Annotated in this window: 44 protein-coding genes, 1 tRNA gene and 1 other RNA gene (2 of these 46 running past the window's edge); 10 read left to right on the plus strand and 36 right to left on the minus strand. The window is 59.2% G+C overall.

Annotation, left to right across the window (positions count from 1 at the left end; translation table 11 throughout):
- Nucleotides 1–187, minus strand: partial view of a DNA helicase Rep gene (gene rep / locus ACJ8HB_RS14640; RefSeq protein ID WP_033654001.1) — the beginning only. 1838 nt of this gene lie to the left of the window's left edge; 187 of the gene's 2025 nt are visible here — the first part of the coding sequence; it begins with the start codon at nucleotides 185–187; the stop codon falls past the left edge of the window.
- A 109-nt stretch (nucleotides 188–296) separates the two neighbouring features.
- On the opposite strand from rep, the gene ppiC reads away from it, so the two are divergent.
- Complete coding sequence (gene ppiC, locus ACJ8HB_RS14645; RefSeq protein WP_004934175.1) at nucleotides 297–578, plus strand: peptidylprolyl isomerase PpiC; 282 nt, start codon at nucleotides 297–299, stop codon at nucleotides 576–578.
- Nucleotides 579–603: 25 nt separating this feature from the next.
- Here the strand turns inward: ppiC and ACJ8HB_RS14650 are convergent, their stop codons facing one another.
- From ACJ8HB_RS14650 to bcsR, 9 genes are all read right to left on the minus strand, one after another.
- Nucleotides 604–2106, minus strand: a complete 1503-nt coding sequence (locus tag ACJ8HB_RS14650; RefSeq protein WP_033636624.1) for a M16 family metallopeptidase — start codon at nucleotides 2104–2106, stop codon at nucleotides 604–606.
- Nucleotides 2107–2366: 260 nt separating this feature from the next.
- Nucleotides 2367–3653 (minus strand): dicarboxylate/amino acid:cation symporter, encoded by a 1287-nt coding sequence (locus ACJ8HB_RS14655; RefSeq protein WP_033636623.1) that lies wholly within the window; start codon nucleotides 3651–3653, stop codon nucleotides 2367–2369.
- A gap of 275 nt (nucleotides 3654–3928) precedes the next feature.
- Complete coding sequence (hmsP, locus tag ACJ8HB_RS14660; RefSeq protein WP_047569840.1) at nucleotides 3929–5935, minus strand: biofilm formation regulator HmsP; 2007 nt, start codon at nucleotides 5933–5935, stop codon at nucleotides 3929–3931.
- 229 nt (nucleotides 5936–6164) lie between these two features.
- Complete coding sequence (gene bcsC / locus ACJ8HB_RS14665) at nucleotides 6165–9638, minus strand: cellulose synthase complex outer membrane protein BcsC (RefSeq protein ID WP_047569842.1); 3474 nt, start codon at nucleotides 9636–9638, stop codon at nucleotides 6165–6167.
- On the minus strand, nucleotides 9620–10732 hold the full coding sequence (gene bcsZ, locus ACJ8HB_RS14670; protein WP_047571702.1) for a cellulose synthase complex periplasmic endoglucanase BcsZ: 1113 nt from the start codon (nucleotides 10730–10732) through the stop codon (nucleotides 9620–9622). The genes bcsC and bcsZ overlap by 19 nt, the downstream gene beginning before the upstream one ends.
- Before the next feature lie 5 nt (nucleotides 10733–10737).
- Nucleotides 10738–13044: a cellulose biosynthesis cyclic di-GMP-binding regulatory protein BcsB gene (gene bcsB / locus ACJ8HB_RS14675; RefSeq protein ID WP_047569844.1), complete on the minus strand. Its 2307-nt coding sequence runs from the start codon at nucleotides 13042–13044 to the stop codon at nucleotides 10738–10740.
- 62 nt (nucleotides 13045–13106) lie between these two features.
- Complete coding sequence (bcsA, locus tag ACJ8HB_RS14680; protein WP_047569846.1) at nucleotides 13107–15710, minus strand: UDP-forming cellulose synthase catalytic subunit; 2604 nt, start codon at nucleotides 15708–15710, stop codon at nucleotides 13107–13109.
- A complete protein-coding gene (gene bcsQ / locus ACJ8HB_RS14685; protein ID WP_047569847.1) occupies nucleotides 15707–16447 on the minus strand; it encodes a cellulose biosynthesis protein BcsQ in 741 nt (246 codons plus the stop codon). Before bcsQ ends, bcsA begins: the two co-directional genes overlap by 4 nt.
- Before the next feature lie 3 nt (nucleotides 16448–16450).
- The gene (bcsR, locus tag ACJ8HB_RS14690) at nucleotides 16451–16642 is read right to left on the minus strand and encodes a cellulose biosynthesis protein BcsR (protein ID WP_033649881.1); all 192 of its coding nucleotides are present in this window, start codon (nucleotides 16640–16642) and stop codon (nucleotides 16451–16453) included.
- Between the two features lie 189 nt (nucleotides 16643–16831).
- Here bcsR and bcsE point away from each other — a divergent pair, with 189 nt between their 5' ends.
- The 3 genes from bcsE to bcsG are packed head-to-tail and all read left to right on the plus strand — an operon-like array spanning nucleotide 16832 to nucleotide 20242.
- The gene (gene bcsE, locus ACJ8HB_RS14695; RefSeq protein WP_094860110.1) at nucleotides 16832–18400 is read left to right on the plus strand and encodes a cellulose biosynthesis protein BcsE; all 1569 of its coding nucleotides are present in this window, start codon (nucleotides 16832–16834) and stop codon (nucleotides 18398–18400) included.
- On the plus strand, nucleotides 18387–18590 hold the full coding sequence (bcsF, locus tag ACJ8HB_RS14700; RefSeq protein ID WP_004934139.1) for a cellulose biosynthesis protein BcsF: 204 nt from the start codon (nucleotides 18387–18389) through the stop codon (nucleotides 18588–18590). Before bcsE ends, bcsF begins: the two co-directional genes overlap by 14 nt.
- Nucleotides 18587–20242 (plus strand): cellulose biosynthesis protein BcsG, encoded by a 1656-nt coding sequence (bcsG, locus tag ACJ8HB_RS14705; RefSeq protein WP_047569849.1) that lies wholly within the window; start codon nucleotides 18587–18589, stop codon nucleotides 20240–20242. Before bcsF ends, bcsG begins: the two co-directional genes overlap by 4 nt.
- Before the next feature lie 216 nt (nucleotides 20243–20458).
- On the opposite strand, the gene ACJ8HB_RS14710 is transcribed toward bcsG, so the two are convergent.
- Nucleotides 20459–22651, minus strand: coding sequence for an extracellular solute-binding protein (locus ACJ8HB_RS14710; protein ID WP_047569851.1), 2193 nt, complete (start codon nucleotides 22649–22651; stop codon nucleotides 20459–20461).
- A 365-nt stretch (nucleotides 22652–23016) separates the two neighbouring features.
- Between ACJ8HB_RS14710 and ACJ8HB_RS14715 the strand changes: the two genes are divergently transcribed.
- From ACJ8HB_RS14715 to ACJ8HB_RS14725, 3 genes are read left to right on the plus strand one after another with little or no spacing between them, the layout of a single operon-like run.
- Nucleotides 23017–23835, plus strand: a complete 819-nt coding sequence (locus ACJ8HB_RS14715; RefSeq protein ID WP_047569853.1) for an MBL fold metallo-hydrolase — start codon at nucleotides 23017–23019, stop codon at nucleotides 23833–23835.
- Nucleotides 23836–23846: 11 nt separating this feature from the next.
- Nucleotides 23847–25085: an MFS transporter gene (locus ACJ8HB_RS14720; protein WP_047569855.1), complete on the plus strand. Its 1239-nt coding sequence runs from the start codon at nucleotides 23847–23849 to the stop codon at nucleotides 25083–25085.
- Nucleotides 25086–25118: 33 nt separating this feature from the next.
- Nucleotides 25119–25829: an MgtC/SapB family protein gene (locus ACJ8HB_RS14725; protein WP_047569857.1), complete on the plus strand. Its 711-nt coding sequence runs from the start codon at nucleotides 25119–25121 to the stop codon at nucleotides 25827–25829.
- Nucleotides 25830–25882: 53 nt separating this feature from the next.
- On the opposite strand, the gene ACJ8HB_RS14730 is transcribed toward ACJ8HB_RS14725, so the two are convergent.
- The 16 genes from ACJ8HB_RS14730 to ACJ8HB_RS14805 form a co-directional block, all read right to left on the minus strand.
- Nucleotides 25883–27754: a hypothetical protein gene (locus ACJ8HB_RS14730; protein WP_094860111.1), complete on the minus strand. Its 1872-nt coding sequence runs from the start codon at nucleotides 27752–27754 to the stop codon at nucleotides 25883–25885.
- Between the two features lie 11 nt (nucleotides 27755–27765).
- Nucleotides 27766–28923, minus strand: a complete 1158-nt coding sequence (locus ACJ8HB_RS14735) for a glycerophosphodiester phosphodiesterase family protein (protein WP_080298848.1) — start codon at nucleotides 28921–28923, stop codon at nucleotides 27766–27768.
- Nucleotides 28924–29403: 480 nt separating this feature from the next.
- The gene (gene dppF, locus ACJ8HB_RS14740) at nucleotides 29404–30393 is read right to left on the minus strand and encodes a dipeptide ABC transporter ATP-binding subunit DppF (RefSeq protein WP_047569862.1); all 990 of its coding nucleotides are present in this window, start codon (nucleotides 30391–30393) and stop codon (nucleotides 29404–29406) included.
- Nucleotides 30390–31370, minus strand: coding sequence for a dipeptide ABC transporter ATP-binding protein (gene dppD / locus ACJ8HB_RS14745; RefSeq protein WP_004934132.1), 981 nt, complete (start codon nucleotides 31368–31370; stop codon nucleotides 30390–30392). The genes dppF and dppD overlap by 4 nt, the downstream gene beginning before the upstream one ends.
- Nucleotides 31371–31385: 15 nt before the next feature.
- Entirely contained in the window at nucleotides 31386–32288 is a 903-nt protein-coding gene (dppC, locus tag ACJ8HB_RS14750) for a dipeptide ABC transporter permease DppC (RefSeq protein ID WP_025304838.1), read from the minus strand.
- A gap of 11 nt (nucleotides 32289–32299) precedes the next feature.
- Nucleotides 32300–33319: a dipeptide ABC transporter permease DppB gene (dppB, locus tag ACJ8HB_RS14755; RefSeq protein ID WP_033636611.1), complete on the minus strand. Its 1020-nt coding sequence runs from the start codon at nucleotides 33317–33319 to the stop codon at nucleotides 32300–32302.
- Nucleotides 33320–33489: 170 nt separating this feature from the next.
- Complete coding sequence (gene dppA, locus ACJ8HB_RS14760; protein ID WP_019452584.1) at nucleotides 33490–35097, minus strand: dipeptide ABC transporter periplasmic-binding protein DppA; 1608 nt, start codon at nucleotides 35095–35097, stop codon at nucleotides 33490–33492.
- Between the two features lie 601 nt (nucleotides 35098–35698).
- Complete coding sequence (locus ACJ8HB_RS14765) at nucleotides 35699–37390, minus strand: glycosyl hydrolase family 18 protein (RefSeq protein ID WP_033636610.1); 1692 nt, start codon at nucleotides 37388–37390, stop codon at nucleotides 35699–35701.
- 427 nt (nucleotides 37391–37817) lie between these two features.
- Nucleotides 37818–37946: non-coding RNA, RtT sRNA (locus ACJ8HB_RS14770), on the minus strand.
- A 36-nt stretch (nucleotides 37947–37982) separates the two neighbouring features.
- A tRNA-Pro gene (locus ACJ8HB_RS14775) sits at nucleotides 37983–38059 on the minus strand.
- A gap of 120 nt (nucleotides 38060–38179) precedes the next feature.
- Nucleotides 38180–39511: an MFS transporter gene (locus ACJ8HB_RS14780; protein ID WP_033650009.1), complete on the minus strand. Its 1332-nt coding sequence runs from the start codon at nucleotides 39509–39511 to the stop codon at nucleotides 38180–38182.
- Nucleotides 39512–39606: 95 nt separating this feature from the next.
- Complete coding sequence (gene uhpB, locus ACJ8HB_RS14785) at nucleotides 39607–41151, minus strand: signal transduction histidine-protein kinase/phosphatase UhpB (RefSeq protein WP_047569866.1); 1545 nt, start codon at nucleotides 41149–41151, stop codon at nucleotides 39607–39609.
- On the minus strand, nucleotides 41148–41738 hold the full coding sequence (gene uhpA, locus ACJ8HB_RS14790; protein ID WP_033636607.1) for a transcriptional regulator UhpA: 591 nt from the start codon (nucleotides 41736–41738) through the stop codon (nucleotides 41148–41150). The genes uhpB and uhpA overlap by 4 nt, the downstream gene beginning before the upstream one ends.
- 127 nt (nucleotides 41739–41865) lie before the next feature.
- Complete coding sequence (gene eptB, locus ACJ8HB_RS14795) at nucleotides 41866–43560, minus strand: kdo(2)-lipid A phosphoethanolamine 7''-transferase (protein WP_033650007.1); 1695 nt, start codon at nucleotides 43558–43560, stop codon at nucleotides 41866–41868.
- Nucleotides 43561–43786: 226 nt separating this feature from the next.
- Nucleotides 43787–44212 (minus strand): organic hydroperoxide resistance protein, encoded by a 426-nt coding sequence (locus tag ACJ8HB_RS14800; protein WP_016929533.1) that lies wholly within the window; start codon nucleotides 44210–44212, stop codon nucleotides 43787–43789.
- A 160-nt stretch (nucleotides 44213–44372) separates the two neighbouring features.
- Entirely contained in the window at nucleotides 44373–44837 is a 465-nt protein-coding gene (locus tag ACJ8HB_RS14805) for a MarR family winged helix-turn-helix transcriptional regulator (RefSeq protein WP_033636605.1), read from the minus strand.
- Between the two features lie 97 nt (nucleotides 44838–44934).
- Here ACJ8HB_RS14805 and ACJ8HB_RS14810 point away from each other — a divergent pair, with 97 nt between their 5' ends.
- Nucleotides 44935–45534, plus strand: a complete 600-nt coding sequence (locus ACJ8HB_RS14810) for an HD domain-containing protein (protein WP_033636604.1) — start codon at nucleotides 44935–44937, stop codon at nucleotides 45532–45534.
- On the opposite strand, the gene ACJ8HB_RS14815 is transcribed toward ACJ8HB_RS14810, so the two are convergent.
- The 3 genes from ACJ8HB_RS14815 to bglF all read right to left on the minus strand — a co-directional run bounded on the left by ACJ8HB_RS14815 (nucleotide 45535) and on the right by bglF (nucleotide 50337).
- Nucleotides 45535–46905, minus strand: coding sequence for a carbohydrate porin (locus tag ACJ8HB_RS14815; protein WP_370739134.1), 1371 nt, complete (start codon nucleotides 46903–46905; stop codon nucleotides 45535–45537).
- Between the two features lie 151 nt (nucleotides 46906–47056).
- The gene (locus ACJ8HB_RS14820) at nucleotides 47057–48460 is read right to left on the minus strand and encodes a glycoside hydrolase family 1 protein (RefSeq protein ID WP_041037251.1); all 1404 of its coding nucleotides are present in this window, start codon (nucleotides 48458–48460) and stop codon (nucleotides 47057–47059) included.
- A 14-nt stretch (nucleotides 48461–48474) separates the two neighbouring features.
- Nucleotides 48475–50337, minus strand: a complete 1863-nt coding sequence (gene bglF / locus ACJ8HB_RS14825) for a PTS beta-glucoside transporter subunit IIABC (protein ID WP_060424169.1) — start codon at nucleotides 50335–50337, stop codon at nucleotides 48475–48477.
- Nucleotides 50338–51000: 663 nt separating this feature from the next.
- Here bglF and ACJ8HB_RS14830 point away from each other — a divergent pair.
- Nucleotides 51001–51750 (plus strand): NAD-dependent epimerase/dehydratase family protein, encoded by a 750-nt coding sequence (locus ACJ8HB_RS14830; protein WP_094860112.1) that lies wholly within the window; start codon nucleotides 51001–51003, stop codon nucleotides 51748–51750.
- 32 nt (nucleotides 51751–51782) lie between these two features.
- Here the strand turns inward: ACJ8HB_RS14830 and ACJ8HB_RS14835 are convergent, their stop codons facing one another.
- Nucleotides 51783–52949 (minus strand): MFS transporter, encoded by a 1167-nt coding sequence (locus tag ACJ8HB_RS14835; protein WP_047569876.1) that lies wholly within the window; start codon nucleotides 52947–52949, stop codon nucleotides 51783–51785.
- Nucleotides 52950–53679: 730 nt separating this feature from the next.
- Between ACJ8HB_RS14835 and ACJ8HB_RS14840 the strand changes: the two genes are divergently transcribed.
- Entirely contained in the window at nucleotides 53680–53850 is a 171-nt protein-coding gene (locus tag ACJ8HB_RS14840) for a hypothetical protein (protein WP_162846235.1), read from the plus strand.
- Between the two features lie 64 nt (nucleotides 53851–53914).
- Here ACJ8HB_RS14840 and ACJ8HB_RS14845 read toward each other — a convergent pair whose 3' ends face one another.
- The 5 genes from ACJ8HB_RS14845 to ACJ8HB_RS14865 form a co-directional block, all read right to left on the minus strand.
- Nucleotides 53915–54427, minus strand: a complete 513-nt coding sequence (locus ACJ8HB_RS14845) for an Mpo1 family 2-hydroxy fatty acid dioxygenase (RefSeq protein WP_047569878.1) — start codon at nucleotides 54425–54427, stop codon at nucleotides 53915–53917.
- Between the two features lie 71 nt (nucleotides 54428–54498).
- Complete coding sequence (locus tag ACJ8HB_RS14850; RefSeq protein WP_033636596.1) at nucleotides 54499–54942, minus strand: universal stress protein; 444 nt, start codon at nucleotides 54940–54942, stop codon at nucleotides 54499–54501.
- Between the two features lie 21 nt (nucleotides 54943–54963).
- Nucleotides 54964–55737 carry a siderophore-interacting protein gene (locus tag ACJ8HB_RS14855; RefSeq protein WP_047569880.1) on the minus strand — a complete coding sequence of 258 codons (774 nt, stop codon included), beginning with the start codon at nucleotides 55735–55737 and terminating at the stop codon, nucleotides 54964–54966.
- Complete coding sequence (locus tag ACJ8HB_RS14860; protein ID WP_094860113.1) at nucleotides 55718–57163, minus strand: efflux transporter outer membrane subunit; 1446 nt, start codon at nucleotides 57161–57163, stop codon at nucleotides 55718–55720. The genes ACJ8HB_RS14855 and ACJ8HB_RS14860 overlap by 20 nt, the downstream gene beginning before the upstream one ends.
- A protein-coding gene (locus ACJ8HB_RS14865; RefSeq protein WP_047569882.1) for an HlyD family secretion protein crosses the window boundary here: on the minus strand, nucleotides 57160–57671 show its final stretch. Its footprint extends 532 nt past the window's final position; only the last 512 of its 1044 coding nucleotides appear in the window; its start codon lies beyond the right edge, outside the window; its stop codon occupies nucleotides 57160–57162. Before ACJ8HB_RS14865 ends, ACJ8HB_RS14860 begins: the two co-directional genes overlap by 4 nt.

Consider the following 57671-nt stretch of genomic DNA (forward strand, 5'->3'; position numbering starts at 1 on the left):
TCTCGCGCGCGGCCTTGTTGGTAAAGGTCACGGCGGCGATGTGCCGCGCCTGATAACCGCAATGGTGGATCAGGTGGGCTATCTTGTTGGTGATAACGCGCGTCTTGCCGGAACCGGCACCGGCCAACACCAGGCAGGGCCCGGTAACGAATTCGACGGCTTGTTGTTGGCTGGGGTTTAATCGCATGGTGCTGGCTTGCTCGGCTGTAAAACGTGGAAGGGAATTGTAGCAGAAAGCGCCGATGAGATTTAGCGGGTATAATCAGCGCAATTTTCGCATCGACAAAGGCAATACCATGGCAAAAACGGCGTGCGCCCTGCACATTCTGGTAGACAATGAAAAGCTGGCCAACGAGCTGCTGGCCAAGCTGAAGCGCGGCGTCAGCTTCGACACGCTGGCGCGCAAATACTCGAGCTGCCCGTCAAAACGCAACGGCGGCTCGCTGGGCGAATTCAACAAGGGCGCGATGGTGCCGGCGTTCGATAAAGCGGTGTTCAGCATTCCGCTGCTCAAACCTTACGGCCCGGTCAAAACCCAGTTCGGTTACCACATCATCAAGGTGCTGTACCGCAACTGAGGGGGCCTGAGCCCCCTGCTGGGCATTACTGCGCGCCGGCGTCCGTCGCCGGTGCAGCCACCGCGGCGTCGGCCGGTTTGGCTTCCTCCGTCACCACCGCCGGCGCCGGCATCATGATGCCGTCATAGGTTTCCTGCAGCTGCTTCATGCTCATTTCCGGCTCGCCCTTCGGCTGCATCAGCACCAGCGTCGCCTCCTGAGAAAGCTGCAGCTTCAGCGCCTGATTCAGCGTCTCCAGCGTCAGGCTGGACAGGAACTCCTGGCGCAGCTTCTGATACAGTTCCGGCGCGATATCCACCACCCCGCTCTGCTGCGAACGCAGGCGCTGGCTCATCAGCACATCGGTGTCGGTGCGGGCGTAGGTCGCGAACAGCTTGCTCAGCTGATCGTTTTTCTGCGCCAGCAGCGCATCGAATTCTTCTTTCGACAGGCCGTTGTCACGCACGTTGGCCAGCTCGCGGGCGATAAAGCCCAGGCTGCCGTTCAGGTTGTTGTTCGGCGTATCCAGATGGATGGCGCACTGCCCGCGCTGGTACTGCACGCGGCAGTCAAAGCCCAGATGCAGGCTCTTCTGGTCGCTTTTTTCCAGCGTCTGCTGGAGATGCCAGAACAGCGCCTCGCGGGCGAGATCGCCACGCCAGTAACGGAGCAGGCTCTGCGAATCGCGAATCGGATGCCACGGCGAATCCCACATGATCGACAGCGTATCCTGTTTCACCTGCTCGCTGATCAGGCTCACCGGCTGTTGCGGCAGCGGCGTCAGCGTCGGCATCGGGGCCGGGGTTTCACGTTTGCCCTGCAGCGGCGAGAACGCCTTGTTGATCTGCTCGCCCAGGCTGCGGCTGTCGACCTTGCCGACAACGAACAGCGTCATGGCATCCGGGGTATACCACTGTTGATAGAATTTCTTCAGCTGTTCGAGGTTGACCGGCCGTTTCGCCGGCTGCGCCGGATCGTGCGCCAGCAGCGTCGAGCCTTTCAGGCGGTAACGCCACCAGACGTCTTGGGTATTGGGCGGGAAAGTGCCGACCGGATTGATGGTGGAGTTCATCACCGCGTGCACCGTATGCTCGTCGATCGCCAGTTTGCCGGTGGTGTCCGCCAGCCAGGCCAGCGCTTCTTTCAGCAGGTCAGGCCGGTTATTCGGCAGGCTGAGATTATACATGGTGAAATCATACGAGATGATAGCCGGCGGCAGCGGCCGCTCGTTATCCACGCTCTGCTGCCACAGGGCGCGCAGCTGCGGCGCGGTAAAGCTTTCACTGCGCGTCAACGCCAGCCGCGGCAACAGCTGGGCGAAGCCGGTCTGTTGCGAAGACTCCACCAGAGAGCCGGTATTGACGATCAGCCGCAGTTCCACGCGGTCGCTTGGCCGCTGCGGCGTATCGAGAATTTGCCATGAAAACCCGTTGGCCAGCGCCCCCTGCTGCCAGGCAGGATCGGGTTGTAGTGCTTCAGCCTGCACGCTGCTACTGGCTGCAGCCAATAGCAGCCCACCAACTATAAGATGAATTCTGGTGCCCTGCATGTGAACCCCTACTTAATGACTATCCAATTTCTTATGCAAATGCGTGTATTCCATTCAATGGAATCATAAAAATACGCCCTGAGTTTCACAGTGGGGCGGAAAGCAGAAAGTGTACCATCGTGTTAGACCGCGCGCCTTTGCGGATGTCACTCATTAGAGTGAAAAATAATAGATAGCGGGGTTTTTAATGCAAGAAATCGTTACGAGGCAGGGGGAAAACCTCACCGGCCGCGGCTGCGGCCGGTGATTCGCCGTCAATATCAGGCGGAAGGCAGCGTTTTGTCCGCGCCGGCGTTTTTGTTGTTCAGCGTGGCTTTCAGCTGTTTCTCATCCAGTTGGCCGCACCACTTCGCCACGACCACGGTCGCCACCCCGTTGCCCACCAGGTTGGTCAGCGCGCGGGCTTCCGACATGAAGCGGTCGATACCGAGGATCAGCGCCAGGCCGGCCAACGGCAGGTGGCCGACGGCGGAGATGGTGGCGGCCAACACGATAAAGCCGCTGCCGGTCACGCCCGCCGCCCCTTTGGAGGAGAGCAGCAACACCACCAGCAGGGTAATCTGATGCATGATGTCCATGTGGGTGTTGGTCGCCTGTGCGATAAACACCGCGGCCATGGTCAGGTAAATAGAGGTGCCGTCCAGATTGAAGGAGTACCCGGTCGGGATCACCAGGCCCACCACCGATTTCTTGCAGCCCAGCCTCTCCATTTTATCCAGCATGCGCGGCAGCGCGGACTCGGACGACGAGGTCCCCAGCACGATCAGCAGCTCTTCTTTGATGTAGTTGACGAATTTGAAGATGCTGAAGCCGTTGGCGCGGGCGATGCTGCCCAACACCACCACTACGAACAGGATACAGGTGATATAGAAGCACACGATCAGCTGGCCGAGCTGCACCAGGGTGCCGACGCCGTATTTACCGATGGTAAACGCCATGGCGCCGAAGGCCCCCAGCGGCGCCAGGCGCATGATCATGTTGATGATGCCGAAAATCACCCGCGAGAAGCTGTCGATCACGTTGAAGATCAGCTGCCCCTTTTCACCCAAGCGATGCAGGGCGAAGCCGAACAGCACCGCGAACAGCAGCACCTGCAGAATGTTGCCGCTGGCGAACGCGCCGATCACGCTGCCGGGGATGATGTCCAGCAGGAACGGAATGATGCCCTGCTGCTGCGCCTGCTCGGCGTAGACTGCCACCGCCTTGGCGTCCAGCGTGCCGGGATCGACATTCATGCCGGCGCCCGGTTGCACCAGGTTGACGATCACCAGGCCGATAATCAGCGCGATGGTGCTGACGATTTCAAAATACAGCAGCGCGATGGCGCCGGTGCGGCCCACCGCCTTCATACTTTCCATGCCGGCGATGCCGGTCACCACGGTGCAGAAGATCACCGGGGCGATAATCATCTTGATCAGTTTGACGAAGCCATCGCCCAGAGGTTTCATCTCGGCGCCGAGGTCAGGGTAGAAATGGCCAAGCAGGATACCCAGCGTGATCGCCGTCAGCACCTGAAAATAGAGGCTCTTAAAGATCGTTGTTTTCATATGAACATCCTATGGGGGGGAAGACACGCACCAGGCAGCAGTCTAAAAATCCAGCCTGTTCATTGCTTGCGCGGAAAATAACACCCACTTAACAACATGGAAATAATTTGTTGCACCCGCCCCTGGGAGTTGATGTGAATTTAAGAGCTGAAACGCGTCAGTCGGGGTGCAAAGCTGAAAATTGCGTAATGCTTTGTTTGCACTAACGCAAAAGAGGTAGAGGAGAAATAGCGATTTTCGGACGGGGAAAAGTACCGGAAAGGTAAACGCGGCGCTTACGGCGCCGCGCGGCAAAACTCGGCTTCGAACGCTGCGCGCGGCAGCGGCCGGGCGAACAGGAATCCTTGCCCGCTGCGAATGCCGTGCTGCAGCAGGCAGTCGCGCTGCTCGGCGTTTTCCACGCCTTCGGCCATCACCGGCAACGCCAGCACTTCGGAGATCGCACTGACGATGCGCACCATCGCATCGTCGGCCGGCAGCCCCTGAATGAAGCTGCGGTCGATTTTAATCAAATCGATCGGCAGGGATTTCAAGCGGTTCAGGTATTCCAGACTGGAGTAGCCCATGCCGAAGTCGTCAAGCGCGATCGACAATCCCAGAGCGTGCAGCTCGCGCAGCAGCGCCAGCGCGCGGTCGAGATCGTCGATGCGCACCGTCTCGGTGATCTCCAGCAGCAGCTTGCGCGGGTCTATCCGATACTGCGCCAGCAGGTTTTTCAGATGCGGGACGAACGCCTCATGCTGCATCTGTATACCGGAAACGTTGACCGCCAGCGGCAGCGCAATGCCGCGTTGCTGCCAGTCCGCCAGGATGCGGCAGGACTCTTCCAGCACCCAGTTGCCGAGAGGCACGATCACGCCCAGCTCTTCCGCGAGCGGGATAACGTCGGCCGGCAGGGTATAGCTGCCGTCATACTGCTGCCAACGTAACAGCGCTTCGGCGCCGATCACCTCGTTGGACTGCATGTCGATCTGCGGCTGCAGGAACAGCGTAAAATGCCGCTGCTCGATGCCGTGCAAAATCTCGCTCTCCTGCGTCAGCCGCTTCTGCGTGCGTTCCGTCAGGCTGGGCTCGAAAAACAGGATCTGATTTTTTCCTTCACGGTGGGCGGACATCATCGCCGAGGTGGCGCTGCGCAGCAGCTGTTCCGCACTTTCCCCCTGATTGAGGTAGTGCGCGATGCCGATGCTGGCGTTGGGCCGCAGCGCCAGACCTTCCAAGGTCAAGGGCGCGTTGATCTCCGCCATGATGCGTCGCGCCAGCTGCATGGCGTGGAACGGCCGCTCGGTCCCCTTGGCCAGGATGGCGAATTCGGTATTGCTCAGCTGCGCCAGCACGCCGTTTTCGTCGATGCAGCCGCGCAGCTTCTTCGCCAGCGCCAACAGCAGCGCTTCACGCATCGCCGGGCTCATCACGCCCGAGGCTTCATGCAGCGTCTCGATGCCGATCACCAGCAGGTTAAAACGCTCGGGGCGCAGGCTGGAGGCGATATGCTGTTCCAGCAACGCGTTCAGCAATGCCGGATTCGGCAGTTCGGTCACCGGATGGCGGGTGCTCAGGCGGCTCATGTCGGCATGCGCCTTGGCCAGCGTCTGTTGATTACGGTTGTAGTTGCGCACCAGCAGGCCGAGCTCGTCGTCCTGGTGCAGCGTCGGCAGCATCAGCTGGTGGTAGGGCGCTTCGTCCTGCGAGATGTTTTCCAGCTCTTTGGCCATCGCGCGCAGCGGATGCACCATCAACCGGTTCATGCACCAGGTGATGGCCACCGACAGGATCAGCGCCAACAGCAGGTAGGTCGACAGCATGGTCGACAAAATGCTGCGGATAAACTGGTACATGCGGAACGAATCGGCCTGCAGCACCAGATAGGCCAGCGGCTGCTGGTTGGCCGGCACCCGCTCCAGCGAATAGAGCGGCACGGAAATTTGGATCGGCAGCTCAAACAGCCGGGCGATCAGCGTCGGCACCGGCCGCTCCGGCGGGAAATTGGCGTGCAGTGCCTGAAACTCGTTCGGCAAGACGATATCCGCACGGCTGAGAATGCCGACCGGCAACAGCGTGTTCAGCACCTTTTTGGCTTCCGGCACGTCCATGCGCAGCACCGCTTCCGCCAGCGGCTGGCGCACGGATTGAGCGATATTCTCCAGTTGCTGGGCGTAGTCATCCCTGCGCTGCTGCACAAAGTGGAATAACTGGATCACGATAAAGATGCAGATCGTGACCAGCGCCACGCCGGACACCGTCGCCATCTGCTTAATCGTTAACGAACGCCTGACCCGCAAACCTGCTCTCCGTGAAATCGGGCTGAAACAAAAAAGGGGGCTGACTCTCACCCGCCCCCTCGAACCGGGCTGATTATACTCGATCATCGGCTGTTTTTATCTGGCTATGCCGCAGGCAAAACCAAGAAAATCGCGGGTTTCAGTCTTTTCCTAAAGCGAACAAACGCGACCCGGACACAGGGTAACAAAACTCCCCGGTGTCCGACACTCCGAATCTTTCCCCTCCCGGCTACTTGAAGTCGGCGTAAGGCGTCAGCGGCTGCGGCGGCAAATCGAGATCCCCCTGCCAGCCGGCCAGGGAATAGCGCAGATAAATCAACGCGTGGCTCGGCGTATAGTCCTTCGCCTGTTGAATGTCGATACCGGCGCCGAGCGTCCAGTGCGAACTGAGACGGCGTTCGACGATCGCCCGCAGGGTATAACCGACGCCGCTCGAGGAGCTGCCGTCCTCAACGGCGAACTTATCGGGCAGCGAATCCGGGATCAGCCCCTGCAGCGGATAGCGGCGCTGGCTGTCGGTTTTCGAATGGGAGAGCGAAACCGAACCGCCCAGCTCCCACGACCAGTTCTCGGTGCGCTGGCGATAGTTGACCGGCAGCGACAGCGACAGATATTGCTGCGGGCTGTAATAGCCGCCCTGCCCCAGCGAATAGCCGCTCAAATCCTTCTGGTAGTGCCACAGCATGGTATTGAGCCCGACGCTCAGGCGGCGATTGTCTTCGTTGATCAGCTTGTAGTAGTAGCCGGCCATCAACCGCTGCCGCTGGTTATCCGCCACGTTCTTGCCGGTAATCTGGTGCGCGCTGAGATCGGCCCACACGCCGTTCGCCTCGCCGCGATCGTAGCTGGCGCTCAGGCTGACGCCGGTAGCGCGCACGCCGCCCCAGGTGATGCCGGTGTTCGGATCCTTGGCGCCGCCGAACGCCAGCAGCGAGCTGGAGATCGGCCGCCGCGAGGCCGCCAGCGTCCAGCCGATGTGGTTCCAGTCGCCGCTGTAGGCCAGCCCGCCGGTCCAGTCGACCACCTCGAAGCCCATCGGCGTCGTACCGATATCGGCGGCCCAACGATCGTTTTTCCAGCCGGCCGCCACGCTGGTGCCGGTGGATTTCTGATGTTCATCGCCGCGGCATCCTTGCGTGTTGCAGGTGCCGAAGGTCTCGTAATAGTGGCCGCTGCCGTCGGTCGAGAAGCGGCCGGCATCCAGCTGCACGGTGTCGGTGCGCAAGAAGGCGCGCCCGTCATACAGCGGCATGTCCACCTGCAGCATGGTGTCATGCGCATTGAAGTCGGAAATACCGCCGGTGCCGCTCGAGCGCCAGTAATCGTGATCGAGCGTGACGTTCACGTCTTGCTGCCGGTACAGATCCGCGGCCTCGGAACGGATGCCGCGTTTCAGCCAGTCGTCGCCCGGGTTATTGCGCGTCAGAGAGGTGTAGGTGTCATTGTCCTGCGGCAGCGTCGGCGTGATGCCGCCGGCCACCATCGCCTGGCGGTAATCCTGCTGCGCCCGCTCCGGCTGCCGCTGCGCCCGTTCCAGACGGGCGGCGTCGCGGTAGATCAGCGCCTTGGTCTGCCCCACGGGCTCCGCGGCCGCCGCCGTTTTCAGCCGACCGAAGATAGCTTCGGCCTGCTGCGGATCGCCGACCGCGCCCCAGGCGTTAGCGATCCGCCGTTGGCTGTTGAGCGAAGCGTCTTGCGGCTGCGGTTCGGTTTTCAGCCGCTGGCGCGCCGCGTCCAGATCCCCCTGCGCCACATAGGCTTCGATCTCGCCCAGCTGCGCATCCGGGTTGTTCGGTTCGCGCCGTTTCACCCGCTGATAGTCGCCCAGCGCCGCCGCATACTCCCCGCGCGCCAGCGCCCAGTCGGCCAGCAGCAAATCGATGCGGGTGTCCGCCGGCTGCCGGCGCAGATAGGCTTCCGCCGCCGGTTCGTCGCCGGCCGCCCGCAGCCGTTCAGCATGTGCAATCACCGCCTGCATTTTTAGCCGCTGCGCCAGTTCGCGCATGTTGTCGTTCCACTGCGCCGCAGGCAGCGTATTGAGCTGCGCCAGCGCCTGGTCGTCGCGATCGCTGCCGGAAAGGTAGAGCGCATAGGCATAGGCCAACTGCGGATTGGCGCGCTGACGCTGCGCCAGCTGCCGGAATAAGGCGTCCGCCTGTTGCGGCTGCCCGGCCTGACGCAGCGCCTGCGCATAGCGATAGGTCAGCCAAACGTCGTCGGGATCCATCGGCTGGGCGCGGCGATAGATTTCCGCCGCCTGCTGCCACTGCTGCTGCGCCGCCAGCGTCTCCGCCTGTTGCTTCAACATATCGAGCCGCAGCCCGTCGAGGGTGCTGCGCAGCTTGGCCTGTTGGCTGCGCGGCAGGCCGTTGAGGTAGGCCAGCGCTTTTTCCGGCGACTGGCGTTGATAGAGATTCACCAGGCCGCGCAGCGCGCTGCCGTTACCGGGATCGCGCCGCAGCGCCTGCTGATAAAACCCTTCCGCCGCGGCGTCATCCTTGCTCGCCACCGCCACATCGCCCAGGCCGATAAACGCATCGCCGTCGCGGTCGTCGAGCTGGCGCGCCTGCTGGTATTTCTGCCTGGCCAGCGCAAGATTGTCGGCCTTCAGCGCCTTGTCGCCTTCGTCTATCGCCAGCCAGTAACTGGTGCTCTTGATCAGGCTTTGCCACTTGCCGCTGTCGTAGCCGTTCGTGTCGGCGGCCAGCGCCTGGCGGAACAGCTTCAACGCCTGCGGGCGGTTGCCGGCGCGCGAATAGGCCTGGCCGAGCGCGCCCAGCACCTCGGCGTCGTTCGGCGTCGCCGCCAGCGCCTTTTGCAACGCCGGAATGGCCGCCCGGCTGCCGCCTTTATCCACCTGCGCCAGGCCGCGCACCCGCGCCTGATACGCCGGATCGGCCAACAGTTTCTGCTGTCTGGCCAGCTCTTCGCGGGCGCTGGTCGCCTGATCGCCGGTATCGAACACGCCGAGGAAACGGTTGAGCGCCGCCACGCTTTGCGCGCTGACCGGCATCGCTTTGACCTTGTCCAACCACAGATCGGCGGCATCGCCGCGCCCGGCCGGATCGGCGGCGATCTTCTGCAGCAGCTCATAGGCCTGCGCGTCCTGGTTCTGACTGAACAGCATGCGCGCCAGCGACATGCGCAGCGCCACGTTGCCGGAATATTGCTGATCCAGCGCCTGCAGCTGCTTCAACGCTTTCGCCTCCTGCCCCGGCAAACGCGCCACCAGCCGCCAGTACTCCACTGCCAGCTCGAGCGTCGGCGGCTCGCCGTGGAACAGCGCATCGTACTGCGCCTTGGCCTCCGGCAACCGGCCGGCGGTCGCCATCAGGCGCGCCTGCTGCAGCCTCTGCCGGGTTTCCGGCTGGGTCAGCAGCATGTTCATTTGCGCCTGGCGATAGGCGCTGGACTGCGGCGCGAGGGTTTTTAGCTTGTCCAACTGCTGCTGCGCCAGCGCCATATTGCCCTGCCGCAGCGCCAAACGCATGCGCGCGGCGATCACGTCCGGGTTGTTCGGATCCATCAGCTCTAGCCGGTACAGCGACTGGCGCACCAGATCGTCCTTGTTGCCGGCCTCGCCAATGCGCACCTGTTCCAGCAGCCACTGCTCCGGGGCCACGGCTTCCGCAGCGCGCGCCTGCGGCAGCATCGCCAGGCTCAGCGGAATCAAATTCAGCCAGTTTATTTTGAAGTTGTGCATTGGCCGTCCCACGAGGGTTGCAATTCACCCTGACGATTAAAGCGATAACGTTGTTGATCCCACCCCTGACCGAACAGCGTCAGCGAGGCGCTGAAATAGGCGTCGTCCCCCGGCGGATGTTCGCTGATGCGTTGCCGCTGTGTCGCCAGCGCCTCAGCCTGCGTCGCCAACATCGGCAGCATCGAGGCGGAAAAGCCGACCGGGCCGCCGCCGGTGGTTTTGCCGCTGGCGGTATCGGTTTTCTCCGGCGGCACGCCCTGTTTGGCGGTGAGCTGCGCCATCGGCTGAAAACGTTCGAGCAGCGCCGCCTTGTATTCATCGTCGTCCGCCAGCATGCCGGCCCATAGATAAACCCGAATGGCGTCGTAGCTGCCGACGTTCGGCTTGACGGGATCCGGCTGCCAGCCGGCGCCGACCCGCCACACCACCCAGTCCGGCGAGAAACCGTGCGGCGCGGTGTCCAGCCACAGCCGTTGATTGACCTGGCGCATCGCGCGCCACGGGCCGTTCAGCGCCGCAAAACGCGCCAACAGCTGCGGCGGCAGGTAGCTGGGATTCAGCCGCCAGCGATCGTCCGTCACGAACCCGACTTTTCCCGGCAGCAGCATCAGGCCCAGGCCGGGAATGTCGGCCACCTCCTCGCGGCCGATGCGTTGCAGCAGCAGCGTCCCCAAGGTTTGATAGCGCCGGCTTTTCCACAGGCGGCCGGCTTCGAGCAGGTTGTAGGCGATCCACAGATCGGCGTCCGACGCCGAGTTGGCATCCAGCACCTTCCACCGTTTGTCGTCGCTCTCGCCCCACAGCCAGGCGGGCAAACGGGCGCTGAGATCGCCCGCCGCCAGGTTGTTCTCCGTCCAGGCCAGCAGCAGATCGAAGGTCGACCGGTCGTTGGCCACCAGGGCGAAGAACAGGCCGTAGCTCTGCCCCTCGGAGGTGGTGATTTTGTTCGGGCTGCTCGGATCGATCACCCGCCCCTGCGGGCTGATGTAGAACTGCTTGTACTGTTGCCAGCCCGGCCACTCGCAGGCCGCCGCGGCGCTGAAGGCGCACAGCAGCAGCATGCCGAGCGACAGGCGTTGCAGCATGGCGTTCACCGCCGTCAATCCCGATCTTCAGGCGCCAGACGACGCCGGCTGAAGGCCTTCAGGCCACGCCACAGCATCAGCCCCAGGATCACCACCAGCACCACCGCGATCACCGCCAGCAGCACCGGATGGGTGGAGAGGGCATACCACAGCCGCTCCCACCACGGCAGGTGGCCGACATAGTAAATATCGCCGACGCGCAGGCTGTTGACCCCCGATTCGCGGATCACCGCCACCGAGCCGAATACCGCGGCGCGCTTGCCGCTGTCCAGCAGGGCATTGTTCAGCAGCTCATAGCCGCGCGGGCTGTCCGCCAACAGCGCCACGATGCTGCGCTGGTCGTTGAACGGCGACTGCACGCCAATGATCGCCGACATCGCGCCCTCGGAGCTGACTGCGGTCTTGCTGTCCGGCCGGGTGTCCTCCGCCAGTGCTTCCGCGCTGGGCAGCGGCGGCTGCCGCGTCGGCTGTTTCACCCAGCTTTGGGTCGCGTCCACCAGCAGGCTGATTTTCTTGTCGTCGCGCAGCTCCGGCGGAATGGTGCCGACCATCAGGATATCGTCGTCGCGATCCTTGGCCTGCGACCAGTCATCGCTCAGCGTGAAGGCCAGCGCCGGGTAGCCGGTTTGCGCGCCGATCACGCCCAGCGCGTTCAGCAGCGCGCTGACCTGCGCCGGCTGCGGTTTCTGATTCACCAACACCAGCGTTTGCGACAGATCCGCCAGGCGGCTGAACGGGAAGCCGGCGTTGGCGAAGGCACGCAGATCCGGCATCGCCATAAAGTGGCGGTAGCCGGAGAAATCGATGGTGGACGCGCCGTCGATCACCGCGTGGTTTTGCGTGAAGGAGTAGGTTTCACAGCGCCCTTCCGCGCCGCTGGCCAGCAGCGTGGTGTAGTCGAAGTCAAAGCGCAGCTGGTTGGTGGCCCCCAGCCGCAGCGCCGGGATATTGACGTTCTTGTCGGAATCGAGCAGCCCCTGCGTCAACGGCAGGCGCAGCAGCTGCGCGCCCTGCTCGTGCTCCGGCACCAGCGAGTAAGCCTGCACGAACTGGTTGTTCAGGCTGACGCTCAGCCGCGAACCGTCCTGAATGCGCGGCGCGGTGTAACGGTATTTCAGGTGCATGTCGATGCCGGTGCTGCGGATCAGGAACAGATCCGGCGGCAGGTTCATGGTCAGCGAAATAGGCCCGGGCTCGATGCCGCTGGTTTGCAGCTGCTCGGCGTACTGCTGCAGCTCGGCGAAGGTCATCGGCCGATCGGTGCGCACCCAGTTCGGCGCGTCGTACGGCTGGCGCGGCGCCAGCTGTTCCACCTTGTCCACCGTTACGTTCTGGCCGCGGAACAGGATGTTGCCCTGCGCGATGCCCTTCACCGCGGTGATCAAATCGTTGTCGTCACGCCCCTGAATCAACAGCAGTTTGACGTACGGATTATCCGGATGGCTGATCATCTCCACCGTCGGGCCGTTGACCGCCGGATAATCGCGCAGGAAATCCGGGCGCTGCGAGTTGGTGGCGAACACCACCGCGTGCTGCGTCGGCAGCGCATTGTACAGCGTCGGGAAGGATTGCCCGCGCCACTGCGCCTTGCTGCCGAACCAGGACGCCAGAATGCCCGCCGCACGCTGCTGGGCGAGATCCGGCTGGCCGGCGAACACCATCGGCAGCGTCAGCGGCCGATTATCGCGGCTGTCGAAGAACGGCTCAGGGAAGTGCGACAGCTCGTTTTTCACCGGCAGCGTCTGGAAACGCAGCTTCAGCGCGCTGGACTTGCTGACGTCGAGCCACAGCGAGGTGCTGGCCGGGTTTTCGCAGATATTTTGATAATGGCCGACGAACACCAGCCGAACGCGGTTAAAATCGGTGATATAACGCGGATCGATCGCCATCTGGATGCGATTGGGCTTGCCCAGCTGCTCCTTGGCGATCGTGGTCACGCCCATCAGCTCGTCGTTCAGGTAGACCTTGACGTGCGACTCCACCGGGATCAGCGCCGGCGATGGCGTAAACTCCATATCGAGCATCGCCTGCGAGACCACCTCGTCGCTGCGCACGCCGAATTCGATCTGCCCGTCCGGCCGGGTGCCGCGCAGAACAAAGGTGCCCGGCGGCGGCGCTATCTGCGCAAACGACAGCGACACGTCGCGCACCGGCGCATTCGGATCCTGCGGCGCGGCGGTTGGCGGTGGCGCGATCGCCGTATCGGCCGCCGCGGCGATCGGCGGCTGGGCCGCCACGGTCGGCGCGGTGGCGGTTTCGGCCTGCGACAGGGTGCTGATGCCTAAGGCCAGAGCAGTTAACCAGGTTATTTTTCTCGTCATCGTATCATCATCAATGTTGGAGCCTGTTCACCGGGCGAGTGAGCGGGCGGTTGAACTCGCAGCTAACCCACTGTTTCTTGTTGACCCAAGGTCGGATCCCTGCCGACGCCGCGCGGAATAAACGACACGACCCAGGCGGTCAGCGAGGTAACCCCGACCAGCAGACCGCGCACCAGCGGCGGCGCGTAGTCCGCCATGCGCACATACCCCCGGAAGCCCAGCGCCAGCACGTCGCGCAGGCTTTCGATCGGCCGGTCTTCGGGGAACCCGTCCTGCCACAGCGCCCAGGTATCGGCGCGGGCGAAGGTGCACTGAATGAAATCGATGTGTTCGCGGGTGGAGAGGTCGACCAGGCGCACCCCCACCTTGTTGCCGAAGGCGCGCGTCACCACGCAGGGGAAGCTGTACTCCTGCTGGCCGCGCTTGAGCAGCAGCGAGAGCCTGTCGCCGTCTTTCAACGCGTTTTCCACTCGCATCTCAATGCCCACGCCGCCGTCGGAGTAATCGCGCAGCGTGCAGGGATACAGATGGCCGTCGGCGCGCGCGATCGCCGCCGGCATGGCGATTTCCACGCGGTGCGCCTGACGCACCTGCTTGGCCTCCACCGCCACCGCCACTGCGCCGCCGAGAATCGTCATGTTGTACAGCACCCACACCAGGCTGATGATCACCGTCATCACCTCGTCCGTCGGGCCATAGGCCAAGCGCCAGACGCCGAACGCCAGCCCGGCCAGGTTCAGGATCACCAGGAACATGTAAGGCCGGGTGATCACCCAGTCGACGTGCTCCTCCTCCACCAGCCCGCCCTTGGCGGTGACGTTGAATTTGCCCTTGTGCGGATTGAACAGCGCCACCGTCGTCGGCCGCGCGATATACCAGGCCAGCACCGTTTCATAGATTTCGCTCCAGAACGAATGGCGGTATTTCCCCTGGATACGCGAGTTGGTCAGGCTGGCGTGGATCATGTGCGGCAGCACATAAAGCGCGATCGCCAGCGCCGGCGCGAAGATGATGTAGGCATGCAGCAGCAAAAACGCCAGCGGCGCGGTGAGGAAGATCAGCCGCGGAATGCCCGACAGGAAGTGCAGCATGGCGTTGGCATAGCACAGGCGCTGCGCCAGTTTCAGCCCCTTGCCCAGCAGCGGGTTGTCCAGCCGGAAGATCTGCACCATACCGCGCGCCCAGCGAATGCGTTGGCCGATGTGCGCCGACAGGCTCTCGGTCGCCAGCCCGGCGGCCTGCGGAATGCGGATATAGGCCGAGGTGTGCCCGCGTCGGTGCAAACGCAGCGAGGTATGGGCGTCTTCGGTGACGGTTTCCACCGCGATGCCGCCGATCTCGTCCAGCGCGCTGCGGCGCAGGATGGCGCAAGAGCCGCAGAAGAAGGTGGCGTCCCACATGTCGTTGCCGTCCTGCACCAGCCCGTAGAACAAGGTGCCCTCGTTGGGCGTCTGGCGGAAACGGCCCAGGTTGCGCTCGAACGGATCCGGCGAGAAGAAGTGGTGCGGGGTTTGCAGCATCGCCAGCTTTTTGTCTTTGAAGAACCAGCCCATGGTCAGCTGCAGGAAGGAGCGCGTCGGCACGTGGTCGCAGTCGAATATCGCCACGAACTCGCCGGTGGCCTGCTTCAGCGCATTGTTGATGTTGCCGGCCTTGGCGTGTTCGTGGGTCGGCCTGGCGATATATTTCACCCCCACTTCGTCAGCGAACGCCCGGAATTCGGGGCGGTTACCGTCGTCGAGGAGATAGATATTCACCTTTTCCTTCGGCCAGTCGATGCCTAGCGCCGCATAAATAGTGGGCTTCACCACCCCGAGATCTTCGTTGTAGGTCGGCACCATCAGATCGATGGTCGGCCAGCTGGCGCTGCCTTCGGGCAACGGCACCGGCTGGCGGTTAAGCGGCCAGATGGTCTGGAAATAGCCCAGCACCAGCACCACCCAGGCGTAGGTTTCCGCCACCAGCAGCAACAGGCCGCACACCAGGCTTAGCGGGTCGTCCCAGTTCAGCGTGGCGGTATAGCGCCACCACAGGTAGCGACAGGAGACGGTCAGCGACAGCACGATCAGCATCAGCGCGGGCAAACGCCCCGGCACCCGGCGCACCACCATCGCGATCCCCCACAGCAGCAGGACGAACACGAACTGCGCCGGCAGATCGAACGGTTGCGAGATGCACAGCATGGCGAGGATCGCCGCCAGCACGCTGACCAGAATAAACAGCGCGCGCCGCATGCCGCGGTTCATGCGGCCGAGGCGCTCCACCGAGCGCTGTTCCACGCCGGCGTTCTTCAGCCGCTGCGGCAGGCCCTGCAGCCAGTCGGCATAGCGCTGCTGCAGGCGGCGCCAAGCGGCGAAATAGTCACGCTGCACCGGCGCGCGGCCGCTGCGAAACAGCAGCAACCACAGCCCTTGCAGCAGATAACGCAGCGCATCCGCCGGGCGCGGGCGTTCGGCGGACAGATGCGGGAACCAGTAAGCGCGGCCGGTACGCACGCGCTGCCAGGCCGGCGACTCGAAGCGCAGCAGCAGCCAGCCCAACGCCACCAGCAGCGTGGCGAAAAAGGCGGTCAGCGCCGATGCGCCATTGCGGCGATAGCCGCGGTAGCGCGTCTGCACCGCCTGACGCACCGGCGGCACCAGCAGCAGGCTCAGCACCCGGCTCATGGCGCAACGCCCCGTTTGAGATTGATCAGGCACCAGTTGGCCAGCGTCAGCACTTCATCCGCCGCCAGGCTCTCGGGGCGGTACTCGCCCAACGGCTGTTTGACCGCCAGCGCTTCCGCCAACGCTTCGTCACGGTGGATCACCACCGGCAACAGGCCGCTCAGCGTTTGCAGCCACAGCTGATGCAGATCCTGCTGCAGCTGGCTGGCGGAGGAGTAGTGATTGACCAGGAAACGGCAGTCGTTCGGCAGCGTCTGCTGATGGAGCCGCACCTGGCAGTTGGCGTCGGGGTTCAACAGCACGAACACGCTGTCGGCAAGCTGCAGCGGCTGCTGCGCCAGCACGCCGTCCCCGACCGGAACATCCAGCAGGATCCAGCGCAGCGGATCGCCGGCGATCAGTTGGCGCAGGTTGTCGCGCCAGCGTTCCGGCTGCTCCCGACACTGGCGCTGCACTTCCAGCCGTTCCGCCGCATTCAGGCGGCCAAAGGGCAGAAAGTCGAGGTTTTCACAATAACGCAGCGCGCCCTCCTGCCAGCGCCCGCCGTCCCGCTCCGCGCGAGCCCAGCCGCGCGCCAGCTCGAACGGCGTGTTGAAATGCAGGCGCAGCAGATTGTCCGGCGTGAAATCGATCGCCAACACCGACTCGCCCAGCTGCTGTAACGCCCAGGCGAGCGCTGCCGTGACCGACGTCGTCCCCATTCCACCCCGCAACCCTTGCAGCGCGATCACCGGCATAGATCAATGGCTCCCCGTGGTCTGCGCCAATTCGGCCAACAGTGGCCAGCGCGTCATCATTTGCGTTAACCGCTCCTGCCGGGAAATATCGACATAGCTTAATTTCGGCAATGAAAAAGCCTGGCTGAGCGCCTGCAGGTCATCCTGGCTCTCCCCAGGCGCCGCTGCACGAAAATGGGTGGGTGCGTTATTCATTCTTCCGCCTTGGCGAAAATAGGCTATGTTAATTAACTATAGCAACGATACAAAAATAGAGAGGCAATAAGATGATTCTCAACAAATATTGTTGCAGAGCGTAGGAGATTTGTTATTGCCAGAGTAAAAATGGCTATCTTTATATATAAACGCCTTTAGTCGGCTTTCAACGAAAGTAGAACACATCCTATGGCGCACTCTTTTTCTCTAGGCATTCGGCAGATTTGGGAAGAGCTGTCGGTGATGCAGGCCCCCGGGCTTTATTGGATCAATATCGACAGGCAAAGCGACGCCGCGCTGCTGTGTCGCCAGGTCATTGCCGCCCAGCCGGCCACCCGCAAAGTCGCCCTGATCTGCAGCGGCGACAAACCCGATCGCCTGTTGGCCGAGCTGGCTTCGCCCGCGTTGCAGAAGCTGCCGCTGTATCAATTACCGGAGAAAAAAGCCGCGCTGACGCAGTTGAGCGACGATCTGATGCGCGCCCTGCGGCCGCAAAATCGCTTACTTATCCTGCTGGCCCACGCCAGCCTGTGGCAAACCTTCACCACCGAAGAGCTGCGCGAGTGGACGCGCGCCCTCGCCGCCTGGCTGCGGCGGCAGGGCTGCACGCTGTTGATCCTCACCCACGGCGGCGGCATCAATAAGCTCAAAGGGCAGCTCAGCGCGCAGCATCGCATCCTGAACGGCCTGTCCAGCCTGCAATGGCAACAGGACAGCGCGCAATATCTGGTGAACTGGTGGAGCACCGAAAACGGCATCAACGCCAATCAGCTGCTGACGCTGTACGCCGCGGAAGGCGGCTGGCAGGGTGAGGATGAAAACAGCCAACCCTCCCCCACCGCCTTGCGCAGCGATGAAGGCCTGTATCTGGCCGAGCGCAGCATCCTGGAAGGCGCGCCGCCGCTGTCCGCCAACTGGCAGCTGCTGGAGAGCAACGACGAACTGGCGCAGCACGGCATGCTGAGACTCTCGGCGACGTTGATTTTCGCGCTGTACCAAAGCGACCAAATCGATCACCTGGCGCACCAGATCCACACCCTGCGCCGCAGCCGCGGCAACGGCCTGAAAATCGCGGTGCGCGAGATGAGCGCCAGCCTGCGCTACAGCGACGAGCGGCTGCTGCTGGCCTGCGGCGCCAACCTGATCGTGCCGCACGTCGCGCCGCTGTCGCGTTTTCTGACCATGCTCGAGGGCATCCAGGGGCAGCGCTTCTCGCGCCATGTGCCCGCCGACATCGATGCGCTGCTGGCCGGTTTGCGCCCGCTGCAGCTCAAAGGCTATATGCGGCCGGAACCGTTCAGCCAGGCGGTGCTTTCGTTGATGGGCAACACGCTGCTGCCCGAGGACGGCAAAGGCGTGATGGTGGCGCTGCGGCCGGCCACCGGCCTGCGCGCCGAACAGGCGATGACCCTGTGCCACCTGCGGCGCTTCGGCGACGTGATGACCGTGGTGCAGGGGCGGCTGGTGCTGTTTCTCTCCACCTGCCGCATCAACGATCTGGATACCGCGCTGAGGTTCATCTTCCGCCTGCCGGTGGATGAAGCCTTCAGCAACCGGGTGGTGTGGCATCAGGACGTCGATATCATTTCGGAAATCAAACGTATGGCCCAGGGGCACTGGCAGATTTCGGCCACCGGCACCGCCGGCGCCGCGCCGCGCCCCCGCGAGACGGCGGCCGAGGCGCCCGCAGAACGGCGGCAGCCGGTCGCCTTCACGCTGACGCTCGGCCCGCAGGAGGAACCGCATGCTGAACCTTAACGACATCGTGCAACTGATCCTGCTGTGCGCGCTGATCTTCATCCCGCTGGGCTACGCCTTTCACCGGCGTTTTCCGCATTTGCGTCAATACTGGCAAAACCTGTTGTTATCGCCGCGCTATTTGAAATCCGCCGGTTTGTGGGTGCGCACAGGCTCCTCATCTCAGATTAAACGTAAGAAGCAGCCATGAATCCAAACTCGAAGACGCAATCCGATAACGCTCTATGGCGCTACTGGCGCGGACTGGGCGGCTGGAACCTGTACTTTCTGGCCAAATTCGCCCTGCTGTGGTTCGGCTACCTGAACTTCCACGCGCTGCCGAACCTGGTGTTCATGGCGTTTCTGCTGATGCCGATCCCGTCGCAGCGCCTGCATCGCTGGCGCCATTACCTCGCCATTCCGATCGGCATCGCGTTGTTCTACCACGACACCTGGCTGCCGGGCATCAACAGCATTCTCAGCCAGGGTTCGCAGCTGGCCGGCTTCAGCGCCCAGTATCTGCTGGAGCTGATCGGCCGCTTTATCAACTGGCAAATGATCGGCGCGGCCTTCGTGCTGTTTATCGCCTACCTGTTCGTCGCGCAGTGGGTCCGCGTCACGGTGTTCACCGTGGCGGCGCTGGTGTGGCTCAATATTGTCAACATCGCCGGGCCGGCAGTCTCGCTGCTGCCCGCGACCTCCACGGCCGCGGCCGGCGGCGCCAATACGCCGGCCACGTCTGCGCCGGCGGCGGGGGATGCTGCGCCGGCAGACAGCCTGCCGCCGACCAGCGCCAACCTGACGGCCTACCTGAACCAGTTCTACGAGCGAGAAAAAAGCCGCACCACCGCGTTCCCGGCCAGCTTGCCCGCCGATGCCCAGCCGTTCGATCTGCTGGTGATCAACATCTGTTCGCTGGCCTGGGCCGATATGGACGCGGTCAACCTGCAAAATCACCCGCTGTGGTCGAAGATGGACATCATGTTCGACAACTTCAACTCGGCCACCGCCTACAGCGGCCCGGCGGCCATCCGTTTGCTGCGCGCCAGCTGCGGCCAGCTTTCGCATCGCGATCTGTATCAGCCGGTGAACCAGCAGTGTTACCTGTTCGACAACCTGGCGAAGCTCGGCTTCAAGGAACAGCTGATGCTCGATCACTCCGGGGTGTTCGGCAACTTCCTGAAAGAGCTGCGTGAACAGGGCGACATGCAGGCGCCGCTGATGTCGCAGGCCGGCATCGGCAACGAGCTGACGTCGTTCGACGGCGAGCCGATTTATAACGATCTCGAATTGCTGACCCGTTGGCTGGATCAGCAGCAAAAAGGCGGTGACGGCCGCACCGCCACCTTCTTCAACGTCATCCCGCTGCACGACGGCAACCGCTTCGTCGGCTCCAACAAGAGCGCCGACTACCCGCCGCGCGCACAGAAGCTGTTCGATCAGCTGAACACCTTCCTCGATCAGTTGGAGAAATCCGGCCGCAAAGTGGTGGTGGTGATCGTGCCGGAACACGGCGCGGCGTTGGTGGGCGACAAGATGCAGATGTCCGGCCTGCGCGACATTCCCAGCCCGAATATCACCCATACGCCGGTCGGCATCAAACTGGTGGGCATGAAGGCGCCGCATCAGGGCAGCCCGCTGCAGATCAAAACGCCGAGCAGCTATCTGGCGCTGTCTGAACTGGTGTCGCGTCTGGTGGACGGCAAGGTCTTCAGCGAACCCAGCGTCGACTGGCAGGCGCTGACCCAGGGGCTGCCGCAGACCCCGGTCATCTCCGAAAACGACAACGCCGTCGTGATGCTGTATCAGGGCAAGCCCTACATTCGCCTGAACGGCGGCGACTGGGTGCCTTATCCGCAATAAGCGCGGCCTCATTCACCCAAAGCACGCCGTCGGCGTGCTTTTTTATTGGGTTTTTATAATAAAAATGGCGAACGCTATCGGCCGAAATAAACTTATTAACAGCAACCTGCTGAATTCTATTATTCGATTATTATTATCATGCGAATATTCTTAATAAATTAACCCACTTCAGTGCAAGACTCGTGTGTCAACGCAGTTCTGAAGTTGCTCGTGTGTTTAAGGAGCGCCCGTCGAATTTTGCAAAACGCGTAGTTTACTATTGATATAGTTAATAGCCTCTATTGGTTTCATAGACTTATCGAGAGATTTCATCACACCTTGGCCGATGATCAACTCTATCTGATGCAGGTTTACGCCTTTACCGTCCGGTAAAGAAGACTCTCTTACCCCCTGATATCCCACCGCTCTCACCAGACGCAGCCACGGGTGACTATGAATGATGCGTGGATTGTCATAAATCGCCGGATGAGCGCTATTTCCGCCCAATAAAGCGATCTGTTCCGATATTTCACGTGAAAATAGCCAGTCGAAAAATACCGCGATTTGCCTGTCCTTTCGACTATGGCGTGACACCCCTAGCGAGCCTCCGCCCAGCATGGGTACATTGCCCGGCACCGGCGCATATCCCAGAGAAGGGGCGACAGGACTATGGGCTACATCGTTGAACAAGTTCATGAAAACATTCAACATCGCCACTCCATCCTGTTCAAAAAGTGCCAGAGACTCACTCCACCAGCCGCCGGGCAGTTCACGGACGTGGTTAAACTGGCCGATATACTGCTCCAACGCCCTGCAGCCAACCACAGGCTCTAACTGCGGCCCCATCTCGTCTCGCATTAAATGGCCGGAAAGGGCGTAATAGCGCAGCAGAAACTCCGTAGCAATAAGCCTGGGATTGCCCGTTATCGCACAAGCCCCCATAGGACGCATCCGGTTTCCCGGCTGATGCAACCTGGCAAAAAAAGCCGACACCCTATCAAAATCAGAGAAATTTTCCGGCACGCGGAGTTCGTCGCCGAACTGCTCGTAAAACATCCTTTTGATTACGGGGTCTTCGAGCAGATCCCGACGATAAAACAGCAGTTGAATACTGGGATCAAAAGGCAACGCATAGGCAGTCCCGCCGCAAAAGATATATTTCTCCAACGCTTGGCCAGAGAAACGCGTCGCCAGCGACGCAACCCCGTCACCAAGGGTGACCAATGGCCGCATCAAACGAGGAGCCAACCAAGCCAAAACGGCGACATCGACGCGAAAAATATCGATATCGCGCTGTTGATCCGGCTCTTCCAGCAGGTGGAACATTTCATCGTAGGAGTAAGTCGTAATATTGACGTCGATGCCACTTTGCCGACGAAAGCCGGGCAGAAGCTTATTGAGAGCCGTAATGGAAGGGTTGGCCAACGATGCGAAATGCAAAACATGCCGTGATATTTCACGCTGGAACAGCAAAGATTTAGCGGCCACGTCGAACCCTTTATTGCCCGTACCCGGTTGCTCCGGCATGCTTCGCGGCAAAGCGTTCAGAAAACCGTCGCCAATGCCGTACCCCAACTGCATCGCATCCAATTGATAACAGTGCAGATTGTCTTCTCCGCCTTTCGCTCCGCCACTCAGGACGTACAGTGCCGGACAGGCCAGTTCACTGCCCAGACGACAGGCCGCCCTGAGATCGTCGGCTTTTTCGCTATCCATAGCGACGATCGCATCAAAAGGCTCCGCCGCAAAAAACGCAAACGCGGTGCGGTAACTCTCAGCTTGGCTGCTGCTGTATATTGTCAACGTGCTTTCAGGGCGCAGAAGCGCCAAACGCGTTTGCAACGCAGACGCAAATTGCTCGGCATACGGATATCGGCGCTCTTCGCAGAACAAGCCGATTCGACTTGCGGAAGAAACCGCGAGCTCTTGCGCAATGTCATGGGCAGCCTGTACGAAATCCGGCGACACGAAGCGCTCTGCGCCTTCGGGTTGGCGATAAACAAAGACGATCTCGGCCCCATCCTGCCCCAACAAATCGTAATAGTCGGCAGCCTGGGGCAGACAGGAAACGCTGACGACCAATCGATATTGCTTCGCCGCCAACATTTGCAAGATCCGTCGTTCGTTTTGCTCACGATCGTCGGTCAGATAAAGGGCCACCTCTGCCTGCAGCGATAGCGCCTGAGTAATGCCGGTATAAAAAGAACCGTAGCGCTCGGAAGTGATATCGGGCAACACCACGGCAATTCCCGTGCCTTTCCCGGCCCGCAACTCCCGCGCCTGCGCATTGGGTTTATAGTCAAGCTGTCGGGCGGCGTCCATGACCGCGTTGATTTTCTTGACGCTGACGTTCCCCCGACCATTCAGTACATTCGATACGGTGCCGTGAGAGACGCCGGCCAACCTGGCTATGTCCTTGATTGTAGGCATTGTTGGATCTTAGCTTGCGGATGGAGTCATGACAGGATTCTATACTGAAGCACAATAGTCGATCAAATAAGCGACCGGCTTCACACCAACACTCTGATCAACGATGACCGGCGTGTTTAGCGATACCACCACTCTACTTTCATTCATAATTCACATTTAGAATAAATAGCTGCATGAATGCAATGGATAAAGCCATTCTCTTCTGGAAAACCCCGCCGAACACATCTAACTGATAAATAACAAGAATAAAAAATCAATTTGATTGAAATCACGAAAACAGAATGAAAAATTTGCAAAAAAATCTACCGGAAATAATGATTGGTACGTTCCAATAAACATCAAAAAAAAATAAAAATGGAGAGAAAATGAAAATTCACTTTCTGGGCTCTTCCTCATCTGAAGGAATACCTAACCCATTCTGCCGTTGCGACCTGTGTCTGCAAGCTCACGCGATGCAAGGCAAAGACATTCGCACTCGTTCTTCAGCGCTTATCGATGACATCTTATTAATCGACATGGCGCCAGAGTTCAGTTATCAAATCATGCGCGACGCTATTGATGCGACAAAAATTACTGATTTGCTGTTCACGCATACACACGCCGACCATTTCAACGTTGGCGAGCTTTTTAGCCGTATGGAAGGTTTCGGCCACCATATTGAACATCCATTAACCATTACCGGCAACGACCGGGCCATCAATGGCTGTCTCGACATGCTGCCGAATTACAGCCGGGAGCGATTTCGCTTTATCTGCCCGCCGCCCCTCACTACCGTCGAACGCCACGACTACCGCATCACTCCGCTGCTCGCCAACCACGCGCCCTGGGAGTTTTGCTACGTCTATTTTATTGAGAAAGAAGGGAAAAAAATATTTTACGGCCATGATTCGGGCTGGTTCCCAGAGGCGACCTGGCAATGGTTGGAGAGAAAACGTGCCGACCTGGTCGTTCTTGAATGTACCTATGGGTTTACTCAAAACGCACGTTCAGACAACCACATGAGCATAGAAACCATTTTTGCCGCACAGCAGCGATTACAAGATTCTCAGGCGCTGCACCCAAATGGCGAAATAGTCATTTCGCATATTTCACATAACGTGAACCTGTTGCACCACCAATTAGTCGAGTTGTTTGATGAGCGCAATATCAGGATCGCCTACGACGGGCTGAAAATAGAAATATAAAAGGAAATAACATGAAAAATAATAAGATACCTCGTTTGGTCGTCATGATGTACCTGCAATATTTCGTCCAAGGTGCCTGGAACATGACCATGGGATTGGTCTTAAGCAGCGTGGGGCTTTCCGCCATCATCGGAGATGCGTACGCTTTGCTGGGCATCGCAACGCTCATCTCCCCGCTGTTTATCGGGCTCGTCGCCGACCGTTTTATCCCTTCGCAAAAAGTGATGGCGGCGCTGCATTTGGTCAATGCGGGCGTTTTACTGCTGGTACCGCAATACATTGAAGTACAAAACACCACGATGATTTTGCTGCTGATTTTCTTCGTTGGTTTGATTTTCTATCCCACGACGGCGTTGGCCAACAGCATTAGCTTCCGCCATATCGACGGTGTGCAACTGTTCCCAGTGATCCGCGTTTTCGGCACCTTCGGCTTTATGTCCATCGGTTTTCTGCTCGGTCAACTCGGCCTCTCCGGTAGCACGACGACCTGGTATATCGCCTCAGGCACTGCGGCCTTACTGGGCATTTACTGCTTCACACTGCCCAATACGCCGCCGAAAGAACGGAAACAAAGTTTCACGCTGCGCGAGCTACTGTGCCTCGACGCATTGTCCCTGTTCAAAGATAAGTATTTCGCCATTTTTATGGCCAGCACCTTTGTCTTGATGATCCCCAAAACGGCTTATTCCGCCTATATTCCGGTTTTTCTGAAATCTTTGGGCTTCGACAACGCCGCAACCATGATGCAAGCAGGTACCGTGATGGAGGTCTTGTTCATGTTTGTCCTGTCGGCGTTTTTACTGCGTTTTGGCTTTAAAACGGCCATTCTGCTGGGCGCGATCTGCTGGATTCTGCGCTCATTGCTGCTTTCCTACTCCGCGCTGCATGTCGATATGGCCTACGTCCTTGCCGCATTGATGCTGCAGGGCCTTTGCTGGGATTTCTTCTTCACCGCGGGAGACATCTATGTCGATAGCAAAGCCAAGGAAGAAATTAAGGCTCAGGCGCAAAGCTTGCGCTTTATCGTCTCCAACGGCATCGGTCTGTTTTTTGCCTCGGCTGTCTGCGGCCAAATATTTAACGAAACGGTGACCGTTTCCAGCACTTCCGCCGCCGCGCTTCCGCAATGGGCGACATTCTGGCTTTACCCTGCCGTTGTTGCCGCCGGTGTTTCGTTGTTCTTCCTGGTGTTCTTTAAAGACGACACGCTGCGAAGGAAACAAATCGCCACCGAACCGGCCAAACGCTAAACCAAACGGGTAAAGGAACGAAGAGAAATAGCCATGGATATTATGCTGTACATCAGAGACGCGGTATATCCACACTGGGAAATCGCGGCCAAACTGTTGGCCGCCTTTTTACTCGGCGGGATCATCGGCCTGGAAAGGGAGTCCAAAGGGAAACCCGTAGGTTTTAAAACCTGCGTGATCATCGCAACAGCCAGCTGCATGCTCACGATAGTGTCCATTACTTCTGCCGAACATTATGCCGAGTTAGCCAGCAACATTCGTACGGATCCCATGCGGCTGGCGGCGCAGGTCATCAGCGGCGTCGGTTTTATCGGCGCCGGCGTAATCCTGCACCGCCGTGATGATGCCATTTCAGGTCTGACAACCGCCGCTATCGTTTGGGCATCAGCGGGGATCGGCATTGCCTGCGGCGCAGGATTCTATCTCTATGCGCTACTGGTCACCCTCTTGTTTTTACTGTCTATAAAATTAAGCCCCGTCGTTTCCCATCTTCATTTCAGATACGGAGCCGTAGGGAAAATTAAAGTCAAAATAATTATTTTGAACAAAGAGGGTCTCAACGAAGTCATCACTGAAATGAAGAAAAACAAGTATCTGGTCGATGGTTTGACAATCAGGGATATCAAAAAAGACCTGATTGAGATCAATATGAAGGTATCCCTGCGGCGTAAGACCTCGCTGAGTGAACTCTATAGCACGCTTAAGGCTCTAGCCTCGGTGCGCGCCGTCGCGTTGGAATATTGAAAAACTCACGGTGGACCACAAATCCACCATGAGCTGTCATGAATATTTATAGATCAGTTACTTCTAATATAATCAATAATCCATAAAAAATCCTTTTTCGGCGTGCCGTCACTGTCATAAGCGCCCGCACCAGACTTCAGCACATAGCAAGTGCTCGTACCGCCAGGACAGTAACTGTCTTTTCTTCCCAACAAGAATGAACCATAACCATTGCTCGCTCTTATTGCATGGAAATTTCTATCACCCACTTTTTTCTTGTCCAGTTTAGCTGTATCTATAGTAATGACTTCCCAATAAAATTTGTCCTTATTCTCATAGGTTATGACATAATCATCTTCCGATTTATCCATTCGTCCATAATACGGCTGCAGTAAACCATCTCCAGCCGGCCCCCTGAAAATATACTTCCGATAGATACCGTAGTCGCTGGGTGCCAACCATCGAAGAGAAAAGTGCATCACGTGAGAGATATTAGGATTTGAAACACTGTATTTGTCCAGCTTTGCATAGTAATATGACGAACCTGAATACAGATTCAGATATGTTCTTGCCCCTTTATCATCACTGGAGAAGTCCCCCAGATTCCTCAATGCAACATTATCCCCTCGAACAGGTAAAGATATATCGTCACCATGATAAACCTTAATAGCGGAATCTATACTCCAACGCCCATTCTTTTCGTTATCATCTAAATATAAATAGTTGTCGTTACTTCCCAACCAATACCTTGGATCATGTGCGCTCCACAGTTTGATATTCCCCTGAGAATGTCTGCTATATAGCGACTTGGGATCATCCTCTAGCTTCTCCATATAAAACAGCGTTCTATCCCCATAATTTTCCGCTGGATAAAGCAGTTGATAATAATAGTTACTGCTCGATTTTTGATAAACGTATCCGCCTGTACGCGCGTTTCTTAGATTTACTGGTATAAATTTCCCGGAATCTTTCATTCGGCTATCAATAAACCATCTCGTACTGCTCAAGGGACCATTGTTCCCTCCCTCTTTCTTTTTCCACATGTAATAACCGTCTTCATCAAAATTTCCGTTTTGATTATCCGACTGAGCAGGAACCAAATCCAGATTATTGTTATTTGAAAATCGGTAAGAGACACCGGGATACAACGGAGACTGCAGATAGAATGCATTTAACGTCTCATTGGGAGAAAGTGCTCTTTTATATATCATTATATTTGAGTAAGCATCAGCCGGCTTGAATCCCAGCTTAAGACTAGGATTACTACCGAAATAAATATTATCTAACCTGGAAATATTGTCAACCAGACTGAAATAAAACCATTGTGAATAAAGTCTCCCTCCGGGGCGCGACAAATACACTCTAGTACTATTACTGTCACTGGTTATTGCCAGATAAAAATAACCATTGGTAATATCTCCCTCCACCGGAGAATAACTTTCATATGACAAAGGGAATGCCGTTTCTATCATCGGCATCATCTGTGTTTTATCGATATTAGAACGTTTCCTAACGAGAATTTTCTGCCGCGAAAGAAATATATCCACCTTGGCCTTGTCGTCGGTTCCAATATAAGCAATCGTGCTGTTGCTGTTTATGTCGGAGACATAAAACCACCCAGAGATCGTAAAGCCTTTTTTATTATTGACGATATCTCTTGTTACCACCGAAGGAATAACCAGTTTAGAACTATCATCGGCAAACTTGATAGCCGTACTGCTATGGTAATTCCTACCCGTCTTGTCATTGGCGCCCCCCGTATAGTAAATATCATAATCGGCGTTCTTTGTTATAAAATCTCTATAGATATCGAATTGCCCCCCCTGGCCATGCAGATATAGATGATCTGGAGGAATATCATCAAGAAAATCCTGGCCCTTAAAAAAAACCTCCTGAGAAAACGCTGAAAAACTCAGTAAAATAAATAACCAACATAACCTCTTCATGATAACCCCCGTCACATTCCATTTATATTAAAGTTCCGTTTACCAAGCACAGAGAGGTAATGATATAACGTAAATGCGTCATCCGTTATGATGTACCCGTTAACGCCTTTACTCATGTCTTTCTTACCAAAAGGATCCAGCAAATACTCTAAATCACCACGAGAATCAACAGTAGCATTACAGCATTGGTCTATATTCACATTTCCAATATAGCGTCCAAGATAAGTATCCGGCATGGCAGAAAAAACATGTACTCTAACGCGATTTTGCTGCCGAATTGCAGTCACCACCTTTAGAAGCTCGCTTTCTATCGGGAATTTTGCATTCGGCGTATCCTTCTTATAACCGACCTCATAGCCTTTCGCTATTTTATCAATCCCTTCTTCCCAATGATTATAAAAATCAATGGGTTTAGTCGGGTAATCAACTGTTGGTTCAGGAATAATCGGGAAATAGATTAGCTTGCTTTTTTGCATGCTATTTAAACTGTTATAATAAAAGCTCCTGAATTCGTTCTTATTGTACCTACCTTTAAATATGCAAATATCAAACGCATCTCTCGATTTAACCACATCCCAAACGGCATCAAAAACTGCTTGCTCATTTATATCAAGATTAATTAACATATTAGTGTTGTCTCTGACCCAAACCAGCACGTCTTCAAAAGAGACAGGGTGTTCTTCACTGTATGTGCCATCAATATTTTTTAGATAAAGCTCTCTTATCTGACGCCAACTATATTGCCCTGAACTGGCTCCGTATGATTTATCTCCATAATCACCTACGGTAACATCAACAAAATTAGTTGTTCTCTGAAGATAGCTGTCATGCATAAGATAAGGAATGCCATCAGAAGTAATCTTTATGTCAAGCTCCAATATTTCGGCCGCATCTATTTTATTGACATACTGAATCGCCGATAGAGAGTTCTCCGGCAGATTGCTGCCCATGATTTGCGCCCGATGTGAGGCAATAGGTATAAAGTTTGGGCGAACATCCGGCCTAATCAGCAACGCAGTTAGATCACTTCTGGTCGGAGAGAATGCTTTTTCTTTTCTTATCTTATTTGTTGAAACCGGGCTTTCACTACTATAAGCATAAGCACCTCCTCCTAAAGTGAATATTATAATCTGGCTAACTATAACCATTACTGTTGATATCTTGTACATGAGATGACATCCTTGTTAATAATTATGCCAACGACGTTTTGTTGTACAGCGAAAACGACCTTGACCGTAGGAACAACAGATGCTTTGAATAGGTTGCACCATAGTTGCTATCCGCCCGAAGAATTTTTGATCGTGCCTCACTATTCATTTAAAAATCTAATACATATTAAAGGGGAATTTCAAAATTATTATTAACCCCTCACGTAAAAAACAACACTTCCTTAATGGAGATCAAAAATAGCACTAACCACATACCTATTTCATGGAAAAAACAGCGAATAATAAACAAAGGTTAATAATTAATATTGAACAATAAAATTAAAAATATAGTTATTTTCCTTTCTTCCATCAGGATCTATCACAAAAAATAAAGGGGGAAAAACCGCCTGACGAAATGTTTAATCCTGTGGTAAATGAAACGCCCGCAAAAAAAACGCCGGCATCATGCCGGCGTTGATTTAAGCGAAACAATCCGGCGCTTTACGCCCCCGGATGTTCGTCCTGATCGACCGCAAAGCAGGCCACCATCTGCTCGCCGTACTGTTTGAGCTGCGGCTGCAGCTGAACGCAAGTGCCGAAGGCGCGGCGGCAGCGGGCATTGAACGCACAGCCCGGCGGCGGATTCATCGGGCTGGGCAGCTCGCCGGTCAGCTTGATGCGCTCGCGGCGCATATCCGGATTCAATCGCGGCGTCGCCGACAGCAGCGCCTGAGTGTACGGATGGCGCGGATTGTTGAAGATCGCCTCTTTGCTGCCCTTTTCCACGCAGCGGCCGAGGTACATCACCATCACCTCGTCGGCGATGTGCTCCACCACCGACAGATCGTGCGAGATGAACACATAGGACAGCCCCAGCTCCTGCTGCAGATCCATCATCAGGTTCAGCACCTGAGCGCGCACCGACACGTCCAGCGCCGACACCGGCTCATCGGCGATCACCACGTCCGGGTTCAGCATCAGCCCGCGGGCGATGGCGATACGCTGACGCTGGCCGCCGGAAAACATGTGCGGGTAGCGGTCGTAATGCTCAGTCTTCAAGCCGACCTTCGCCATCATCTCCAGCGCTTTTTCCCGCCGTTCGGCGGCGCTGAGCGAGGTATTGATCAACAGCGGCTCCTCGAGGATCTGCCCGACCTTCTTGCGCGGGTTGAGCGATCCGTAAGGATTCTGGAACACGATTTGGATCTTCTGGCGCCGCAGCTTCTCGGCAGAGGCGTCCGGCTTCAGCAGATCCTGCCCCTGGTAGTACAGCTCGCCGCCGGTCGGCACTTCGATCATCGTCAGCAGGCGGCCGAGCGTCGATTTGCCGCAGCCCGACTCACCGACCACCGCCAGCGTTTTGCCGCGCTCCAGGGTGAAGGAGACGCCGTCCAGCGCCTTGACCAGCCGCTCCGGCGCGAACAGGCCCTTTTTCACCGGGTAATGCTTCTTCAGGTCAATCGCCTGCAGTAAAGGTTGATTCTGGCTCATACGGTCGGCCTCCCCGCATCATCCAGCGGTGTGTGACATTTAACCTGACGGCCGGGAATGCTGCGCAGTTCCGGCTCCTCGTTGCGGCAGCGCTCGTTGGCGTAGGGACAACGCGGGTTGAGCAGGCAGCCGGTCGGGCGATCGTATTTGCCCGGCACCACGCCCGGCAGCGAAGCCAGCCGCGCCTTGTCGGCGGCGAACTCCGGCAGCGCGCGCAGCAGCGCCTGGGTATAGGGGTGGCGCGGGGCGCGGAAAATCTCCGCCGCCTTGCCGGATTCCACCACCTGGCCGGCGTACATCACGATGATGTGGTGCGCGGCTTCCGCCACCAGCGCCAAATCGTGGGTGATCAGCAGCAGCGCCATGTTTTCGCGCTGCTGCAGGTCCAGCAGCAGTTCGATGATCTGCGCCTGGATGGTCACGTCGAGCGCGGTCGTCGGCTCATCGGCGATCAGCAGCTTCGGCCGACAGGCGATGGCCATGGCGATCATCACGCGCTGGCTCATGCCGCCGGAAAGCTGGTGCGGGTATACGTCCAGCCGCGAGGCCGGATCGGGAATGCCCACCTGGGTCAGCAGGTCGATAGCGCGCTGGCGGCGAGTGCGGCGGTTGCCGCCCTGGTGCACCTTCAGCGCCTCCATGATCTGATAACCGACGGTATAGCACGGGTTCAGGCTGGTCATCGGATCCTGGAAGATCATCGCCACTTCGGAGCCCACCAGCTGGCGGCGCTCTTTTTCGGAGATCTTGCGCAGATCCTGGCCGTTGAACTCCAGCTTGTCGGCCATCACCTTGCCGGGGAAATCGATCAGGCCCATGATCGCCAGCGAACTGACGGATTTGCCGGAGCCGGATTCACCGACAATGCCGACCACCTGACCTTGCTCCACGCTGTAACTGATGCGGTCTACCGCGCGGAACGGGGTGCCTTCGTCACCGAAGTGCACCGAAAGCTTGTCTACATTCAATAACGCCATCTCTCTCGTCCTCTGTTACTGCTTGAGTTTGGGGTCGAGAGCGTCACGCAAACCGTCCCCCATCAGGTTGAATGCCAGCACCGTCAGCAGGATCGCCACGCCGGGGAAGGTCACCACCCACCAGGCGCTTTGCGCGAACTGCAGCACGTCGGAGAGCATGGTGCCCCACTCCGGCGTCGGCGGCTGCGCGCCCATGCCCAGAAAGCCGAGAGCGGCCATGTCCAGAATGGCGTTCGAGAAACCGAGAGAAGCCTGCACGATCAAAGGCGCCAGGCAGTTAGGTAGAATATTGACGAACATCTGGCGCAGCGCGCCGGCGCCCGCCACCCGCGAAGCGGTGACGTAGTCGCGGTTGACCTCCACCAGCACCGCTGCGCGCGTCAGACGCACATAGTGCGGCAAGGCGACGAAGGTCAGCGCCAGCGAGGCGTTGACGATCGACGGCCCGAATACCGCCACCAGCACCAGCGCCAGCAGCAGGCTCGGCAGAGCCAGCATGATGTCGACGACGCGCATGATAATCGCGTCCACCACGCCGCCGAAGTAACCGGCCAGCAGGCCGAATATCACGCCCATGATCAGCGACAGCACCACCACCAGGCAGCCGACCAGCAGCGACAGGCGCGCACCGTACATCAGGCGCGACAGCACGTCGCGGCCCACGTCGTCGGTGCCGAGGATATATTGCCAGCTGCCGCCCTCTTGCCACACCGGCGGCTTGAGCAGCGCGTCGCGGAACTGGTCCGCCGGCGCATGCGGCGCCAGCACGCCGGCGCCGAGCGCGATCACCAGCATCAGAACGATATACACCAGGCCGACCACGGCCCCTTTATTGCGCTTGAAATAGTGCCAGAACTCCTGAAACGGGGTCATCGGCTTCGGCGCACCTTTAACTGCAGACTCAGTGATTTGAGACATGAGAGCGCCCCTTATTTCTTGTGGCGAATACGCGGGTTGACCACGCCGTAGAGCACGTCTACCAGCAGGTTAACCAGAATGATCATACAGGCGACCAGCAACACCCCGCCCTGCACCACCGGGTAGTCGCGGCGCTGCAGCGCGTCGATCAGCCAGCGGCCCAGCCCCGGCCAGGAGAAGATGGTTTCGGTCAGAATGGCGCCGGCCAGCATGGTGCCGACCTGCAGCCCGATCACCGTCACCACCGGCAGCAGCGCGTTGCGCAGCGCGTGAACGACGATCACCCGCATGCGGCTCACGCCCTTGGCGCGCGCGGTGCGGATGTAGTCTTCGCCCAACACCTCCAGCATCGAAGAACGGGTCATGCGCACGATCACCGCCAGCGGGATGGTGCCCAGCACGATGGCCGGCAGGATCATATGCATCACCGCGTCGACGAAGTCGCCCGGCTCGCCCCAGATCAGGGTGTCTATCAGCATGAAGCCGGTCAGCGGCTGGCTATCGTCGAGGAAGACCGTGTCGCTGATGCGCCCCGACACCGGCGTCAGGTTAAGCTGCACCGACACCAGCATGATCAGCATCATGCCCCACCAGAAAATCGGCATCGAATAGCCGGTCAGCGAGATGCCCACCGCGGTATGGTCGAAGACCGAGCCGCGTTTGACCGCCGCCAGCACCCCGACCGGGATGCCTACCAGCACCGCGAAGATCATCGCGCAAATGCCCAGTTCCAGCGTGGCCTGAAAGCGCGGAACGAACTCGCTCCAGACGGAGATGCGGCTTTTGAGGGAGGTGCCCAGATCGCCTTGCAGCACGTTGGACACGTAGGAGAAATATTGTTGATAGAGCGGCTTGTCCAGCCCCATTTCCGCCATCAGCTGCGCGTGGCGCTCGGCGGAGATACCGCGTTCCCCGGCCATGATGGTCACCGGGTCGCCGGGGATCATATGGACGAATGCAAAAGTCAGCAATGTAATGCCGATAAACGTTGGGATAACTAACCCCAAACGTCGGAGTATGAACTGCAACATATCCCGAACTCTCTGTATCAATGCCCGGCAGCTCATCGTCCGCCAGGCTTATTAACGCTCACATGCCTTTGAACGATTCGACGGCCATACGCCGGAGACTGGTCAGCAGGGGCGCAAACCTGTTGCGCCCCTGCAAGTCCATTCGTGCGTCTCCGGTAAAGCGGTCGAAATCAGTCTACAGAGACATTCTCGAAGTGATGCTTACCGAGCGGATCCACGACGTAGCCTTTCACTTCCTTACGCACAGGCTCGTACACGGTGGAGTGTGCGACAATCAGCGCCGGAGCCTGATCGTGCATCACCACCTGCGCCTGCTTGTACAGTTCGATGCGCTTGTCGTGGTTGGATTCGGCGCGCGCCGGTTGAATCAGATCTTCAAACGGCTTGTAGCACCAGCGGGAGTAGTTGGAGCCGTCTTTCGCCGCCGCGCAGCTGAACAGCGTGGCGAAGAAGTTGTCCGGATCCCCGTTGTCGCCGGTCCAGCCCATCATCACCGTCTGGTGCTCGCCCGCTTTGGCGCGCTTGAGGTATTCACCCCACTCATAGGTCACGATTTTGGCTTTCACGCCGATCTTGGCCCAGTCGGCCTGGATCATTTCCGCCATGCGGCGTGCGTTCGGGTTGTAAGGACGCTGTACCGGCATCGCCCACAGGTCGATGCTGAAACCGTCGGCCATGCCCGCTTCTTTCAGCAGCTCTTTCGCCTTGGCCGGATCGTAAGCGTAATCCTGCACCGCGTCGTTATAGCCCCACATGGTCGGCGGGATCAGGTTCTTGGCCGCCTGGCCCGCGCCCTGATAAACCGCATCGATGATCGCCTGCTTGTTGACCGCCATGGTCAACGCCTGACGCACCTTCAGGTTATCCAGCGGTTTTTTCTCGACGTTGAACGACAGGTAGCCCACGTTCAGGCCCGGCTGCTCCATCAGGTTGATGGACTTGTCTTGCTTCATGCGGGCGATATCGGCCGGGTTCGGGTACGGCATCACCTGACATTCGTTTTTCTGCAGTTTGGCGTAGCGCACGGAGGCGTCAGGCGTGATGGAGAACACCAGGCGATCGATCTTCGGCTTGGTGCCCCAGAAACCGTCGAATGCCTTGTACAGGATCTTGGAGTCTTTCTGGTATTGCAGCAGCTGGAACGGGCCGGTGCCGATCGGGTTCAGGTCGACCTTCTCCGGCGTGCCGGCTTTCATCATCACGTCGGCGTATTCGGCGGACAGGATGGACGCGAAGTCCATGCCCAGGTCAGCCAGGAACGGCGCTTCCGGGCGGTTCAGCACGAAGCGCACGGTGTTGTCGTCCACTTTTTCAATCTTGGCGATCAGCTTAGGCATGTCCATGCCTTCAAAGTATTCGTAGCTGCCGCCTGACACTTTGTGATAGGCGTTGTTCGCATCCAACTGGCGTTCAAAGGAGAACACCACGTCGTCGGCGTTGAAATCGCGCGTCGGTTTGAAGTCTTTGCTGCTCTGCCACTTCACGCCTTTGCGCAGGTGGAAGGTATAGGTTTTGCCGTCTTCGCTGACGTCCCACTTCTCAGCCAGGCCCGGCTGCAGTTCGGTGGTGCCGATTTTGAATTCGACCAGGCGGTTGTAGATCGGTACCGAGCTGGCGTCGTAGGTGGTGCCGGAGGTAAACAGCTGCGGGTTGAACCCTTCCGGGGAACCTTCAGAACAGTAAACCAACGTCTTGGCCTGTACGCTGGCCGCCACGGTCAGCGCGATCAGCCCAATGCCGAATTTCAGAACCCCCGATTTACCCAAGGAACGTGTCATCGTTAGTGCTCCATTGTGTGATGTGATGTGTGTCATTGCCGCCAGACCTGTATTTTTTATTGCGTGGCCTGTGCGATCGGTGCCCGAAGGCAGAAGGTGTACGAGGAGAGAATGCCGGATGGAACGCATCGCGGCGGGGACGTCTGAGCGCGTGGAATTCACTCAAACAACTCTCGCTCTTACCCCTGAGGCTATCAAGTTGCCAACTGTTTGGGGTGTCGTCAATATAACCAGTGGGGATTTACGCAGACTGTGAGAAACAGCAAACAAACATAAAAAAAACCTTTTGTTAACACTTCCAGCATGAAAATTTATGCTAAGCGGACATTTTCAGCGCATTGGTCTGACCCTCACAAACTTACTGGTTTTTAACTCCGTTAAAAAACGCCAAAACTTTGTTGCTGAATGATGAATATCTGAACGGTTATTTTTGTGATCGCCGTTAAAGACAGGAGGAAATGCTGAAGGATTACCCAAAAGGGTGAGTCCGATGAGCGCGGTTTGCGCCGGGCAGGACCACAATCTGTGCGGCGTAAAAAAACTTTCGGCGGCGAAAAAGCCGGGGGCGAAAGGATATCCCCCGGCAACGCACTGCAACCGATTATTGAACGCCGGCGCTGTTGCCCAGGCTGGCGTTCATGCTGTTAAGAATATCGCCGTTGTCCGCGTCGATCTCCCAGGAGAACAGGCCGCCCAACTGCTTATCCAACACGTACTTGCCCTTGGCCTGCACCGAGCGGGCATCGTCGAAGGTGATCAGATCGCCGGTGGAAGGTTTGAACACGTAAGGCGCTTCCGCCGTGGCGTCGTAGGTGTACTGCCAATCGCCGCTCATGAACTGGCTGGCGATTTGGCGGTAGTCCACGATGCCGTTCTCCCAGGTGCCTTTAACCGGCCCGGTGGCGGTGCCGGTGAACGGAATGTTGTTCTGGTAGCCGTTCACCCCGGTCCAGCCGCGGCCATACATGGCGGTGCCGACCACGATCTTGCCCGGCTTGACGCCCTGCGTCAGCAGCGCATTGACGCCGTTCACCGTGGTGTAGGCGGTGTCCGGTTTCCAGGCCGGCGCATTCAGCGCGGTCTGATGCCCCAGGTTTTTCAGATCGAAGGCGCCGTAGAAGTCGTAGCTCATCAGGAAGATGTGATCCATCGAGTTCTGCGCGACGTTGTAAGCCACCTTGTCGATCTTGTCCTTGCCGGCGCTGATGGCGGAGGTCAGCTCATACTTGCGGCCGGTTTCCGCCGACAGCTGATCCAGCATCGCCCGCAACTCCTTCATCAACAGCACATAGGTTTCCCCGTCTTGCGGGCTGCCCAGGTTCGGGTTGGCGCCATTGCCGCCCGGGAACTCCCAGTCGATATCCACGCCATCGAAGAACTTCCAGGTCTGCAGGAACTCTTTCACCGAACCGACGAAGCGATCGCGCTTCACCTTGTCGCCCATAAAGAAGAACGGGTCGGACAGCGTCCAGCCGCCGATCGACGGCAGGATTTTCAGGTCAGGATGCGCCTGCTTCAGCGCCATCAGCTGGCCGAAGTTGCCCTTGTAGGGGTCATCCCAGGCGGTCACGCCCTTCTGCGCTTTTTGCAACGCGGCGAACGGATCGTGGATCGAGACTTTGAAGTCCTCGCGGCCCTGGCAGGAGCGCTGCAACGCCTGGAAGCTGCCTTCGATCTCTTTCAGGCTGTCGTTGATGCCGTTGCCGCCGCAGATCGGGATAAAGCCGTACAGCAGATGGGTCAGGTTCTGCGCCGGGATCTTATCGACGGTGAAATTGCGCCCGTAAACGCCCCACTCGACGAAATAAGAGCCGACCACTTTGCCGGAATTCTGTTTATAGGGTTTATTCTTTTCCAGCAGCGGCTCTTTCAACGGCGCCAAATGGCTGCCGTCGGTGTCGGCCACCACAATTTCGGTGGCGTCGCTGGCGGTGCAGCCGTCGGCATTGCACAACGCCACCTGCATTTGATAACGGCCGCCTTTATTCACTTTAAAATTCGCCGTACCGGAAGCGCCGGTTGAAGGGCCGCTCCACGCCTCTTTGCCATTTAATAAAATTTTTGCCGTCGTGCCGGTGTCGCCATTCCATAAATTCCAGGAGACCGAAACGTCGGCGGCATTTTTTACCTTCACCAGATTATTATATGCGGTGGCCGCCTGATCGACTTCGACGATGGCGAACTTGGTGTTGCCCCAGGCGATGGTCGGCTTGCCCGGCGCGGCGGCCTGCGCCGCGGAACACAGCGTGCTGCCGATCACCAGCGCCAACAGCGGTTTATTAAATTTGCGCATAACTGATTCCTTTATTCCGAGAGGATAAACATAAAAGAGTTAATCGTCGCCACGTATTGCCGGAGCGAAATGATTCCGCAATAATCCACGAAGATTAACGTTAATAAATAATCACGGTATTTCCCACGCGGCGGGAATAACACATCCCGCGTTGTCCATTCAGACTATAGGTAAAAAAAACGTGAAAACAAGAGCGCTATCAACCGGGTTTTATTCGGCAAGCATGAATTTATTTAAATATGGAAATAAGAACCTAAAGGGAATAAGGAGTGTGAATTAATTAAGCGTAAAGGATAAATATATTTCACGAGGACGGTAGATTGAGGCACGCCATAAAGCCAAACCGGCCATATCGGCGGAGGTATACTCATCCTCATAAACGACAGGCGAAAAAAAACCTGCTTTAAAAAGCAGGTTTTTCGAATGGTGGTCGGCGAGAGAGGATTACGCGCATCGTTGATGCGCGCCCTGCGGGCCGTTGCTGAAGCAACGTTGTCTCGCTTCGCGAGGCTCGAACCTCCTGCGGAGGTGCTCATCCTCATAAACGACGGGCGAAAAAAAACCTGCTTTAAAAAGCAGGTTTTTCGAATGGTGGTCGGCGAGAGAGGATTCGAACCTCCGACCCACTGGTCCCAAACCAGTTGCGCTACCAAGCTGCGCTACTCGCCGATGCGGGGCGCATCTTACTGCTGGCGGTTATAGGCGTCAATCACTTTTTTGCCCCTGCATTTCAAGTGGTGATAAAAGCGCCATAATGCGCTGCGCCGGGGGCTGCGCAGCGTATTTTGCTCAGGCTTTGGCCGGTTTCAGCGCCGGCGTCTGCGCGCGCAGGAACGGCAGCAGGAACAGCGCCGACAGGCAGGCGGCGATGGAAATCACCACGAAGAAGCCGTTCCACTGCCAGATCTCCATCACCCGCGCGATCGGGTAGCCGGACAGCGCCGCGCCCAGGTAGGCGAACAGGCCGACAAAACCGGTCGCCGCGCCCGCCGCATCCTTGTGCGAGCACTCCGCCGCCGCCATGCCGATCAGCATCTGCGGGCCGAAGATGAAGAAACCGATGGCGAAGAAGCAGCAGGCCTGCAGCAGGTAGGTCACGCCCGGCATCAGCCACAGCGCCGCCACCGACAGGAAGATACCGATGGCGAAGATCAGGTTCATCGGGCCGCGGTTGCCGCGGAACAGTTTGTCGGAACCCCAACCGGCCACCAGCGAACCGATAAAGCCGCCCACTTCAAACAGCGAGATGGCCGAGTTGGCGGTCATCAGCGAATAGCCCTTTTCCTGCGTCAGGTAGAGGTTGCCCCAATCGTTGATCGCGGTGCGCACGATGTACACCAGCACGTAAGAGACCGCCAGCAGCCAGATGTACTTGTTGGTCAGCACGTAGCGTTTGATGATCTCCCGGTTGCTCAGCCCCTGGCCTTCCGATTCCTGCACCAGCTCCATGGCGTCGTTGCGCCATTTGCCGACGCTCGGCAGCCCCAGGGTGGATGGCTTGTCGCGCAGGCGCCAGCACATCAGCAGGCCAAGCACCACGCCGATGATACCGGGAATGATCATGCCGTAACGCCAGCTGAAGTGCAGCGAGATAAAGCCCACCAGCAGCGGGATCAGCGCCCCACCGACGTTGTGCGAGGTGTTCCAGATCGCCCACCAGCCACCGCGCTCGGAGCGCGAATACCAGCTGGTGAGGATTTTGGAGCACGGCGGCCAGCCCCAGCCCTGGAAGAAGGCGTTGAGGATCCACAGCGTGCCCAGCATCAGCAGCGACGAACTGAGACCGAAGAAGATATTCAGCACCCCGGTCATGATCAGGCCCAGCCCCATAAAGTAACGCGGGTTGGAGCGATCGCTGATCATGCCGGAGATGAATTTCGAGCAGCCGTAGGTGATGTAGAACAGCGTGCCGAGGATGCCGACGTCGGACATCGTCAGGCCCAGATCGCTCAGCATCGCCGGCATGATGAAGTTGAAACTTTTGCGCGTGAAGTAAAACGCGGCGTAGCCGATGTACATGGTGCACATCAGCTGGATGCGCCAGTATTTGTAGCTGGCGTCGATCTGCCGTTGATCGGTGACCTGCGGCGCGTCCGGGCGGCTTTTAAGGAAAGACCACATGTGGAACCTCAGAGGATTGAATAAAGTGCCGCTATGATGCTCCTCGCGCGCACGGGAGGCTTACGCCGGATTCCCGACGCGGTTAGGAGTTTTTCCTAGTTTTGCGTTTGCGCCGGCGAAACTGTGGGCAAGATCACACTCAAACAGGCGCCCCCCTCAGCGGTGAACCGCAGGCTGCCGCCGAGGGCGCTGATGCGCTCCTGCATGCCGCGCAGGCCATAGCCCGGCTGATGGTTTTCCGCATCGAAGCCCACCCCGTTGTCGCGGATGGTCAGGGCGATCTGCGGCGCGGCGCCTTTGCGCGGCTGCAGGCGCGCATCCAGCTCCAGGCGGCTGGCGCCGGCGTGGCGGCACACATTGGTCACCCCTTCCTGGCACACCCGGTACAGCGTGATTTTCAGCGTTTCATCCAGCAGCTCGTCCGGCACCTGCCACTGCAGGCTGCTCACCAGCGACGCGTCCTGCGGCAGCGACTCCCGCAGCATCGCCGCCACCGCCGCCGACAGCGGCAGGTTATTCAGCGCCGCCGGCCACAGCTGGGTCAACACATCATGCACCCCGTCGTAGACCCGCAGCGCCAACGCATCGATGGCGTCGGCGCAGCCGACCACCGCCGGCTCCGGCGCCAGGCGTTTGACGATGCTGGCCTGGGTGCGAATCACGGTGATGGTCTGCCCCACTTCATCGTGCAGCTCGCGCGCCACCTCGCGCCGGGTTTGCTCCTCCGCCGTCACCAGCGCCCGCGCCAACTGGCGGTTCTCCGCCAGCCGCAGCCTCAGCTGCTGATTCAGCTCGCGCTGGCGCTGAATGCCGACGCCCAGCAGCAGCCCGGTCAGGCTTTGGGCCAGCAGCGACAGCAGCAGATCGCGGTGCGACTCCGGCTGCGGCGGCTCGTTGACCATCAGCGCCACGCCGTTGAGCAGCGTCGCCAACAGCGCGCCCTGCCAGCCGTAGCGGTAAGACATGAACACGATAGGAATGGCCAGGCAGAAAGGCGCAAAGCGCCGCAGCTCGGCGGCGTTCACCTGCTGCTGCAGCCAGATGCTGAACGCAAACAGCAGCAGGTAGCTGGCCAGATGGCCCAGACGCAGCTCCACCGGCTTGTGGATCAGCCCCGGCTCCAGCGGCACCCAGATTTGGCGCGCCAGATAGTGCCACAACAGCAGGCAGGTCGGTGCGATGGTAAAACCGCCGGTCAGGCCGAGCAGCAGCGCGCGGGCGCCTTCACCGCTCACCAGCTGCCACACCAGCGCCTGCAGCAAGGCGGCGGCGCCCACCACCGCGCCCTGCAACAGTGGCCAGCGCCATTCGCTGTCGCTCTGCTGATGGCGCAACAGCCACGGCGAGGCCAGCAGGCTGAGCAACACCGTCAACACCAGCACCGCCACCGACGCCCACAGCGCCGGGCCGTAGCCGAACTGGTCCGCCAGCAGCGCCATCAGCAGCAGGTCTGCCAGCAGGATCCCCGGCCAGAAACGGTACGGGCTCTGCAGCAAAATGCCCATGCGCAGGCCGAACGGGAACAGCAGCAGCGCCTGCCAGGGCGGGTCGATCAGCGCGGTGCCGATGCCCCACAGGCAAAACGCGCTGGCGGCGTAGATGAAAAACAGCGCCAGCTGGGTGATCAGGCGCTGCGTCACAGGTTCAGCATCCGTCTGGCCAGCTCGACGTTGTTGTTGATGCCCAGCTTGGCGAACAAATTGGCGCGATGCACATGCACCGTCTTCGGCGACAGCCCCAAGGCGGCGGCGATCTCGCGCACCTCCTGGCCCTGCGCCAGCAACAGCGCGATCTCGCGCTCGCGGCGGGTCAACGGATCGACCCTCACCCGCGCCAGCTGCTGCGCGATTTCCGGCATCAGGTAAACGCCGCCGCCGGCGACGGTGCGCACCGCGGTGATCAAATCTTCCGGCTTGCAGCGCTTGGAGAGAAAGCCGCCGGCGCCGCGATCCAGCGCCATTTCCACCAGCGCCGGGTTATCGTGCATCGACAGCATCACCACGCGGATGCCGGAGGGAATGTCCGCCAACAGATCCAGCCCGCTGCCGTCCGGCATCGAAATGTCGCAGATGCAAACGTCCACCTCCAGCCCCGGCAGGCCGGCGCGCGCCTGCGCCGCACCGCTGAATTCGCCCACCACCTGAATATCGGCTTCCAGCGACAGCAGCTGCACGAAGCCCGAACGCACAATGTCATGATCGTCGATAAACGCCACGCGCAGGGTCATGGAAATCTCCGGTTAACAGGGGGAAGTGCGCAAGTATACCGTATGCACACACCGGAATAATTGATGAAGAGAATGTATTGGGTGAAATTGCCGGGTGCGCAAGGCAGGCACCCGGCGGGAGGGGTTACTACAGGCTAGCAGGCGCCGTTTTATCCTGCGGCAGATGGCACCAGTTGTTTTTATCCACGATGCCGCCATCGGGAGACGTGTAGCCGAGGCAGCCGAGAATGGTGTCAAACAGCTCGACGTGGCGATGCGTTTTGCCGATGCGCTGCTGCGCCTGCAGCTGCTCAAAGGCGCTGAGGTGCTGCGGGTTCTCAAGGAATTTGTCCGACGCCCATACGATCATCGGCACGCGGAACTGCTCCGGCGGCGCCATCTCGCGCGGCGTACCGTGCAGGTGCGTGTTTTCACCGATCGATTCGCCGTGATCGGCGGCATAGAACACGATGGCCTTCTTGTCGCGCACCTGGTCTATCACATTGGCGATAAAGCTGTCGGTATACAGCACCGTATTGTCGAAGGCGTTGATCAGCTGCGCCTTGGTGCAGGAATCGTCCACCCCCATGCACTCCGGCTGATAGCGCGCATAGCTGCGCGGATAACGCTGCGAGTACAGGTAGTGCGAGCCTTTGGTATGCAGGATCACCAGGTGTTTGCCCTTCGGATAGCGCGCCAGCGACTCCTTCATTTCGTCCACCAACAGCATATCGTCGACCGCCTTGCCGTCGTTGCGCTTCTCGGACGCGATCATCTCGCGGAACGAATAGTTGTTCACCTCGGTGTTGTTGTAGAACCACACCTCGCTCTGCATGGCGAACAGCTCGGAAGAGAAGCCCAGATCCTTCAGTACCGCGAACACGTTCTGCTCTTTCAGCGTGCGCTGCGGATTGTCTTCGGTGCCGCCTTCGCGCACGAACATACAGCGCAGCGACAGCTTGGTGGAGGTGTCGCACGACTCGCCGCGAAACGCCACCAGATTCTTCTCTTTAGACAGCCGCGGCGTGGTATCGCGCTCATAGCCCAGCATGCCCATGTGGTCCCAGCGCGTGGTCTCGCCGATGATGAACACCACGTAGGTGTCGTCGATATCCGCCGGCGGTACGTAGGTGAAGTGTTTGCCCGGATCGAACATCGTGCTCTGATCCTGGCTTTCGTCATAGCGGGTATAGGCAAACAACCCCAGCGCCGACAGCCAGTTGGACGGCAGATACGAGTGCGCCACCACGCCGCCGTAGCTCGGCAGATCGACGTTGGAGAGCTTCTCTTGCACGCTCTGCTCGTCGTCCAGCATGCGCAGCGGCAGCCAGACCAGCGCCACCACCGCCAGCAAGACCAGCAGCGGCTTGATGCGATGACCGGGGGTTTTCAGCTGTTCTATCAGGGTGTAACGCAGGCTGTTTTTCCAGATCAGCAGCAGCGGCAAGGCGCTGAGCGCCACCATCCACAGCACGAAGTGCAGGCCGACCACCTCTTTCGACAGATCGATGTCGGTGGTCATCACCGACACCACGATGCCGTAGCCGATCACCACGTTGAAAAACGTCATGTAGTAGCTGGCGGCAACCGAAATCAACACCAGCAGCGAAGCGACGATGCGATAAAACAGCCGGCCGCCGAGCGATACCAGTCGCATGATGAAGAACGTGAACAGGACGATAGCGATGACTTCCGTCACCGCCGAAATCACCTTAATCCCCTGAATGCCGTGCGCCAGCGAATCAAAACGACGATAAAAAACGGACAGGTTGAGAAATATGCCGATATAGATCGCTAACAATAACGATAAATTCTGCTGTGATAGCGATTTAACTTTGTTCATGTAACGCGGTGGCTCCGGGGACGGTGTAGCGGTTCTGGATCAGTCAGACACTTATTAGGGCTTCTGGTTCAGCCAACCGGCAATAAGCGTTATTTTGCGGGTAATAATCAAGAGAATTCTCACAAAACGGGCAATTTTTACGCTTTTTGCAAACGGCTTTCAAGCGGGGCAGATAAGAAAATGGAGGGTCAAACCCTCCATTTTTTTCGCGATAAGGATAAAAATCTTACTTAACGTTCAGAGTCACATCGATATTTCCGCGGGTGGCGTTGGAGTATGGGCACACCACGTGCGCCTTTTTCACCAAATCTTCCGCCACGCTGCGCTCGACACCCGGCAGCGAGATATCCAGCTGCACTTCGATGCCGAAACCGTTCGGGATTTCACCGATGCCGACGGTGCCGTCGATCTTCGCTTCGGCCGGGATTTTAACCTTTTCTTTCGCCGCGACAAACTTCAACGCGCCGAGGAAGCAGGCCGAGTAACCGGCGGCGAACAGCTGCTCGGGGTTGGTGACTTCGCCGCCGGCGCCGCCCATCTCTTTCGGCACGCCCAGTTTCACGTCCAACACGCCGTCGGAGGAGGTCGCACGGCCGTCGCGGCCGCCGGTTGCGGTGGCGTGAGCGCGGTAAACCACTTTCTCAATAGACATCGTTCATTCCTTCTTGCTGGTTGGCGAGATGACTACGGCTTCCACGAGGTAAAGCCGGTCACATATTTATCTTTTGCGATTAAATCGCGCACTACTTATTTTTGACGCTTATTAACCAGTGTAGACCACCCCTGCCGTTCTTGCGTCCGGCGGCGGCGGGTCAAATCTGATCGATCAGGCTTCCGCGCAGCTTTTCCAGCTGCTGTTTGAGCGAGACGATCTCGTCCAGGCTGCAGTCGGTGGCGCACATCACCGCCTCGGGCACCGATTGCGCCCGCTCGCGCAGCGCGCGGCCGGCTTCGGTGAGTGCAATGATCACCTGCCGCTCGTCGGCGGTGGCGCGATAACGCACCAGCAAACCGGCGGTTTCCAACCGCTTCAGCAGCGGCGTCAGCGTGGCGGAATCGAGGAACAGCCGCTCGCCGATATCCGATACCGTCACCCGATCGCGCTCCCACAGCACCATCATCACCAGGTATTGCGGGTAGGTGAGTTCGAGCTGACTCAACAGCTTGCGGTAGACTTTGTGCAGCGCCAGGTTGGCGGAGTACAGCGCGAAACAGAGCTGCTGATCGAGCTGCAGCAGATTCTTCGCGTGGGGTTGTTCGGTATCGGTGCTTTTCATGTGTCTGAATATAGATAGCGCACGATGTAATCGCAAGCTATTTCTTGTGAGGTATGCTACCTTTTTTTTATGCAGAGGATGCTCGGAGGGAAAGGAAATGACAAACACGCTTGTAGAACGCGCGCGCCGCTACGCCACCAAGGCGCATGCGGCCATCGATCAGCGCCGCAAATACACCGACGATCCGTACATCGTCCACCCACAGGCGGTGATGGAACTGGTGCGCAGCGTGCCGCACACCGAAGAGATGCTGGCGGCCGCCTGGCTGCATGACACGGTGGAAGACACGCCCACCACCCTCGGCGATATCGAAAGCCACTTCGGGCCGAAGGTGGCGGAGCTGGTGCGGATGCTTACCAACGTCAGCCGCGCCGAGGACGGCAACCGCTTCGAGCGCAAAAACCGCGATCGGCGCCACAGCGCCGGCGCATCGCCGCAGGCCAAAACCATCAAGCTGGCGGATCTGATCGACAACACCCGCTCGCTGCTGGACTATGACAGCCACTTCGCTCAGACCTACCTGATCGAGAAACAGCGTCTGCTGGAGGTGCTGACCGAAGGCGACCCGACGCTGTGGCGCCAGGCCAGCCATATCGTTGAGCAAGGGCTGCTCCGCTTGCAGCAGCCGCCGCACAACGTGCCCGCCAGCTGGTTCGAACACGCCCGCCGGCGCTACCGCGAGAGCGATGCGGCCTGATCAGAAGGTCACCACCGTTTTCAACGCCGTCACCCAGGCGTCCTGCGTCTCGCTGACGCCCGCCGGGTGATGCCAGTACTGCAGGCCCGGCTGCAGCTGCAACCACGGCGTGACGTTCACGCGATAATAGAGCTCCGCCGTCACCGAGTGGCCCGGCACCGGCCGGTAGCTCGGATCGTGATAATCGCTGACGCCGTTGATTTGGTTGAGATAACGCTGATTATCTTTGTAGCGGTCGCTCAGCTTCACCACCGAGACGCCCAGCCCCAGCCAGTCGTCCGGCCGCGCATCGAACAGCCCGCGATAGCGAATGCCGGTCGAGGTAGACCAGTGCAGGTAGTTGCTGCGCTGATCCCCCAGCCCCAGGCTGTAAAACACGCTCAGACCGCGGTTGACGTCATCCGCATGGCGCGTCACCTGCTGGTTAAAACCGGTATACAGGAACCAGGTGCGATCGTGGCTGCGATAGCCCTGCGGATCGCTGGCGCCCGGCCCACCGGACACCCCTTCATAAAGATCGCTCTGGCGCGCGTTGGTGAACAGCACGCCTAGGTTATACACCCCCGGCAGCTGGTTGACGGCGTGGGTTTTCAGCTCCAGCTCCATCGGCAACAGGAAGCCTTTGCTGCCCTTGGTGGACCAGCTCCAGGCGTGGCTGCGGCTGGGGGCGCTCGGGTTCTGCTCCATCACGCCGCCCTTGAGCGTCAGGCCGTCGGTCAGCTTGTATTGCAGCGTGGTGCCCCAGTAATGCACGTTCCAGTTGTACCAGGTCAACGAGTTGGCAGACTTGCCGCCGCACAGCGTCAGCGTCTGAAAATCGCAGGGGATGATCTGATCGAAATCCTGCACCTTGTTCATCATGCCGATGCGCCACTGCAGCCGGCGATCGAGGAAGGACCGGCTGAAGGTCAGCCAGCCCAGGCGGGTAATCGACTGCCCGCCAAAGCTCTCCTGCGACAGATCGGTCAGGCCGACGCGCGGATCCTGCAAGCGATCGCGGGTCAGGTTGTTGTCATGGTTGCGGTTGACGATATTGCCTTCGATCGCCGCGTCCGGAATGCCGGTCAGCGCCTGCAAATCCTGGCTGAAGGTCAGCGAGAATTGGTCGATGTACGACGCCTGTTTATCGTGGTTATAACCGCCGCCGGCGTTATACGACAGCTGGCTGAGGTAGCCGAGGTTATAGTGGAAACCGTGATCCTCCAGGATCGGCCTGATCCCCAGCATATCCCCCAACAGCCCGGGCTGCGGCGGTTCAAAGCCGAGCGCCACCCCTTCCCACTTGGCGGTGGGGGCTTCGACGTCCTTACCGGTTTGCAGCGTTTCCGCCTGCGCCTGGCTACAGAGCAGCGCCAGCGCCGCCAGGGTCATGGAACGAGGTAATAAGCTTTTCATCATTATTATATTTCTCCGCATAACGGCTGACTGCGGGCAACAGCATTCCCTGGGAGAGAATTTCCCATCATGAACAGCAGCGAATAACGTTAGGTTAACGCCCGGCGCTTGCCGCCGGGCTTAGAGGTTAGCGTCGGTCTTTCAGGCTGGCGCCGTTGCTGTGGATCACATCGCGATACCAGAAGAAACTCTTCTTGCGGCGGCGCGCGAGGCTGCCGTTGCCGGCATCGTCCCTGTCGACGTGAATGAAGCCGTAGCGCTTCGACATTTCGGCCTTCGAGGCGCTGACCAGATCGATCGGCCCCCAGCTGGTGTAGCCCATCACCTCGACGCCGTCGTCGATCGCTTCCGCCACCTGCACCAGATGGTCATTGAGGTAGTTGATGCGGTAGTCGTCGTGGATGCTGCCGTCGGCTTCGACGCGGTCTTTGGCGCCCAGCCCGTTCTCGACGATGAACAGCGGTTTCTGATAGCGGTCGTACAGCACGTTGAGCAGGTAGCGCAGCCCGATCGGGTCGATTTGCCACCCCCACTCCGAGCTGGCCAGATGCGGGTTCGGCACCATATCGAGAATGTTGCCGCGCGCCGTCTCGTACTGCTCCGGATCGGCGGTGACGCAGCCGCTCATGTAGTAGCTGAACGAGATGAAGTCGATAGTTTCGCGAAGCGTTTGCCGATCTTCCTCGGTGATTGCCACCTGAATGCCGTTTTCACGGAAGAAGCGCTGCATATAGGCCGGGTAATAGCCGCGCGCCTGCACGTCGCCGAAGAACAGCCAGTCGCGGTTTTGCCGCTGGGTTTCCAGCAGATCTTCCGGCTTGCAGCTCAGCGGATACAGAATGCCGCCCAGCAGCATGTTGCCGATTTTGCCCTCCGGCACGATCTCGTGGCAGGCTTTCACCGCTTTGGCGCTGGCCACCAGCTGATGGTGGATCGCCTGATAGATGGCGCTCTTGTCGCTCTCCTGCGGCAGGCCGACGCCGGTGAAGGGCGCGTGCAGCGACATATTGATTTCGTTGAAGGTCAGCCAGTGTTTGACCTTGTGCTTGTAGCGTTCGAACACGGTGCGCGCATAGCGTTCGAAGAAATCGATGGTGCGCCGATCGCCCCAGCCGCCGTAGTGCTTCACCAGGCCGTAAGGCATCTCATAGTGCGACAGCGTGATCAGCGGCTGAATGCCGTACTTCGCCATCTCGTCGAACAGCCGATCGTAGAACGCCAGCCCGGCTTCGTTCGGCGTCTCTTCGTCGCCCTGCGGGAAAATGCGCGTCCAGGCGATCGAGGTGCGCAGGCACTTGAAGCCCATTTCGGCGAACAGCGCGATATCCTCCGGGTAACGATGATAGAAATCGATCGCCACGTCCTTGATGCCGCTGTCGCCCGCCGTGCGCGGCGTGATGGCGCCGAAGATGCCCTGCGGCTGCAGATCGGAGGTCGACAGCCCCTTGCCGTCGGCCTGATACGCGCCTTCTACCTGGTTCGCCGCTACCGCGCCGCCCCACAGAAAATGTTGCGGAAACTTGCCGTTCATCGCTTGCTCCTCAATTAACGTAATAAAGTCAGCAGCGGCGCCTGTTCCTGCACCGGAGACAGGCCGCTGGTCAACACGTCCACGTAGTCATCGCTGTTGCTGATGATGATCGGCGTGGTGGTGTCATAGCCGGCGGCATGGATCGCCGCCTGGTCGAACTCGATCAGCAGATCGCCCGGGGCGACCCGCTCGCCTTCCCGCACGTGGGCGGTGAAATGCGCCCCGTCCAGCTTCACGGTATCAATGCCGACGTGGATGAGAATCTCCGCGCCGTCGTCCGATTCGATGCCGATGGCGTGTTTGGTTTTGAACAGCGACGCCACGCTGCCGCTCACCGGCGCCACCACGCGCCCCTGCTGCGGCGCGATCGCCACCCCTTTCCCCAGCAGGCCGCTGGCGAAGGTCGCGTCGTTCACCTGATCCAGCGGCACGATGTCGCCGGCGATCGGGCTGAGGATGGCCTGTTTGCGGTTAAGCGGCGCGGCGGCTTCAGGCTGCGCCGTCTCTTCCGCCGGCGCGACGCCGAACAGGTAGCTGGCCAGCGCGGCGAACACGAACGACAGCAGGGTGCCGCCGATCGCGCCCCATACCGTGGCGTCGATGCCGCCGCCGGGGATGATCTGCGCGAAGGTGAAGACGCTCACCAGGCCGAACGAGTAGACCGAGGTCTGGAAGTAGCCGATCACCGCACCGCCCAGCGCGCCGCCGATGCAGCCGAAGATGAACGGGCGTTTGTTCGGCAGCGTGACGCCGTACACCGCCGGCTCGGTGATGCCGAAAATCCCGGCGCCGATGGCAGAAGCGGACAGCGCCCGCAGTTTGGCGTCGCGGGTGCGCAGCATCACGCCCAGCGTGGCGCCGACCTGCCCCATCACCGCCGGCAACAGCAGCGGCACCATGGTGTCGCGCCCCAACACGCTCAGGTTATTGATCATCAACGGCACCAGTCCCCAATGCAGGCCGAAGATCACGCACACCTGCCACATCGCCCCCATAAAGGCGCCGGCAACGATCGGGTTAAAGGCGTAAATGCTCTGATAGCCGTTGGCCAGCAGGTGGCTGAGCCAGGTCGCCGCCGGGCCGATCAGCAGGAAGGTCAACGGCACGGTGATCGCCAGGCACAGCAGCGGCGTGATGAAATTGCGCAGCGCGCTGTGGATCACCCGGTTAAACAGCGGCTCCAGGCGGCAGGATACCCAGGCCGCGAAGATGATCGGGATCACCGACGAGCTGTAGTTGATGAAGGTCAGCGGAATGCCGAAGAAATACTCGCGCACCGCCCCCGGCTGCTGCGCCGCTTCGAACGCCGCCATCATCAGCGGATGCGTCAACGCGCCGCCGATCGCCATGGTGACGAAGGGGTTGCCGCCGAATTTTTTCCCGGCGGTGTAGCCGAGCATGATCGGGAAGAAGTAGAACAGCGAGTCACTGGCGGCGAACAGCATTTTGAAGGTACCGCCGCTCTCCAGCAGCCAGCCGCAGGCCAGGCTCAGCGCCAGGAAGCCTTTCAGGATCCCCGAAGCGGCCATCACCCCGAGCAACGGGGTGAAAATGCCGGACACCAGATCGATAAAGCGGCTGAGCAGGTTGTCTTTTTTGCCGCCCGCGTCGTCGCTCGGCGCGCTGTCGGTCAACCCGCCGACCCGGTTAACCGCGTCGAACACCTCCGCCACGTGGTTGCCCACCACCACCTGGAACTGGCCGCCGCTCTCCACCACCATGATGACGCCAGGATTTTTCTTCAGCGCTGCCGCGTTGGCGCGATTGTCATCGCGCAGCTTGAAACGCAGGCGGGTGGCGCAGTGCACCAGGCTTTTCACATTGTCGCGGCCACCGACGCCGGCCAAAATCTCACTGGCTAATGTGTCATATTTCATACGGTTATCCTTAGACTTCGCGTTCTGCCGCTCCCCCCCGCACTGGCCTGGCGCTGAGGCGGAATTCGGCGCAAAAAAAAACCTAAACCTCGCGGCCTCTGCCCCATCGGGGAACAGAAACGCGAGGTTTAGGTTTTGCCTGCCGTAGCAGTAACAACCCTAAATCGGTTGAGTTATGACGTTAACACCGCGGATTTTGCCGGCGCAAGGCTTTGCACCGGCAAATTGCCGAACTGTGATCGGGTGGGCAAAACCGTCCCGGGGTGGCAAATAAGGCCTGCCTCCCTCTATCGGCTTCAGCGCCACGGTGATATATCGCGCAGGCGATAGAATGGAAAGGGGTGGCGGAGTACCGCTCCGCTTAGCCCAAAAACATAAGATTAACTAACCTAATAATTCACTATCAAGCGAAAGCAAAGCGCTCGCTCATCCACTGCCAGTCCTCGTTTTTTCGTCACAACCCGCAATCCATAAGGTAAATAGATCGCCAAACCTGATTGCGCATCGCTAACATCCCACGATATTCACCCGCGCAAAAATCACCGTGCGCAATTGACGATGGCGACAGAAACATCAGAGAGACTAATTAAAACGACTGGACAAAAGTCACGCGGGGGATTATTACTGGTCAACGCGTAATCGAGAGTAGGGATGGCAGTCATCATGGTGTTGCGTACTGATGTAGGACGGATTCTGATCACCGGCGCCGGCGGCCGGGTAGCCACGGCGTTTCGTCTGGCGATGGGCGATCGCTACCCGCTACGGTTGGCGGAACGAGACATCAGCCTGCTGAGCGATCGGCAGCCGGGCAACGAAGTCATCAGCTTCGACATCGCCGATCTCGATGCCTGCCGCGCGGCCTGCGCCAATATCGACACCGTGTTGCATCTGGCGGCCGATCCCTCCCCCGATGCCGACTTCTGCGGTTCGTTGATGGACAACAACATTCTCGGCACCTTCAATATCTTCCGCGCGGCGAAAGACGCCGGCTGCCGCCGGGTGGTGTTCGCCAGCAGCGCGCAGGCGGTGGAAGGCTATCCGCTCGATTACCAAATCCGCCCGGATGACGCGCCGAAGCCGAAGAACCTGTACGGCGCCAGCAAAGCCTTCGGCGAAGGCATCGCCGCCTACTTCGCCCATCAGGAAGGGCTTTCCGCCCTGTCGGTACGCATCGCCAACTTCACCACCCTCAGCCCGGGCGATCGGCTCAGCGCTCGCGACATGAGCGCGTTCCTCAGCCATCGCGACGCCGCCGATCTGCTGGAACGCTGCATTCGCGTCGAAGGGGTGAAATATGCGGTGGTGCACGGGGTTTCCAATAACCGCTACACGCGTTTATCGTTGGAAGAGACCCGTCGCCTGCTGGGTTACGCCCCGCAGGACGATGCGTTCAGCCTGCTCGGCTTTGAGTAGGTGCGGCGAGCAGGCCCGCCGCATCTGCGTATTTAGCCGTTGGCGTAAACGACTTTTGCAGCGGCGCGGCTGGTGAACAACACCAGCAGCAGCGCCAATCCGGCGATAATCGCCCCCATCACCGGCACGAAGCTGTAGCCCAAACCGGCGGAGACCACCGCGCCACCGGCGGCGGCGCCCAGCGCGTTGCCCAGGTTGAAAGCGCCGATGTTGACCGAAGACGACAGCCCCGGCGCGTCGCTGGCCACGCGCATCACGCGCATCTGCAGCGGCGGCACCACGGCAAAGGTCGCCGCGCCCCAAATCACCATGCTCACCGCCGCGCCGATGTCACTGCGCGCCAGCAGCGGGATCAGCAGCATGATGGCCACCAACAGCAGCAGGAAGCCCTTCAGCGTCGCGCTCTCGGAACGGTCGGCGAACTTGCCGCCGAGGTAGTTGCCGATGGAGAAACCGACGCCGATCAACACCAGCATCACCGTCACGAACAGCGGCGTCGCCTCGGTGATGTGCTGCAATACCGGCGAGATGTAGGTATAGAGCGTGAACATCGCGCCCGCCCCCAGCACGGTCGTCAGCAGCGCGGTCAGCACCTGCGGGCGCACCAGCACCGACAGCTCGCGCTTGACGTCAGGGCGCGCCCCGGCGCTGCCTTTCGGCAACGAGAACCACAGCCCCAGCATGGCGATCACGCCCAGCCCGGCCGTCGCCAGGAACGACATGCGCCAGCCGATGGTTTCACCCAGCCAGGTCGCGGCAGGCACCCCGCCGATATTGGCGATGGTCAGGCCCATAAACATGGTCGCTACGGCGCTGGCCTGTTTCTCTTTCGGCACCACGCTGGCGGCCACCACCGAACCGAGGCCAAAGAAGGCGCCGTGGTTCAGGCTGGTGATGATGCGCGACAGCATCAGGGTGGTGTAATCCGGCGCGATGGCCGACAGCACGTTGCCCAGGGTAAAGATCGCCATCAGGAAAATCAGCGCGCTTCTGCGCGCCCGGTGCGACAGCAGCAGCGTCATCAGCGGCGCGCCAACCATCACGCCGACGGCGTAGGCGCTGATCAACATGCCAGCCATCGGAATGGAGACGTCCACCCCTTTGGCGATGGTCGGCAGCAAGCCCATGGGAGAGAATTCGGTGGTGCCGATGCCAAACGCCCCCACCGCCAGCGCTAACAAGGGATAATTCACTTTCATGCAACAACTCCGGTTTACCGCTGCCGAAGCGCGGGAACAGTTAAGATGCCGAAAGTATGACATTGATCACACCAAAGATAAGCAGGCAGGAGGCTAAAAGACTTTTGCAAATTTGTTAAAAGTGAGGAGGTGAGATCGGCATTGGGCATCAAGGTTGCTTTACCGCGATCGCGGCGATGCGTGCGGAGAATGGCGTTAATGCGTCTGAAGGATAAGCGCCGAGGGGAATCACTCTGCACTTGGGGTATTTAACCTCCGCATACCATGCCCGGATAAATCCAATGAAAAACCAACGATATTCCTTACTGATTATGCGTTATCGGCGATAGCATGGAAAACCCTTGCCCTACCAACTCACTGATATACACGCAATGAATGTAACCAACAAAATCAATTCTTATATAATTCTGACATGAATTATATAAACCAAATAAACACCATTGATATCAGAATACACAAAAACAAACTAACATAATGAAATTGAAAAAATTTATAGATAGTTTCCAAAACAATTAAATTAAAAAATAATTACAATTCATAGATTAAAATGATAAATAAGTTGATATTTAAAATTTAAAAACGTAAATAAAAAAGTCAAACCATCCAAATAAGAAAGAGAAAACATGCCTATCTTCCATATTCTCCCCTATGGGTTGAATATATAAGCGAACATGTAAATATCTTTATGCCCGGCGCTATGGTGGCGCCGCTTTGATTAAGGAAAGATCGTATGTCTAAGTCACCTATTGGTACTACCGCCTCAACAGGACAGAAATGCCCGGAAAGCGGTGTCTGGGAAGTGGTTGGCAAACCCTCAACCACAGCGCCAATCGCCAAAGGCAATATCATGCCTCCCTATGGCGGCAAAGGCGTCACCTGGAAATTGATCCAACACGCCTAATCTGAACCCATTCAGCCTCTTTCTTTGAAAGAGGCTCTTCATCTGACTATCGGAATCGCCTCGTTTAGCGCTTTGCATTGCGCACTTTGCCCGCACGCAGTTCGATGTTCCGCGCCAGTTCGCGCAGCCCGCCGGCCAGGAAGCAGGCTTCCGCCAGCACGAACAGCGGGCCGATGATAAGACCCGTCACGTCGTCCATAAACGCCGGTTTTCGCCCCTCCCAGACGTGCCCGACAAACTGAAACAGCCAGCCGATGACGAAACCGCCGATGCCGATGCTCAGCCACGCCGCCGTCGACAGCGACGCCACCCAGGCGCCTAACCCGAGGCACAGCAGCAGCAACGCCAGCATCATGACGCCAAGGCGCAGGTTCAACCGCAGGTAATAGAGGGCCGCGACGATCACCACCGCGTAGGCCGGCGAAAACGGCAGCCATCCCGCGCCCCACGCCGGCCGGGAGAGCAGCGCCAGCAGGCTGACGACGATCAGCGGGATGCCGATAAAATGCGTAGCGATATTGCGCACATCGCGGTGGTAGGCGGCATAAGCGGCAAGTTGATCTTCCAGACTTCGCATGTTGACCTCCGGTATGTTCGGCCTTCGTCGCCGAACGCGCGCAGCCGCATGCGGCTGCCCTTACCCATAGCTTAGCGCGGGATCACCAATACCGGTTGGCCAATCTCATCCAGCAGGCCGCGCGTGACGGAGGCGTTCAGCCAGCGCCCCAACGAAGACAGGTGGCGGTGCGAGATGATCAGCAAATCGCAGTTAAACAGCGCCATCTGTTCCGGGATCACCTCGATGGGCGCCCCGGCGGCCAGCAGCCCCTGGGCGTTGAAGCCCATCTGTTTCAGCGCCCGCGTCACCTGTCCGACCTGCTTTTCCGCCAGCGCCTCTTCGCGCTGGGCGGCGGGATATTCCTCGCGCTCGTCGCTGTCGAAACGCAGGCCGCTGCGGCTGAGCGTGAAGGCATTGTCTACCACCGTCAGTACGATCACGCCGCCGATGCTGCCTTGCAGACGCGCCATAAAATCCAGGGCATTGCCGCTGTGTTCAAAACAGTCCACCGCCAATAACACTCTCTCAATCATAACAACCCTCATTCGCCCGAGTTACATCGCACCCTTGAAGTTGGCTTCGCCCTTTTTCCAATAACCCTTGGCAAACAGCGCAGCGCGGGAAATGCCCATTTCGTTGATAAAGCGCGCCTTCAGGTAGGCGGCGACCTGGTGTTCGCAGGCCAGCCACACCTGCCCTTCGCCGGGCGGCAGCTCGCAATGGCTGACGGCCTGCACCAGCGGGCTGTTCATCACGCTGTCGAAATGTCGGGTGCGGATTTGCCAGCTGTTCACCTGCAAAAAGGAGTAATCGACGTCCTGAATCTCCTGCGCATCGCCCACTTCGGCGAACCACAGCACCGGCAACGGGGCAGACAGCGAGGCGAGGATGGTGCGCATGGCGGGCAGCGCGGTCTCATCGCCCAGCAACAGCAGCCAGCGGGTTTGCGGCAACAGACGAAAGCCGCCGGAGCAAGGGCCGGCGAACCCCAGCTTGTCGCCCGGCATCGCGTCGCGCGCCCAGTTCGACGCCGGGCCTTCGCCGTGCAGCACCATGTCGATATCGAAGGTGCGGGCGAGTTTGTCGATGCCGCTCAGGGTGTAAGCCCGTCCGGCCAGCGTGTCGCGCCACGGGAAGAACACCTTGACCCAGCTGGCCGGCTCCTGCGCGCGCGGATCGGCGATAAACTTATCCACATCGTCGCCGCTCAACGTGATGCGGCGGATCCGGGCGGTGACTTGCCGCACGGCGCTCACCCGGGCCTCGCGTTTGCGGCGGGTGTCCCTTTCCAGCATCTCGTCGACAATTTTATTCAGCGTGTTGTGCATCAGCCTTCTCCTGCGGCGCCGCCGGCGGATAGGTGTGTTCCCAGCCACCGCCCAGCGCTCGATAGATATTCACCACGGCGATCGCCGTCTCCTCCTGAGAAACAATTTGCGCGGACTGCAGATCCAGCAGCGCACGCTGCGTGCTCAGAACATGGATAAAATCGCTGGCGCCGTTCAGATAGCTGTCGCGCGCCAGCGCAAACGCGTGCCGGTTGGCGGCCAGCGCCTCGGCCAGGTGCGTCTGGCGGCGCTGCTGGGCGCGATAGCCGGAAAGCGCGTCGTCGATCTCGTGCCAGGCGCGCAGCACCGTTTGCTGGTAGGCGATGGCCATTTCCTGCTGCCGGTATTCGCTCAGGCGCACCCGCTGGGTGATTTTCCCCCCGTCGAACAGCGGCAGATACAGGGTGGGGCCGATGGCGAAGGTATGCGTGGACCAACTGCCCATATCCGCCAGCGCCAGCGCCTGATAGCCCGCGTTGCCGGTCAGCGTGATGCGCGGATAGTAGTCAGCGGTGGCGACGCCGATCTCGGCGGTCGCCTGATGCAAACGCGCCGCCGCTTCGCGAATATCCGGCCTGCGCAGCGCCAGATCCGACGGCACGCCCATCGGCACCGCGCGCGCCAGCGTCGGCAGCGGCCCCGTCGGCGACAACATCGCTTTCAGCGCGCCCGGCCGCTCGCCCAACAGCAGGCTGATGGCGTTGATCAAGCGTTCCTGCCGATCGACCAGCGTCGGCAGCAGGGCATCCACCTGCGCCAACTGCACCTGCGCCTGATCGATATCCAGTTCGTTGCCCGCGCCGCTTTGATAACGGCTTTGCGTCAGCTGCAGCGTGCGCAGCGCCGTGGCGCGGTTTTCCTGCGCCACCGTCAGCTGCTGCTGCGTGGCGCGCAGGCGCAGATAATCGCTCGCCATCTCCGCCGTCACCGACGTCAGCAGCGCGCGCCGATTCTCCTGCGAAGCGGCGAAGCCGGCGCGCGCGCTTTCCGACGCGCGACGCAGCTTGCCCCACATGTCCAGCTCCCAGCTGGCGCTGAATCCGCCGCGCCAGAGGTTATAATCCGCCTCTCCGCCGTTGCCGGACGGATCCATGCTGCCCACCGAGGTGGCGCGCTGGCGCTGATAGGCGCCGTCCAGGCTCAGCTCCGGCATCAGCGCCGCCTCGGTCACGCCCAGCAGGGCGCGGCTTTGCTGCATGCGCGCCGTGGCGAGCTGCAGATCCAGGTTGCCGGCCGCCGCGCGCTGCACCAGTTGCGACAGCGGCGCGTCGTTGAATATCGACCACCAGGCCACCGGCAGCGCCCCGCCGCCGGCCTGCTCGCCCCAGTTATTGGGCAGCGCGTTCTGCGGCCGAGCGTAGTCCGGCCCTACCGCCCGGCAGCCGCTCAGCGCAATCAACAGCAGCGGGATCACGGCTCTGTTCATTGCAGGCCTCCGTCCAGCGTATTGATGCTGACGTCCGCGGACATCCCGACGCGCAGGGCGCTCAGCAAGGCGGCGTGCTCCTTGTTGCTATCAAACACGATCTTCACCGGGATGCGCTGAACGATCTTGGTGAAGTTGCCGGTGGCGTTCTCCGGCGCCACGGCCGCGAAGCTGACGCCGGAAGCCGGCGCGATGCTGTCCACCTGCCCTTTCAGCGTTTGGCCGGGAAAGGTATCGATATGGATGTCCACCGACTGCCCGTGCGCAATGTTTTCCAGCTGGGTTTCCTGGTAGTTGGCGATGATGTACAGCTTGTCTTGCGGCACGATGGCCAGCAGCGCATCGCCCGGTTTGACGAACTCCCCGACCCGCAGGCTTTTCTTGCCGACCACGCCGCCGATCGGCGCGGTGATACGGGTGTAAGACAGGTTCAGTTCAGCCATCGCTTTCTTGGCCTGCGCCAGCATCAGCTCGGCATCGCTGTCCGCCAGCTTGGCTTGCAGCACCT

The sequence above is a fragment of the Serratia sp. CY27727 genome (genome assembly GCF_052169275.1).
Lineage (GTDB): Bacteria > Pseudomonadota > Gammaproteobacteria > Enterobacterales > Enterobacteriaceae > Serratia > Serratia sarumanii.

Excerpts from the sequence above, each read along its gene's own strand:
- ppiC (WP_004934175.1), top strand. The coding sequence starts at position 297 with ATGGCAAAAACGGCGTGCGCCCTGCACATTCTGGTAGACAATGAAAAG.
- ACJ8HB_RS14650 (WP_033636624.1), bottom strand. The coding sequence starts at position 2,106 with ATGCAGGGCACCAGAATTCATCTTATAGTTGGTGGGCTGCTATTGGCT.
- ACJ8HB_RS14655 (WP_033636623.1), bottom strand. The coding sequence starts at position 3,653 with ATGAAAACAACGATCTTTAAGAGCCTCTATTTTCAGGTGCTGACGGCG.
- bcsC (WP_047569842.1), bottom strand. The coding sequence starts at position 9,638 with ATGCACAACTTCAAAATAAACTGGCTGAATTTGATTCCGCTGAGCCTG.
- bcsB (WP_047569844.1), bottom strand. The coding sequence starts at position 13,044 with ATGACGAGAAAAATAACCTGGTTAACTGCTCTGGCCTTAGGCATCAGC.
- bcsA (WP_047569846.1), bottom strand. The coding sequence starts at position 15,710 with ATGAGCCGGGTGCTGAGCCTGCTGCTGGTGCCGCCGGTGCGTCAGGCG.
- bcsQ (WP_047569847.1), bottom strand. The coding sequence starts at position 16,447 with ATGCCGGTGATCGCGCTGCAAGGGTTGCGGGGTGGAATGGGGACGACG.
- bcsR (WP_033649881.1), bottom strand. The coding sequence starts at position 16,642 with ATGAATAACGCACCCACCCATTTTCGTGCAGCGGCGCCTGGGGAGAGC.
- bcsE (WP_094860110.1), top strand. The coding sequence starts at position 16,832 with ATGGCGCACTCTTTTTCTCTAGGCATTCGGCAGATTTGGGAAGAGCTG.
- bcsF (WP_004934139.1), top strand. The coding sequence starts at position 18,387 with ATGCTGAACCTTAACGACATCGTGCAACTGATCCTGCTGTGCGCGCTG.
- bcsG (WP_047569849.1), top strand. The coding sequence starts at position 18,587 with ATGAATCCAAACTCGAAGACGCAATCCGATAACGCTCTATGGCGCTAC.
- ACJ8HB_RS14710 (WP_047569851.1), bottom strand. The coding sequence starts at position 22,651 with ATGCCTACAATCAAGGACATAGCCAGGTTGGCCGGCGTCTCTCACGGC.
- ACJ8HB_RS14715 (WP_047569853.1), top strand. The coding sequence starts at position 23,017 with ATGAAAATTCACTTTCTGGGCTCTTCCTCATCTGAAGGAATACCTAAC.
- ACJ8HB_RS14720 (WP_047569855.1), top strand. The coding sequence starts at position 23,847 with ATGAAAAATAATAAGATACCTCGTTTGGTCGTCATGATGTACCTGCAA.
- ACJ8HB_RS14725 (WP_047569857.1), top strand. The coding sequence starts at position 25,119 with ATGGATATTATGCTGTACATCAGAGACGCGGTATATCCACACTGGGAA.
- ACJ8HB_RS14730 (WP_094860111.1), bottom strand. The coding sequence starts at position 27,754 with ATGAAGAGGTTATGTTGGTTATTTATTTTACTGAGTTTTTCAGCGTTT.
- ACJ8HB_RS14735 (WP_080298848.1), bottom strand. The coding sequence starts at position 28,923 with ATGTACAAGATATCAACAGTAATGGTTATAGTTAGCCAGATTATAATA.
- dppF (WP_047569862.1), bottom strand. The coding sequence starts at position 30,393 with ATGAGCCAGAATCAACCTTTACTGCAGGCGATTGACCTGAAGAAGCAT.
- dppD (WP_004934132.1), bottom strand. The coding sequence starts at position 31,370 with ATGGCGTTATTGAATGTAGACAAGCTTTCGGTGCACTTCGGTGACGAA.
- dppC (WP_025304838.1), bottom strand. The coding sequence starts at position 32,288 with ATGTCTCAAATCACTGAGTCTGCAGTTAAAGGTGCGCCGAAGCCGATG.
- dppB (WP_033636611.1), bottom strand. The coding sequence starts at position 33,319 with ATGTTGCAGTTCATACTCCGACGTTTGGGGTTAGTTATCCCAACGTTT.
- dppA (WP_019452584.1), bottom strand. The coding sequence starts at position 35,097 with ATGACACGTTCCTTGGGTAAATCGGGGGTTCTGAAATTCGGCATTGGG.
- ACJ8HB_RS14765 (WP_033636610.1), bottom strand. The coding sequence starts at position 37,390 with ATGCGCAAATTTAATAAACCGCTGTTGGCGCTGGTGATCGGCAGCACG.
- ACJ8HB_RS14780 (WP_033650009.1), bottom strand. The coding sequence starts at position 39,511 with ATGTGGTCTTTCCTTAAAAGCCGCCCGGACGCGCCGCAGGTCACCGAT.
- uhpA (WP_033636607.1), bottom strand. The coding sequence starts at position 41,738 with ATGACCCTGCGCGTGGCGTTTATCGACGATCATGACATTGTGCGTTCG.
- eptB (WP_033650007.1), bottom strand. The coding sequence starts at position 43,560 with ATGAACAAAGTTAAATCGCTATCACAGCAGAATTTATCGTTATTGTTA.
- ACJ8HB_RS14800 (WP_016929533.1), bottom strand. The coding sequence starts at position 44,212 with ATGTCTATTGAGAAAGTGGTTTACCGCGCTCACGCCACCGCAACCGGC.
- ACJ8HB_RS14805 (WP_033636605.1), bottom strand. The coding sequence starts at position 44,837 with ATGAAAAGCACCGATACCGAACAACCCCACGCGAAGAATCTGCTGCAG.
- ACJ8HB_RS14810 (WP_033636604.1), top strand. The coding sequence starts at position 44,935 with ATGACAAACACGCTTGTAGAACGCGCGCGCCGCTACGCCACCAAGGCG.
- ACJ8HB_RS14815 (WP_370739134.1), bottom strand. The coding sequence starts at position 46,905 with ATGACCCTGGCGGCGCTGGCGCTGCTCTGTAGCCAGGCGCAGGCGGAA.
- ACJ8HB_RS14820 (WP_041037251.1), bottom strand. The coding sequence starts at position 48,460 with ATGAACGGCAAGTTTCCGCAACATTTTCTGTGGGGCGGCGCGGTAGCG.
- bglF (WP_060424169.1), bottom strand. The coding sequence starts at position 50,337 with ATGAAATATGACACATTAGCCAGTGAGATTTTGGCCGGCGTCGGTGGC.
- ACJ8HB_RS14830 (WP_094860112.1), top strand. The coding sequence starts at position 51,001 with ATGGTGTTGCGTACTGATGTAGGACGGATTCTGATCACCGGCGCCGGC.
- ACJ8HB_RS14835 (WP_047569876.1), bottom strand. The coding sequence starts at position 52,949 with ATGAAAGTGAATTATCCCTTGTTAGCGCTGGCGGTGGGGGCGTTTGGC.
- ACJ8HB_RS14840 (WP_162846235.1), top strand. The coding sequence starts at position 53,680 with ATGTCTAAGTCACCTATTGGTACTACCGCCTCAACAGGACAGAAATGC.
- ACJ8HB_RS14845 (WP_047569878.1), bottom strand. The coding sequence starts at position 54,427 with ATGCGAAGTCTGGAAGATCAACTTGCCGCTTATGCCGCCTACCACCGC.
- ACJ8HB_RS14850 (WP_033636596.1), bottom strand. The coding sequence starts at position 54,942 with ATGATTGAGAGAGTGTTATTGGCGGTGGACTGTTTTGAACACAGCGGC.
- ACJ8HB_RS14855 (WP_047569880.1), bottom strand. The coding sequence starts at position 55,737 with ATGCACAACACGCTGAATAAAATTGTCGACGAGATGCTGGAAAGGGAC.
- ACJ8HB_RS14860 (WP_094860113.1), bottom strand. The coding sequence starts at position 57,163 with ATGAACAGAGCCGTGATCCCGCTGCTGTTGATTGCGCTGAGCGGCTGC.